The organism is Streptomyces sp. NPDC016845 (assembly GCF_044332585.1).
GTDB lineage: Bacteria > Actinomycetota > Actinomycetes > Streptomycetales > Streptomycetaceae > Streptomyces.
The window spans coordinates 53,768-108,806 of sequence record NZ_JBIRPI010000013.1 but is presented as its reverse complement, the minus strand read 5'-3'; the positions used below and the strand labels follow the sequence as shown (position 1 = coordinate 108,806).

Below are 55,039 nucleotides of genomic sequence, written 5' to 3'. Positions count from 1 at the left end.
ACGCCTTGTAGTTGTGGCGCTGGCAGTCGTTGGGGAAGGGCCAGTCCGGGTCGGCGTGGGCGGGGGTCACCGCCATGAGGAGGGCCCCCACGGTCGCGGTGAGGGCGGTGGCTGCGTTCCTGAGTGGCTTGCGCATGAGTGCTCCTTGGTCGTGCCTGGTCGTTCTCGGGTGGGTTTCGTCCGGCCGTCCGGTGCCTCACGAGGAGGGCTGCCGTGGCGGGGTGATCGCAGTTTGTGGTGGTCCGGAACCGCTGTGCAAGGTCGTCCCGGTTGCTTCCCGGATGTCGGGATCCCTATCGTTCCGACCTGCTGGGACACCGCGATCCCGGGACGGGGGACGGCCCGCTGAAGCACCGTCACGGACACGGAGAGGTCCACACCGATGGCCGACGGACAGGGTGAGGGGACGGTCGCTCCGGCGCAGCGGTTGGGCGCGGCGCTGCGGGCCCTGCAGCAGCGCTCCGGGCGGACCTTGCGGTCCCTGGAGGCCGAGGTGCTGATCAGTGACTCGTCGCTCTCGCGCTATCTGCGCGGCAGCACGGTCCCGCCGTGGTCCACCGTCAGGGACCTGTGCCGGGCGCTGGGCGCCGACCCGGTCGCCTACCGGACGCTGTGGGAGGCCGCCGACCGGAGTCAGAGCGCGGCAGGACCGGAAGCGCCGCAGATCACCGCCGTCGTGCCGGTACGGGTGCGGGCACCGGGCGAGCAGGAGCCGAAGCCCGAGCCGACGCCGACGCCCGTACGTGCCGCCCGCTGGGCGCGGTTGCGCGAACGCTGGACGGTCACCGTCGCCGGCGTGCTGGCGGGCGGGCTGCTCGGCGCGCTCCTCACCCTGTTCCTCGCCATGCCCGACCGGGGCCCGGCGCAGCACTCCGCCGGGCCCGCGGCGGCCGTCGGGCCCGCGGACCGGCCCGGCCGGTCAGAGGCGGTGCGGCCCTTCATCAACCGGGCCACCGGGCACTGCCTGGACCACAGCCTCGACCACGGACTGCGCACCTACCCGTGCAACGGGCTGAGCTACCAGAGGTGGACGGTCCGCGCCCTGCCCCACGGCGCCTTCCAGGTCCGCAACCACGCCACCGGGTCCTGCCTGAACAGCGGGGCGAGCGCGCTGCGCGTCGGCGGCTGCGCCACCACCCCGTCCGGAACGTGGTCGGTCAGGGCATGGCCCGACGAGTCGGTCGGCCTGGCCAGTACGGCGACGGGAGCCTGCGTCGAGGACGGCACCGACGGACTGCGGCCCGCCCGGTGCGGGCGGACGGACCGTCAGAGGTGGGGATAGCCGTGGGCGCGGGTGTACGGGTCAGCCGCCGATGTCCGAGTTCTGTGCGGCGGTGACGATCGCCGCCGCGTCCTCGGGCAGCAGATACCCGGCGTCGACGGACGCCTGAGCTGCCGCGCGGACCTTGGCCACGTAGCCGGCGTGCGTCGGGTAGAGGCGGCTGAGCACGGGCTCGGAGGTGGCCGGGAAGCGCGGGTCGGACGGGTCGCCCTCGTCGTGCGTGTCCCAGGCGTCGGCGTCGCCGTTCCAGGGGTCGCGGGCGCCGTACAAGCCGCAGAAGACGCCGCTGTCCGTGGTGTCGCGGGAACCGGTGAGCGTCCGGGTCGGCACGGTGACGTCCGGGAGCCGGACACCGCCGGTGGCCAGGCCGGTCGCCGGGTCACGCAGGACGGTGCCCAGGTACTGGCCGCTCGGCGGTCGCGGGCCGCCGCGCGCCCAGCCGGCCAGATGGCGCAGGGCCGCGTTCATCGACCAGTGGCCGGGCCCGTCGTTGAACGGGGCCGAACCGGCGGCGCAGTCGGGCGACGGCGCCGCCTCACCCGCCGACTTCCGCACGGTCGCGTTGCCGACGTCGTAGGCCCACTGGTCGCCGTGCGCGGTGCCGGCCAGCTCCCAGTGCACGACGCTGTCGGTGTCGGGCTGCCGGGCGGCCGCGGCGCCGGGCACGTCGGTCTCGGTGAGTACGACGAACGTCGGCTCGGACAGATCGGTCCTGATCCGCGACGGGTTCGGCATCAGGAGGGTGTCGGCGAGCACACCGCTGATCGGGGAGGCGATCGCGCTGTTGCTGTGCACCATGAAGCCGTCGTAGACCCCGGCCACCGGATGTACGGCGTTGACGTACGTCGTCATGAAGCCCGCCGACTGGGATTCGCCGTCGGCGAGGAGCGTCCTGACCGGGAGGCCGCCGAGCGGGTCCGGGCCGTCGGGGGACCGCAGCGCCTGCCCGGCCTGGGAGAAGATGTCGTAGGCGAAGGCGTCGCCGGGGTGGACGAGGCTGCCGTAGCGGGCCGGGTCCCAGCCCTTGAGGCCCTTGATCTGGCCGAGGCCGCCGTTGACGCCGACGGCCTGCGCCGAGACGCCGACCCAGGCGTAGCCCTGGCGCAGCAGCTCCTCGCGCTGGAACCAGTAGTCGGGGGAGAGGTCGAGCTGGCCGCTGACGTTGAGCCATTCCACGACCACCGTGCCGTTGAACTTCGCCGGGTCGGCGGGGCGGCGCACCAGGAGGCGGCTCTTGTAGTCGGCGGTGCCGGACGCGCGGACCTTCCACCGGCCGTCCGAACCCCACAGGCCGGACTTGGCGTACGAGGTGGCCGTGCCGGAGAGGAAGTACTCCCGCTCGGTGTAGCCGAACGAGCCGAGGTCCTCCGCGGCGGCGAGGAACGGGAAGCCGTGGCTGCCCTCGGGCGGCAGTGTGACGGCCGGGCCCGCGACCGCGGCGGAAGCGGTCGAGGGGGTGGTGAGGAGGGCGCCGCAGAGCAGCGCCCCCAACGCGGTTGCGGTGACGGACCGCCGGGACGACCGGGCGAATGTGCGCACGAGGTGCCTCCGTGAATACGGGTCCCCAAAGGGCTGCGACCGCAGTGTCGAGGGGGTTGTGGCGCACCGGCATCGGCGATTCCACCGGTGTCCGGCGGCGGCTCGGGGCCGGGTCAGGAACGGTCGCTGTCCTGGCGCAGGTAGGTGTTGAGCCGTTCGATGGCCGAGGGGTTGCGCGGGCTCTCGACGAGGTCGGCGTAGTCCAGGGTGTGGATCCGCCGGTTCTTGATCGCGGAGACGTTCCGCAGCGGCGGGTACGAGAGCAGGAACTCCTTCTTCTGCGCGGCGCTCGTCGAGCCGTAGTCGTTGATGAGGATGACGTCGGGGTTCCGCTTCACGACGGTCTCCCAGCCGACCGTCGTCCACGAGTCCTCGAGGTCGTGCAGCAGGTTGACGCCGCCTGCCTCGCTGATGATCTGCTCCGGCGCGGCGTAGCGGCCCGAGGTGAACGGCTGGTCCTGGCCACTGTCATAGAGGAAGACCGAGGGCTTGGCCGTGTCGTCCGCGCCCTTGGGGGACTTCGCCCGCACGGCGGCGACCCGCGCCTTGTACTGCGCGACCAGTTTCCGGGCGCGCTCCTCGACGCCGAAGATACGGCCGAGATTGTCGAGGTCCGTGTAGAGCGCGTCGAGCGGCGGCATGATGCCCCGCGAGGTGCCGGTGACGGCGTTGCGGCAGGACTCGGTGAGCAGATACGTGTCCACACCTGCCTTGTGCAGCTCGTCGGGTGTCAGTGTGTTCTCGTTGAACCCGTAGTTCCAGCCCGCGAAGACCAGGTCGGCGCGTGCGTCGAGGGCGATCTCCTTGGTGACGCGGTCCTTGCCGAGCCACTTCACCTTGTCGTACGCGGCCTTGTACGGGAGGTCGTCGGTGTCGCCCTTGTCGGCGGGCATGACGTATCCGGCCATGCGGTCCTCCAGGCCGAGCGCGAACATCAGCTCGGTGATGCCGACGTCGTTGGTCACCACCCGCTCGGGGCGCTTGTCGTACGTGACCTTCCTCCCGCAGTTGGTGACGGTCACCGCCTGCGAGGCGGTGTTCTCGGAGTCGGAGGCGATGTCGGCTCCGCAGGCGGTCAGGGTGAGGGCGGCGGCGAGGCCGAGCGAGGCGGTGGACACGAGCTTGCGCACGGGGGCCTTCCAGAGGGCGAGGGGGTCAGGGAGTCAGGGGGCGAAGGGTTCACGGACCAGCTGGAGCTGGTCGAACAGGAACTGGGTGGCGCCGGTCTCCGGGTGGCGCACCCGGTGCGCCCGTACGCCGAAGACGTCGGCGAGCAGCGCGGGGGAGAGGACCTCGTCCGGCGGGCCGGAGGCGACGATCCGGCCGCCGTGCAGCACGTGCAGCAGGTCGCAGTGGGCGGCGGCGAGGTTGAGGTCGTGCAGGGCCGCGAGCACGGTCGGACCGCTGACCCGGACCCGGCGCAACACGTCGAGCTGGTGGGCGATGTCGAGGTGGTTGGTGGGCTCGTCCAGGACGAGGACGCGCGGCTCCTGGGTGAGCGCGCGGGCGATGAGCACACGCTGTTTCTCGCCGCCGGAGAGCGACAGGAAGCCACGTGTCGCGAGGTGTGCCACCCCGGCCTGTTCCAGGGCGTGCGCGCAGAGCTCCCGGTCGCGGGCGGCGGTGCGGTCGCGGTGCGGGAGGCGGCCCATCGCGACGACCTCGGTGACGGTGAAGTCGAAGTCCGCGGCCGACTCCTGCGGGAGCGCGGCGAGCAGCCGTGCCGCGGCCCGTGGAGTCATGCGGTGCACGTCCACGCTGTCGACCCTGACGAGCCCGGCGTCGGGGCGTCGCGCCCGGTAGACGCACCGCAACAGGGTCGACTTCCCGCTGCCGTTGGGGCCGACGAGCCCCACGAAGGTGCCGGCGGGGACGTCGAGGGTCACCTCGTCGACGAGCCGTACGCCCGCCACCTCGACCGACAGTTCTTCTACGTCGAGCCGCACGTGTCTTCCTCCTCGGGGTCGCTCAGCAAACCTGGGATGTGTCAGCGCCCGGCGAGCGCGTGGCCGCCGCGCCGCATCAGCAGCAGGAACGCGGGCACACCGAGCGCGGCCGTCACCACGCCCACGGGCAGTTCGGTCGGGGCGAGCAACACGCGTGACAACACGTCGGCCCACACCAGCAACACGGCCCCGGCGAGCGGCGCGACGGCGAGGACGCGGGTGTGCGAGGCGCCGACGAGCATGCGCACGAGGTGCGGCACCATCAGGCCGACGAAGCCGATCGCTCCGCTCACGGCGACGACCGTGCCCGTCACCGCCGCCGTCACGACGAACAGTTCGCGCCGGAGGCGGTCGGGCGGCACGCCGAGCGCCGCGGACGTCTCGTCGCCCATCGCGAGGGCGTCGAGCGAGCCCGCCCGCACCCTGAGCCACAGCCAGCCCGCCACCACGGTCGCGGCGACCAGCGGCACCTTCGGCCAGGTGGCCCCGCCGAGGCTGCCGAGCAGCCACATCATGGCCGCGCGCGCCGCCTCGCCCCGTTCGGCGCCGAACACCATGACGGTCGTGACGGCCTGGAACCCGTAGGCGAGGGCCGTGCCGGTCAGGACGAGGCGCAGCGGGCTGAGTCCGAGAGGCGAGCGGGCCACCGCGTAGACGATGAGGGTCGCGGCGAGCGCGGAGAGGAAGGCGGAGAAGGAGAGCGCCCAGACGCCGAGCCCGGCGAGCGCGCCGAACAGGATGACCGCGTTGGCGCCGACGGCGGCGCCGGAGGAGATGCCGAGCACGAAGGGGTCGGCCAGGGCGTTGCGCACCAGCGCCTGGACCGCGACGCCGACCGCGGCGAGGCCCGCGCCGACGACGGCCGCGAGGACGACGCGCGGGAAACGGATCTCCCACACGATGGTGTAGGCCCCCGCGTCCGCGCTGGTGAGGCTCCCGCCGCTGAGCCCGGCCCACATGAGCCGCGCCACCTCCCGCCAACCCGTCCCCGTGGCCCCGAGCGCGACCCCGCACGCCAGCGAGACCACCAGTACGAGCGCGAGCCCGATGACCAGGGGGACGGTGGGCAGGTGTCGCCGGCGCGCGCGTGAGACACCCGCGGGGGCTGGGGCAGCGGCGGTGCGGAGCAAAGCGGGCGCACATCCTCCGGGTGGGCGCCACGGCTGCAACGCAGGGCACCTGCAACCCGGAAGGGCTACGGCGGTCCCTGCTCGCAGTCCACGGCGAGCGGTCGACGGGTCGCACACCTGCCGTGAGTGATCGGACTCGCGGGCCAGTACTCATACGTAACAGGCCACGCACACCGTTGCGGGACAGCGCCGGACTCGCACCGGCTTCCCCCACGGAAGGCAGCCGAAGCGTAGCAAGCCGGAGTCAGGGGCGGGGCAGGTGGGCGGTACTTACCGATTGCGCAGGTGGGCGGTGTTCACCGATGGCGCGGGAAGGCGGTGTCCGTCTCGCTCAGGTCACCACGCGGGATCGATCTCCGCGTGCAGGGGATGGTGGTCCGAGTACGGGCTCGGGCGGACCTGGTGGGTGAGGGGGGCGATTCCGCGGAGGAAGATGTAGTCGAACTTGCTCTGCCAGTCGGTGGTCGGCTCGCAGGCGCCGCCGTCGGGAAAGGGGCGGCACGCCGGGTCGGCGTCCTCGGCCAGTCTCCACATCGGGCGGAGTTCGGACGCGTCCGGTACGGCGTTGAAGTCGCCGAGGACGATCGTGTGGTCGTGGCGGGCGACCTCGGCGGCGAGCACGCGGGCCTGGTCCGCCCTGATCTCCGGTTGCTGCCGCTCGGCGAAGTGGGTGTTGAAGACGCGGACGGAGCGGCCGCCCACCTTGGTCGTGACGGCCATGTACCCACGGTCCTCGGAGCCGCCGTCGGGGTACTCCACGTTCACGTGGTCGGTCATCGGCGCCGCGGAGAGGATGGCCTGACCGTACGCTCCGCCTTGCCACGGCAGACCGCCGCAGCGGTTCCAGTTGCGCAGCACCGACCCGTACTCGACGTCGTAGACGAGGCCGTAGAAGACTTCCAGGTAGTCCCGGATCTTCTCGACGTCACGGACACACGCCTCCTGCAACCCGAACACCTGCGGCGCATACGTGGCGATCTCCGCGGCCCGGCCCATGTTCTGCCCGCTCCCGCACGGGTTGCAGATGTTCCACGTCAGGACCCGGTTCGGCACGATGTCCTTGGCGGCATCGGCGGGCAGCGGCTTGGCGATCAGCGCGCCGCTCGGCGCGCTGGGGCCGATGAGCACGATGCAGAAGGCGGCCATGGCGATCGCGAACAGACGTGTGCCGCGTCCGAGCACCATCGCCTCCCTTGAGTGGACGAACATGCGGTCACATGCCATCACATGAGGTCTTCGTAGCACGAGAGTAGGCGACAAGGTGTGACCGGCACACGTCCGGGTCGAGCCGTTGTCACCGGCGCGCGGCGTGCGATCATCGACCCGGCCCACGTCGGTGATGAGTGACCGTGATCGGAAGGGACTTCGATGGACGAGAGCGAGTTGGTGCACCTGCGCCGCTGCGTGGAACTGGCCGCCGAGGCCCTTGACGACGGGGACGAGCCGTTCGGCTCCGTACTCGTGGACGGCTCGGGCACGGTCCGCGCCGAGGACCGCAACCGGATCGCGGCCGGCGACGCCACCCGCCACCCCGAGTTCGCACTGGCCAGGTGGGCGGCCGAGCACCTCTCCGAGGAGGAGCGGCGCGCGGCCACCGTCTACACCTCCGGCGAGCACTGCCCGATGTGCGCGGCGGCCCACGCCTGGGTCGGGCTCGGCCGCATCGTGTACGTCGCCTCCTCGGCCCAGCTGAGCCAGTGGCTCGCCGAGTGGGGACGCCCGCAGGCGCCGGTGCGAGCCCTGCCGGTCCAGGAGATCGCGCCGCACGTGACCGTCGAGGGCCCGGTCGCCGAACTTGCGCCGTGGGTCAGGGAGTTGCACCGGCTGCTGGCCGAGCGGTCGTCGCACGACTGACGACGACCGCGCCGGTCAGGTGCGGCCGCGGACCCGGCCGGTCAGCGCAGACCGGCGAAGAGGTCGTTCTCCGGCAGGGGCGCGCCGGTGGTGTCCTGGACCCGTACGAACGTCTCCAGGCCCATCAGCTCGCCGAACCGCTCCTTGCCCATCTTGAGGAAGAAGATGTTCTCGCCCTGGCTGGCGTGCGCGGCCAGGGAGTCGAACTTCTGCCCGCTGAACGCGGTGGTGTCCACCCAGGTGGAGATCTCGTCGTCGGGCAGGCCGATCTCCGCCAGCGCCTCGGCCTCGGCGGGGTCCGGCTCCGGCATGTCCTCGCCGAACTCACGCATGATCTCGCCGAACCGCTGCATGCCCGAGCGGGGCATCGTCGTCCAGTACACCTTCGGGGCCAGGCCGGTCAGCTTCAGCGCGGCCATCGTGATGCGGTTGGCCTGAATGTGGTCGGGGTGGCCGTAGAAACCGTTCTCGTCGTAGGTGACGACGACGTCGGGGCGGTAGTGGAGCATGAGCTCCGCGAGCCGGGCGGCGGCCTCGTCGACGGGGGTCTGCCAGAAGGCGCCCGGGGCGTCGTTGCTCGGCCAGCCCATCATCCCGGAGTCGCCGTAGTCGAGCATCTCCAGATCGCTGATCTTGAGGACCTCACAGCTCGCCTCGAGTTCCTGACGGCGCATCGCGGCGACGGCCGCCGGATCGTGGCCGGGATCGCCCGGCTTCACCCCTCCCGGCCCGTCCCCGCACGCGCCGTCGGTACAGGTCACGAGCACCGTGCGGACGCCGTCCGCCGCGTAACGCGCCAGGACGCCACCGGTGCTGGTCGCCTCGTCGTCGGGGTGGGCGTGCACAGCCATGAGCGTCAACGGCCGGTCAGTCATGGAACAGTCCTCCTGCGGACATATGTCTTTCGGTAAGAGGGCGCGGCGGACGTGCGACGGTGCCGGTCCCTCGTCGCCTGCAACACCGCGGAGTGTCCGTGCTGTTCCCGGCGGATCAGCCCGCGGCGCGGTACAGGCCACGCCCCGCGCGCCGCAGGCGGTCGGTGCCCACCAGCCGGTCGAGGGTGCTGCGGACCGCGTTGATGCTGCCCGAGTCGGTGTCCCGCCCGAGCGCGGCGGCGACGTCGCGGGCCCGTACACCGGCCCCGCCCGTCGTCGCGAAGTACTCCAGGATCTGCTCGGTGAGGCGGCCGTACGTGCCTCCGACGGTTGCGGCGTCCTGTTTCGGCTCGGCCGGGCGCTTCTCCGCCTTCACGGACGGCGCCGCTCCTTCACTCACCTGGACGGGGCCCGGCCGCAACACGTCCTGGAGCGCCCGCAGCGCCTTCTGCACCGAACCCAGGTGGGCGACGACGGCGGCCAGTTCGCGCTCCAGCGCGCGCTTCTGGGCCTCCAGGCGGTGCAGCTCCTCCTGGAGGGTGCCCGTCGCGGACTCGATGCTTTGTGTGGTGTGTGCTGCGGAGACCATGTGTTCCTCTCGTCTGCGGCCCTTCCTCGCTGCTCATCAGCGCTGTCCAGGCTACCGGGCGGAGGTGGAGCGTGTGAGATGTGATGGTGGTTTCTTTGCACTGCGGCGGCAGCGCCTCCCGGAACTTGTGACACGTTGGTTGTCGGTGCGCCCAGGCGGCCCCGGCCATGTCCGCGTAGCGTCGTACCCGGCATGTCACGAATCGGCTTCAGGTTCTGTCCTAGGAGTGGGGGACCTCCCCGGACCGGATCCGTTCGCCTCTCTAGGAGTACGCCGTGGACGACGACATCGTTCTGGAGCCCGCCGCGCAGGAGTTCGCCGACGCGACCGCCGTGCCGCCGCCGCTGTACGAGCTCGGGGTCGAGGGCGCCCGCGAACCGCTCGACGAGGTGCAGGCCGGACCGGCCGGGAAGCTGGACGTGGACGAGAAGTGGATCACCGTTGCGGCCGGGGCCGGGGCCGGGGCCGGGGCCGGGGCCGGCGATGTGCGGGTGCGCATCGCCGACCCCTTCGGCGGCACCGGCGTCCTGCCGGTCGCCGTCGACGAGAACGACGTACTGCGCGACGAGGGGGAGGCGTACGCCCGCAAGCTGACCCGGGCCGGCGTCGCTCCCACCGGCATCCGCTACAACGCGACCCCGCACGACTTCATGATGCTGAATCCGGTCCGCGCCACCCAGGCGTCGACGGCGGCGATCGCGCAGGCCGTCCAGGTCCTGCGCGAGGCGCTGGGGACGGCGTGAACACCGGTGAACAGGCCGCGCGTGGCCTGGCCGACATGGAGGCGTACCTGTCCCGCGAGGCCCGTCTGAGCGCCGCGCGCCAACGCGTCGCCGCCTTCATCGCGCGCACGGACGGACTGACGTACGAGCAGCGGAGAGACCTCGAGGAGTGGTATCTCGGGGAGCAGATCTACGTGGCCCGCATGGTGACGGAGCACATCGCCGAGAGCGTCGGCGCGGTGGAGGCGGCCCACCACATCCGGTTCGCACGGTGGCTGCGAGGCACACTGTTCGCCATGGTGGTGACGATCGTGGTGACCTTCGTATGCACGGCGGTCGTCGTGGGATCGCTGACCTGACGCCCGGATCCGTGGCCCGGCCGCCCGGTATCGTGACGGGCGGGGAGGCTGCCATGGACATGTTCGACAAGATGCGGGCGCACGCGTTCGCCGAGCGGGCCCGCCGTGAACTGCTCGCCACCGGCGAGCGCGTCCGGGTGTGGCGGACCACCGCGCGGGCCAACCCCCTCACCCCGCAGGAATCGAGCGCGGCCCCTGGGGCGGAGGCCGGGGACGGCGAGGTCGGCCGAGGGGCCGCCATATGAAGCAGCGCGAGCGAAAGAAGCTCACCCGGCGCCTCTTCCACGCGATCCGGGCCGGTGACCCGGCCGGCGCGCGGGCCGTGCTGCGGGCCGGGGCCCACCCCGAGTGGACGAACGGCGAAGGCACCACCCTCCTGTACACGGCGGCCGTGCAAGGAGAGGCGGAGATCGTCCGCCTCCTCCTGGCGGCAGGCGCGTCGCCCGACGCCGAGAGCGAAGGGATCGGCGCCGAGGGCACACCGCTGTGCGCCGCCGCCTGCTGGGGTCACACCGAGGCGGTACGTGTGTTGTTGGCACACGGTGCGGACCCGGACCTGCGCGAGGACCACGGCACCGGATGGACCCCCCTGCAGTGGGCGGGCAACGGCCCGCACCCCGAGACAGCCGCGCTCCTCACCGCCGCGGCGGGCGCGTGAAATGGTCGGTTACCTCACAGAAAAAACACAGACGGCGAGAGCAACTGTCCGCTTCTGTCCGGGTTTCACGGCCTCCATCGGAGCTGAACGGCGCCAAAAGGAGCGGCCCGGAAGCCGTTCATGATCGTACGATCCTGCCCGTGAACATACGCCGCACTCTCTCCCTCGCCGTGGCCACCGCCGCCGTCGTCCCCGCCTTCTGCCTGACCGCCGCCCCGGCGTTCGCCGCCGCGCCCACGGCGGCCGACGAGACGGCCCGGCCGACCTATGACGAGCTGAAGAAGGCCGCGGAGGACGCGGACGCGGCGTACGAGAAGGCGTCCGCCGACAAGAAGACGGGCCTGGAGAAGCTGAAGGAGCTCTTCGACGCCCTCGATCACGACGACACCAACCCGCTGCGCGCCGCGTACCTCGTGGCCGACAAGGCGTACACCACCGCCAAGGACGACCGGAAGGCGGCGGACGACGCCGTCACCGCCGCAGAGGAGAAGCTGAAGTCCGCGGACGAGGCCGACAAGGCCGCCGCGCAGACGGAGCTGGACACCGCCCGCACCGCCGCCGAGACCGCCGCCGCCACCGAGCGGGACGCCGAGGCCGAGCGGGACAAGGCGCGCGAGGCGATCGTCGACGTACGTGTCAAGGCGTCCCGTGACTACAACGGGCTGACCAACGCGGAGCAGAAGGCCGCCGAGGACAAGAAGAACGCGCACGCCGCGCTCGACGCCGCCCGGGAGTGCGTGCGCACGGACGACCTCACCGTCCTCGCCAAGGGCCTGCCGCAGAAGATCGTCGCCGGAACGACGACCGACTTCACGGTCACCGTCGCCAACAGCACCGACCGCACCCTGACGGTCCGGCCGCTGATGATGTTCCGCCTCGACGCCACCAACGACCGTCAGCACTTCATGACGGTCCAGTGGTCGCGCGACGGCGCGCCGTGGCAGGAGCTCGACCAGATGGAGGAGCACCCGACCACGCTCGAGTCGATGAAGCCCGGCTCCTCGACCGATCTCCACCTGCGCCTCACGCTGGTCGACAACACCCCGGCCATGAAGGCGTGGGGGCTTCTCGCGGGCGATGCGGGGGACGTGTACAACCCGTGCGTGCTCGGCCCGATGAAGCGCTACGACTTCTCCGTGCTGACCGCCGGCAGCGAGACGCCCGCCCCGGGCGACGCCGAGCCCGGCGAGGTCCCCGACAAGGACCGGCCGACGCCCGGCGACACCCCGGAGACCGACACCCCGAAGGACACGCCCCAGGGCGGCACCTCCGGCAAGCCGGTGCAGGACGCGGCGGACGAGCGGAGCGGCGACCTCGCCTCGACGGGCTCCTCGAACGTCGTGCCGACCGCGGCGATCGCCGCCGGCGCACTGGCCCTCGGCGCGGGTGCAGTGGTCATCGCACGGCGCCGACGCGCCAACAGCTGATCCACGCGGTGGGCGGGCGCACCCGCGCCCGCCCCGGTCCGCTGACACTCACCCTCATAGAAAGTGCTGCACGGCGCGCGTGGCGACCTCCGCGGCGCGAAAGCCCAGCGGACGCTTCGCCCAGCGGCCGGGATCGACCTTCACACTGTGTGTGACATCGTTCTCGTAGTCCGCGTCGAGGGCGGCGGTGAACTCGGGGTCGAGCACGGCGAGCATCACTTCCTCGTCGTGGTCGAGGGAGCGCCGGTTGAGGTTGGCCGAGCCGATGAGCGACGCGGTGCCGTCCACCGTGACGATCTTGCAGTGGAGCATGGTCCGCTGGTACTCGCGCACGCTCACCCCGCACTCGAGCAGCCGGTGGTAGTGGTGGCGCCCGGCGATCCGGCTGATCTGCTTGTCCGTGTGCGGCCCCGGCACGAGGAGTTCGACCTCGACACCACGGCGCGCGGCGGTGCACAGCAGTTCGACGAAGTGGTCGTCGGGCGAGAAGTAGGCGGTGGCCAGGCGCAGCCGGTGCTCGGCGGACTCGATCGTCGCCCGCAGCAGCGTCTGGATGTCCTGCCAGCCGATACTGGCCGACCCGCGCACCACCTGCACGACGGAGTCGCCCTTCGGCTCGTGCTCCACGAACCGGTCGCGCTCGTCGAAGAGTTCGTCGTGGCACTCCGCCCAGTTCTGGGCGAAGGCGGCACAGATGCCGTCGACGGCCGGGCCCTCCACCTGGACGTGCGTGTCACGCCATTCGTGCGGCCCGCGGGCGTCCCCGCACCACTCCTCGGCGATGCCGACGCCACCGGTGAACGCGGTCACCTCGTCGACGACGAGCACCTTGCGGTGACAACGGTGGTTCTGCTTGAACGGGGACAGCAGCAGGGGCTTGCGGAACCAGGCGACGTCGACTCCCGCGTCGTCCATGAGGTCGAGCAGGTCCCGTTCGATGGTGCGGCTGCCGAACGCGTCGAGCAGCAGCCGCACGCGCACACCGGCGCGCGCCCGCCCGGCGAGGGCCTGGGCGAACTCCCGCGCTATGTCGCCCTTCCAGTAGACGAACGTCATCATGTCGACGGTGTGCCGCGCCTCACGGATCGCCCGCAGCATGGCGGGGAAGATCTCGTCGCCGTTGCGCAGGGGCGTCAGCTTGTTCCCCTCGGTCGCGGCCACGCCGATGAGACGCTCCATACGACGCCGCAGCCGCTGCGTCCGATCGGGCTGAGATCTCCCGGAGGCCGGTTCGGCAACGGGGGCCGCGGTGCTGACAGACATGAGTTTCTCCAGGTCGGAGCGGAGACGGTGGCGCGCATCCGCATGCCCCGTCACGTTTCGTTCACACCTGGCGTCCAGGTCTTCCGGCGCGGAGACAGCCACCGCCCACGCCCACCCGTGAACGGCGCCGCGGAACCCACCGGCCCGCTCCCGCCCGACGAGTTCACCCCTCCTCTCCTCCCCTCACCTCCACCGCACGCGACGCCACTCGGACGACTCGGGGGTGTTTCGCGAGTTTCGTTCGGCCTCCTCGTGCGGGAGCCACGCGTCGAGGAAGGTCAGCGACACGGAGCTTCGTGGTCCCCCGTGCTGATGCGTTTCCGCGGAGTCGTCTCCACGCCTCTCATCTGTCCGTACGACGTCGACGGGTTCCAGCGACCCACGTCACGTCAGGCGGTGAACGGGGGTGTGGCTCCCGGATACTCGGCATAGCCGAAGCGGTACCCGGCGAAGTCGGCGACGTGGACGTACCCGAGACGCCGGTAGAGCGCGTTGCTGGTCGGGTTCTCCGGGTCCGTGAACAGGACGACGTCCGTCGCGCCCGCGGTCAGGGCGGCGCCGCTGGTCTCCACCGTGACGGCTCCGGCGTAGCCGCGGCCGCGGAGGTGGGCCGGGGTGTAGACGGGGTCCACCCGGACCATGCCGCCGACGGCCGAGGTCGCCGCCGCCATGGCGACGGGTGTGCCGTCCGGGGCCTCCCAGAAGGTGAAGTGCCGGTCGCCGAAGCGGGATTCGTCCCAGCGTCCGGCGTCGATCAGGTCGAGCGAGAACTGTTCACCGACCTCGACACAGAACTCACGGCACCAGCGCACGACCCGCTCCCGGTCCGCCCGGCCCGCGACGCGCCCCCGCCCCTCGGGGCGCGGCCGGGGCGGGGTGAGCGTGGCGAGCCGGTACAGGTGTGTCCGCCAGAAACGTGTCGGCGCCGCGCCCGTGTGCTGGTGCCATGCCTCGGCGAAGGCACCGGCGGTGTCCCGGTCGGCGATGACGTAGGCCGGGGTGTGCCCGAGGCCGGCCAGGTGTGCGGCGAGCGTGTGAGCCTGCTCGGTGGAGAGCGGGGTGAGCCCCAGGCGGCCGCGCGGAGTGACGTAGAGAATCGCCCGCACCTCGCCGCCCGCCTCCAGCCGGCCGAACACCGGGGCGTCGGCTGCCCCGACGACTCCGGCCGACGGGCCTGTGCGGAGTATCTCGATGTCGGTCAGCGGGGTGTTGTGCAGGGCGGGGCGCGAACGCAGGAACTTGCCGGCTCGGGCGAGGAAGTCGTCGACGTCGTGGGCGAGGTACCAGCCATCGGGAAGCATGCCTCATGATCCCCGATGTATCTGGGGTATGTGGCAGGGAGCCGGGGCCGGTTCTCACACAGGTACAGGTACAGGCGCAGGGCACAGGCGGCAAAGACGACGGGCCTTCCCCGTGTGGACGGGGAAGGCCCGTCGTCTCTGTCACCGGGTGATCAACGGGTGGGCGCTGTGACCCAGCCCTTCGCCACCAGCTGGTCGCAGTGCGACTTGCCCTGGGACGGGGACTCGCCCTTCGCCTTGGTGGCCGCCAGGCAGTCCTTGTAGGGGAACGGCGGCCCGTCCTGGGGGGCGGGGGCCGCGCTCGCCACCGAAGCGGCAAGGCCGGTGGCGGCGATGGCCGTGGCCAGGGCAATGCTGAACCGACGCATGGAAGTGCACCTCTCGCTGAGTACGGGACCTACACGATCACCAACGGTCCCGGTCCCGCGACGGCACGCTCGGCCCACGGCCCCCACCCGTATGCAGGAACCGACCTCCGCGGCCACTGGAATCCGGACGCGTCGCGCGATGACGTCCCCTACGTTGCTCAGCACCGCCGAGAGTTTCGCGGGCTGGGTGGCGGAGCGAGCCGGCCTCGACCACGCTTTCTGCGACGCGGATCTGCCCGCCGCTGGAACATCGGCTGAGGGGGCTCAGGCGCCGTCCGCCCAGCGGCGGAGCGCGGCGCGGTCGGGGAAGTGGGCCACGTTCTTGTCGTGGGGGTGCGAGGTGTACTGGTGGAAGAGCCAGTCCGCCTGGATACGGGGTTCGCCGGCGGTGACGTAGTCGGCGATCCAGAGGCCGTCGCCGGCGTAGGAGGCGGTGTCGCTGTTCAGCCAGAAGTCGCGGTTCGTGTAGAGGACGACGCGGTGGTGCGGCCGTAGCTTCTTCAGCCTGCGGATGAAGTAGTCCTTCTCCTTGCTGGAGGCGTGACTGCCGTTGCCGGTGGCCTCCCAGTCCACGGCCAGTACGTCGCCGGCCGTGTCGGGGATCTTGGACAGGAAGTGGCGGGCCTGGGCGCGGATACGGCCCGGCCACAGGAAGTGGTAGTAGCCCACGACCAGTTTGGCCCGGCGGCCCGTTCGTGTCTGGGCTTCGAGGTGGGGGTTGGTGTAGCTGCGTCCCTCGGTCGCTTTGATGAAGACGAACGACTGGTCGTCGGTCTCATAGGACGGCGGCTGGTATGCGCTGATGTCGAGGCCGTGAAGCATGTGGGGGGCTCCTCGCCGTGGTTCGTGACTGGCGCTGCCCGAGTGATGCCCGCTGCGGCCACGACGACCCGCACCCCGTTGTTCGAACGTGGATCTGGCTGATCACCCATATGGGTGCGCGGGGGCGGGCCCAGCGGGGTGCAGGGGCTGACAGGGCAGGTCTGTTGGACGGGCCCGACGCCCTGAGAGGATTCCGGCATGTTCGATTTCGGGATCGAGGGCTACCGGCCGCGATGGTCGAGCGGCCGTTCCTCGGTCGTGGCGGGCCATGGCCATCGCTTGCGTGCGCTCGTCGGCCGGCCGTTGACCTGCGTATGGCTGGTCTGGGACCTCGAGGACGACGAGTGGTTCCGCGACTGTCCGGTCCTGCTCGACTTCTCCGGGGAACGGGTCGAGATCAACCACCGCAAGTTCGACGATCTCTCCATCACGTGGAACACGGTGGACCCCGCCCGACCTGTTCTGTGGCCGGGACTGGAGCTCCGGTGGCGGTTCGACGCCGACGCCGAACTGCTCGGCCTGCGGGGCCAGGTCCTGCGGGACGTAGAGCTGCTCGAGTGGAGTGGGAGGGACGCGGCGGAGGGAACGCTCGCCGTCAGCTTCCTCTTCCGCCGCGACCGACTGACCATCGCCAACGCCCTCGACGAGAACGAGCTGACCCTGGGGCCGCCGGACTCGCGCTACCGGCCGCACTCTCGCCGTGTGCGGACGTGTCGGATCGCCGGGGATTCAGATCCCGGCTCTTGAAGTCGCCGCTACTTCGGCTCCGTCGCGATCGCGATGAGGTTGCCGCAGGTGTCGTCGAGTACGGCGGTGGTGACGTCGTCCATCTCCAGCGGCTCCTGGATGAAGCGCACCCCGAGGTCGCGCAGGCGCTCGTACTCGGCGTGGACGTCGTCGACGGCGAACTGGGCGAGCGGGATGCCGTCCTGGACGAGGGCGTCGCGGTAGGTGCGGGCCGCCGGATGGCCGGCGGGTTCGAGGAGGAGCTCGGTGCCGCCGGGCTCGTCGGGGGAGACGACTGTCAGCCACCGGTCCTGGTCGCCGACGGGCACGTCGTGCTTCTTCACGAAGCCGAGGACGTCGGTGTAGAAGGCGAGGGCCTTCGCCTGGTCGTCGACGAAGATGCTGGTGAGGTGGATCTTCACGGTGCGTTCTCCTGTGGTTCGGTGACGGTCTCGTCCGGTGACGGTCCCGGGGAGCGGCCAGCCTCGGGTGATCTGCCGCAGAGGGGCCGTGTTCAGGTCGTGGAACTTGTAGCGCCCCTCCCGCCTGCTCTCGACGAGCCCGGCGGCCTCCAGTACCGCCAAATGTAGGCGAGGATCAGTTCTTCCTTGCCCTTGAAGTGCCGGTGGACTTGGCGTGCGGGCGGCTGTTGAAGTGTCGCCGTCGGGGTCGCTGTCGCCCTGGCCGAACGGATCGTGGTCACCGCCAGCCACCCGAGATAGAGACCGCCGCCCAGTTCCAGCACCGGTACCTCGCCGACCGCGGCTTCGCCCGCATCGGCATCTGCACCGGCGGCCACTGCGCCGACGTCAACCTCGACCAGTCACCCGCCGGCCGCCGCCGACTGAAGGCGATCCGGCCGGCCCGGGTGGCCCTTTCTGCTTTGGTCTGGTTGAGCGGGTGCGCATTGGACCTGTTAGGCGGGGTGGTCACGGCAGCAGAGTGACGGGCATGGACACAGCGATGACAGCGGCCGACGAAGCGGGCGCGGGGACTGGTTACGTGCACGGTTACTCGGAGAGTGAGGCGACTCGGCTAGGTGAACAGGCGGACACTTTGGCCGCGTTGCTCCACGCGGGCACGGTCTACCCGGCGGGCAGCCGGGTGCTGGAGATCGGTTGCGGGGTGGGTGCCCAGACGGTTCACCTGGCACGGACGCACCCGGGGGCGCACATCACCGCGGTCGACCGGTCCCGTACTTCCCTGGCGCAGGCTCGGGCCCGCGTCGAGACGCACGTACCGGGGGCGCGAGTGGAGTGGTATCGCGCCGACTTGTTCGACCTGCCTTTTCCCGACGCCGAGTTCGACCACGTCTTCATCTGCTTCGTCCTGGAGCACCTGTCCGACCCGGAGCAGGCGCTGGCCGGGCTGCGGCGCGTACTGCGGCCCGGGGGCGGCATCACCGTCATCGAGGGGGACCACGGTTCGGCGTTCTTCCATCCGGCCAGCGCACGCGCCCGTGCTGTCATCGACTGCCAGGTGCGGCTGCAGTCCGCGACGGGCGGGGACGCGTTGCTCGGGCGGCAACTGCAGCCGCTGCTGACACGTGCCGGTTACGACGACGTCGTGGTGCGTCCGCGCACGGTGTACGCCGACGAGACGCGGCCCGCGCTGGTCGACGGCTTCACGCGCAACACCTTCACCGCCATGGTCGAGTCGGTCCGCGACGAGGCGCTGGCGGCGGGGCTGATGAGCGCGCACGACTGGGATCTGGGCGTCGCGGACCTGCAGCGCACCGCGCAGCCCGGAGGAACCTTCCTCTACACGTTCTTCAAGGCCGTCGCCCAGAACCCCGCTATGTCCCGGTGACGCCGTCGAGCTGTTCGCGGATGAGGTCGGCGTGGCCGTTGTGGCGGGCGTACTCCTCGATCATGTGCACCAGGATCCAGCGCAGGGAGACCCCTCGGTCGCCGAGGCGGCTTGCTTCGTGTCCGGAGAGGTGACCGGAGTCGTCCAGTGACGCGTCGGCGGTCAGCTCGCGGCCTCGGACGATCTCCGCTCGCCAGAGAGCCGTCGCTTCGTCGAGTCCTCGGTCCGGCTGGAGGGCGAAGCCGTCGATGTTGTGCTGTCCGAAGACGGGTGGCCTCTGCAGGCCTGCGAAGATGCGCTGGAACCAGTTGCGTTCCACCTCGGCCATGTGCTGGACCAGGCCCAGCAGCGTCATGGGTGAAGGGGACGCCGGAGCGAGCCGTAACTGGTCGTCGCTCAGCCCTGAACACTTCAGGGCCAGCGTCGCTCGGTGGAAGTCCAGCCATGCCTCCAGCATGGTGCGCTCGTCGGCGTGCGGGGGCGGGACGGGGCGGCCGTCGGGTGTCGTTTCCATGGCTTCACCGTGGCAGTCGCGGGCACCGCCCACGTCCGGCTTCGCCGCCGACGAACACGGGCGGGGCTGTGATCACGCCCGCGCTCCGGGTGCCGGTAGCCGCATGAGTGATGTGGTGCGGGCGGGACCGTGGGGACCGGTGGCGGGCTCGGCCCCGCCGCGATCGGCACGCTCGCCGGCGCCGGTGCCTGCACGCTCGGCAATGTGTGGCTGGCGCGGCGCGGGGCCCGGCACCGTAAGCGTTCGGGGAGCGGGCGGGGCCCGTCGCAGCCGGGGGAGGGGGAGCAGGGCGGGTCCGGTACGGCGCTGGCGCTCGGCGCGTTGCTGGACGGGGTGCCGGAGTCGGCGGTCATCGGCGTCAGCCTGCTCCAGGGTGGGGCGGTGAGCCTGGTGACCGTGGCGGCGGTGTTCCTCAGCAACGTACCCGAGGGCCTGTCGTGTTCAGCGGGTATGAAGCGGGCCGGGCGCGGCAGGGCATACGTGTGAAGATCCGGTGCACGCTTCCGGGGGCGATCGCCGGCGTCCGTCGCACCCCCGGCCCGCCGCATCTACACGGCTGTAGATTCTGGCCAACTTCTGATCTTCTGGTGGCTGAAAACAGCCCATCGGCCGATATGGCCCACCCGCGCCGAGGCCTCGTACCGCGGGCGATTCCCTAGGTGTTCATCTAGTGGGCGGAGTGTTCGGGCGCCCGTTGACGATCTGTTGAAATCCGGACATCACGCCTGGTCGCGAGGGGGAGTCGGGGGTCCTTCACTCGGCTCTCAGCAGGCGTTTCGACGCCGTCAGCACTGGGCTGCGCGGTCGCCCGAGGACGCTGTTCGGCGCGGCATCCGAGGCGTGATCACGGTGATAGCATCCCGGCATCCGCGATCTTGATCCACTCGTCCAGCGCGCCGCCTTGCGACGCTCCCCCCGCATGTGCTTCGCCCACCGGGCGATGCCCCGGGCCGTGTCGTGGCCCCCGACGACGTGCATCTGTCGCTCACTGCATGCCATGCGCCGAGAAAGGTTTCCATGACACGAGACGCACTTGTGTGGTGCCTGGTTGCGATAGCCGCGATATCCATCGCCGCTGTCGTGGCACTCACCGCCCGCAGTAGAGCCCTCGCGGCGAAGAAGAAGCAGACCGAGGTCGAGCTGCGCCAGCAGTTGTCCACCCTGAACAGTCAATTGCACGTCTCCCGCGTCGAGTTGCAGCGCATCTGGGACGAGCGCGACGGCGCCATCCTGGAGGCGAAGGAAGCCGCGGAGGAGAACACCAAGGCCGTCCTCAAGGGCGCCGCCAGCTTCCTGCAGAGCCTCGCGGCCGAGCAGACCACGCTGCTCGACGGCGTCCAGCGGCGGTACGGAGGACACGCCGTCCTCAGCGACCTCCTGGACGTGAACCACGCCAACGCCCAGATGGCGCGCAAGGCGCAGGGCATCGCCGTGATGTGCGGCGCGCCCCTCGGCCGCCGCTCCAGGCCGGCCAGCGTCTACGACGTGGTCCGCAGCGCCCAGGGCCAGATCCGTAACTTCAACCGGGTCGCCATCATGCAGCAGACAGGGCTCGCGCTGAAGGCGTCGGCCGTCGCGCCCGTGGCGCTCGCCGTCGCGGAGCTGCTTGACAACGCTGCCAGCTTCTCCCAGCAGGACGCCCCGATCGAGGTGACGTTCCAGCGGGTGCAGAACAACCTGTGCATCGTCATCGACGACGCCGGTGTCAGCATGAGCGACGAGGACCGGCAGCGGGCGACCGCGCTGCTCTCCGGCAACGATGTCCCCCGCCTGTCGCAGCTGGGCAACCAGCCGAAGTTCGGTTTCCCCGTCATCGGCCTGATCGCCCGTCAGTACGGCTTCAAGGTGGATGTCACCGGAGTCTCCCGGTACGGCGGCGTCCGCGCCGTCGTCCTGCTGCCCGAGGAGCTGTGGACCATGGAGGAGACGCCCCCGCAGGCCGATGACGCGCCCGTGCCCGCGCAGCCGAGGGAGGCGGCGGTCAGCCCGATCCGCCAGCCCGAGCCGCGCTTCGAGGCCGAGCCGCTCACGGAGACGCGCACCGAGGCGCCGAGGCGAACGGTGCACGGTCTGCCGAAGCGGGGAGCGCGTCAGTCCCCGGTCACGAACGTGTCCGATGCCGCGACCGGCCGGCCGGGCCCCCGGGGCGCCACCGAGGTGCCGCGCACCTCGGGCCGGAGCCTCGGCGCCTTCCAGCGGGGAACGATGTCGGGCCGCAACCTTGAGGCGGCGCCGGCGGAAGGGTCCGAAGACGAATGACCGCAGACCTGTCCTGGATGCTCCAGGACATCGTGCAGAACGTGCCCCGGGCGCGCCACGCCGTCCTGCTGTCCGCCGACGGCCTGCCCCGCGGCGCGACCGAGGGCCTGGACGCGAAGGACGTCGGCACCATCTCCGCCGCGATGGCCGGCATGCAGTCCCTCAGCCGGGCCACCGCCCACTTCGCCGGTCCGGAGAAGGACGGCGAGTGGAGCCAGACGATCATCGAGTTCTCGCACGGCTGGATCTTCCTGATCGGGGCCGGTCAGGGCGCCTACCTCGCCGCGGCGGCCGAGCCCGACGTGGACATGCAGCAGATCTCCTTCCGCATGCACCGCCTGGTGGCCCGGCTCGGCAACAACCTCACCTCCGCGCCGCGCGTCCCGACGGACGAGGGCGCGGCCAACGGCGGGGGCGACGCCGCACGGCAGTCGGCCACGAGCGGTTCGGGGTTCGTGCTGCCCGCCCTCGACAAGGCCGTCGCGGAGGTGCGGGGCGCCCGGCACGCTGTACTCCTCGGCGGCGACGGGCTGCCGATCGGGGCGACCGCGGGAATGCCCCGGGACATGGCGGACACCATCTCCGCCGCCATGACCGGCATCCACGCCTACAGCCGGGTGACGGCCCAGTTCGCGGGGGACGTCGAGGAGCCCGCGTGGCGGCAGACCGTCATCGAGTTCTCGCACGGCTGGATCTTCCTGATCGCCGCCGGGGGCGGGGCCTTCCTGGCCGCGGCCGCCGAACACGACTGCGACATCGAGGAGTTCACCACGCGGCTGCACGAGGTGGTGCCCGATCTGACCGCGCAGTCGGCGTACGGCGGGGGAGCCGCTGATGTCTGAGGACCCGGACGAGGGGCCCGAGCTCACCGCCCCGTTAGTGCCGCTGTTCGTGATCACGAACGGGCGCGCCCTGCCCCCTGAGCACCAGTACGAGCACACGGCACTGGTGACCGCCGCCCGCGACGGCGAGACCGCCGTACGGGGACTGTCCCCCGAGGCGCGTACGGTCGTCGACCTGGTCGCCGACGGATTCCTGTCCGTCGCCGAGGTGGCCGGCCACACCCACCTGCCGCTCGGCGTCGTGCGCATCCTGCTCGCGCAGCTGGAGGAGGGCGGCCTGATCCTCGTCAGAAAGCCCATACCGCGCGCCGAACGGGTCGACAGGGAACTGGTCAGCGCCGTCCTCAATGGCCTGAAGAACCGATTCGGAGCGTGACTTCTTGTACCTGGATCCAGACGTCTCCCATGCGGTGAAGATCCTCATAGTGGGGCACTTCGGGGTCGGGAAGACCACCTGCATCGGCGCCCTTTCCGAGATCGAGCCGCTGCGCACCGAGGAGGAGATCACCGAGGCCAGCGTCGGCTTCGACGACCTCTCGGGCACGCCGGACAAGACGACCACGACCGTGGCCATGGACTTCGGCCGCCTCAGTCTCAGTGAGTCCCTCGTCCTCTACCTGTTCGGCACGCCCGGCCAGGAGCGGTTCAAGGAGATGTGGGAGGAGCTGTCGCGGGGCGCCCTCGGCGCGCTGGTCCTCGTCGACCCCGAGCGCCTGGACGAGTCGTTCCCGGTCCTCGACCTCGTGGAGCGGTTCGGCCTGACGTACGCGATCGGCGTCAACCACTTCGACGGCACCGTCGACTACCCGCTCGAGGAGGTGCACGAGGCGCTGAACCTCTCGCCCGAGACGCCGGTCGTCAAGTGCGACGTACGCGACGAGCAGTCCGCGGCGCAGGCACTCATCACCCTCGTGAAGCACCTCATGTCCCTGCTCGCCTAGGAGCCCCCCGCCATGCAACACCCCTCAGACACCTCGCACATACCGCAGGGCTGCCCCGCGCACGAGAACCTCCACCTGTACGGCCCCTCGTTCGGCGCCGACCCCGACGGGCACTACGCGCACCTGCGAGCGGCCGGACCCAGCGCGCCCGTGGACATCGCCCCGGGCGTCGAGGTCGAGCTGGTCACCAGCTACGACGCGGCCCTGCACATCCTGCACAACCCCGCGTCGTTCGTCCGCGACTCCCGGCGCTGGAACGCGCTGAACGAGGGGCGCGTCCCGGCCGACAGCCCGGCCCTGCCGATGATGGGCTACCGGCCGAACGCGCTGTTCAGCGACGGCGCGGCGCACGCCCGGCTGCGCCAGGTCGTCACCGACAGCCTCGCCACGGTCGACGAGCGCCAGCTCGTGCGGCTCACGCAGCAGTCCGCCGACTACCTGATCAGCCGCTTCAGCCCCGAGCGCGGCGGCGAGGCGGACCTGATGTCGGCCTACGCCGCCCCGCTGCCGCTGCTCGTCTTCAGCCAGCTGTTCGGCTGCCCGCCCGAGATCGGTGACCGGGTCATCTCCGGCATCAGCGGCATCTTCGAGGGCACGCCCGGCGCCGACGAGGTCCTCGGCGGCGCGCTCAGCGAGCTGATCGCCCTCAAGCACCGGCGCCCCGGCACCGATGTGACGTCGCGTCTGATGCAGCACCCGGCCGGGCTGAGCGACGAGGAGGTGCTGCACCAGCTCGTGACCCTGCTGTCCGGCGGTACGGCGCCGCTCGCGGCCACCATCGGCACCAGCACCGCGCTCTACCTGGGCGAGGACTGGCAGGCCGGACTCCCGGTCGAGGGCGCCGTCTCCCAGACGCTGTGGAATTACGCGCCGATCGCCAACTACGCCGCGCACTACCCGACGCACGACGTGGACCTCGGCGGCCGAACGATTCGCGCCAACGACCCGGTGCTCATCTCCTTCGCCGCGGCCAACACCGATCCCAAGCTGAGCGTCCACCGCGAACAGCTCAGCGCCAAGGCGCACCTGGGCTTCGGGGCCGGGCCGCACGCCTGCCCCGCCAAGGACCCCGCGTTCATGATCGCGGTCACCGCCGTCGAGTCGCTCCTGAAGCGGCTCCCCGACGTCGAGCTGGGCCGTCCGTTCGCGGCCCTCGCGTGGGTGCCCTCGCCGTGGAGCCGCTCCCTCGTGACGCTCCCCGTCCGTTTCACTCCGCGAACGATTCCGTTTGCAGGAGGCGACCTGAGCCAGTCGCAGTCCGGTTCCGCTTCCCGGCCGTCGGTCGCTCCGGCGGACGCGCTGATGGCACGGAACGGCCAGGTGGAGAACGGTTCCGCCGCTTCGAAGCAGCGCAAAGGGGGTCTCTTCAGCAGATTCCTCTCCTGGACTCGGGGCGAGTGATCCAAGTAACTCTGTGAAAGCAGTGAGTAATTGGATGGTTCAACGATCTTGTGGGTATCCATGGCGCTCGATGCTCAGGAAGGAGCCGTCGCCATGGGAGTTGTCTCCACTCAGCCCTACGACCGTCGGGCCGCCGTCTCACTGTTCTCACGACTGCGAACTGCCAAAGGACAGGCCGACCCCTTTCCCCTCTACGCCGAACTCGCGGCGAGGGGCGGGGTCAGCCCGGCCCCCTGGGGCGGCTCCCTCGTCACGGAGTTCGACGTCTGCGACCAGATCCTGCGAAGTCGCGAGTGGCTCGAACCGGACGCCCGCTGGCGAGAACGGCAGGGGGCGGGCACACGCTGGAACGCGCCCTCGTCACGGGAGATGGGCAAGACCCTTCCCGCGCTCAACCCCCCGGACCACACGCGCGTACGCCGGGCCGCGGGCGGTTTCGACCGCTCGACCATCGCGGACCTCGGCCGGACCGTCGAGACCGTGACCGACCAGCTCCTCGACGCACTGGTCGAGCAACTGCACGAGGGCGGGGCCGACTTCGCCACCGCGGTCGGCGAGGAGCTGCCCGTCGCGGCGGTCGGGCACTGGCTCGGGCTGCCCGCGGCGGACTGGCCCCGGCTGCGCGCCCTGACCCACGAGCAGGTCTTCACCCAGGAACTGCTCCCGTCCGCCAGCCAGCTCGCCAGGTCGGACGCGGCCACGGCCGAACTGCGCGCCTACTTCGTCGACCTCGTCCGCAGCCGGCGTGCCCGGCCGGGCGAGGACCCCGTGTCCCGGTGGATACAGACGTGGGACGCCCTCGAACCGGACCGCGCCGAGGCCGACGAACAGGTCTACCTGCTCGCCCTGTTCGTCGTCCTGGCCGCGCTGGAGACGACCGCGACCCTGCTGACAACGATGGCACTGCGCCTGGTCGAGCACCCGGAGCGGTGGGATCTGCTGACCTCCTGCCCCGACCTCGTCCCCGCATTCGTCGAGGAATCACTGCGCTACGACCCGCCCACCCACGTCATCAGCCGCGTCGCCTCCCAGGACACGGTCCTGGGCGGCGTCGAGATACGCCGGGACGAGATGGTCCACCTGATGGTCGCGGCGGCGCAGCGCGACCCGGCCCGCCACCTCGACCCCCACCGCTTCGACCCGCTGCGCCCCCCGGCCCACCTCGCCTTCAGCGGAGGCATCCACTACTGCCTCGGCGCCCCGCTGGCCCGGCTCGAGGCGCAGACCCTGCTCCGCCGCATGATCGAGCGCCTTCCCCGGCTCACCCTCGTACGCCCCCCGTCCTGGGCGCCCCGTGTGGCGTTCCGGCGCCCCTTGAGTTTGGACGTTGCTTTCGCATGACAATGCTGAATCGTTTCTTCACCGGTTCGTCGGAGTCGGCCGTATCGTCGGAGTCGGCCGAGTCGTCCGGGGCGCCCGGCTCGGCCCAGCCATCCGGGTCGTCCCGCGAGGCGGTCCTCGTCGAGCAGGACGGCCCGGTGCTGCACGTCCGCCTGAACCCCGGCGGGCAGGGCGACGACACGCTGAGCGCCGCCGTCCTCGACGACCTCACGGCGGTCCTGGACGGCCTTCACGACCGCCCCGACATACGTGTCCTGGTGCTCTCCTCCAGGGGCGAGAACTTCTGCCTGGGCGCCGACCGTACCGAGTTCCGGGCAGCCATGGAGACGGACCCGACCGGGGCCGCCCTGCGCCGCATCGCGGACAAGGCCCACCGCCTGTGCCAGGCCCTCGAGAACACCCACGCGGTGACCATCGCCCGACTGCACGGCAAGGTCATCGGTGCGGGCCTCGCCCTCGCCTCCTACTGCGACCTGCGCGCGGGCGCGGACACCTGCACCTTCCGCATGCCGGAGGTCGGCGTCGGGCTGCCCCCGGCCTGGGGCGGCGCCATGGGCCGCCTGATCTCCGAGGGTGGCGCCGCCAAGATCCGCGAACTCATGCTGACCTGTGACACCTTCGACGCCGCCACCGCCCACCGGATCTCCCTCCTGCACAAGGTGACCCCGGCCGACGGCCTCGAACGGGCCGTCGCCGCATGGACCAGACCCCTCGGCCGCCGCGCACCGGAGGCCCTGGTCACCACGAAGCGCATGCTGGCGGGTTACTCGCGGGCCGACCGCAGCGCCGACATGACGCTGCTCGACTCGCATCTGCTGGCCGCGCAGGTGGTCCGGGGGAGGTGAGAAGGCGAGGGCGTCCCGCTCGTACGGTGAGAGCCGGCGCGGGCTGTGGGGGTGCCGCCCCGGGACACGTGTTCTGCGCTCGGCCTCAGCCGAGACCGCGGTGTGCGGCCCACAGCTCCCCGGCCCGTGCGGCGGCGCGCGAGACCAGCGCCGCCAGTTCCGGACTGTCGGGGACGGGGAACGACACGTAGGCGCCCCGGCCGCCTTCGACGGGCCTGCCGTACGCCTTCGTGGCGAGGTGTCCGCCGGGCAGGAGCCGGACGTTGAGGGTGGTGAGGGAGAACACCTGGCCGCGCCGGGTGTCCGTCCAGCGGAGCGCCTCTGGGATCGTGACATTGATCGCCAGAGCACTCACTTCGAGTTCGAGGTCGCCGCTCACGCGCGGATGATCTCATGCGCGGCACCGCCCCGGCCAGGTCCGCGACCTGGCCGGGGCGGGAGGGCGTCAGCGGATCGTGGTGACCCGCTGCTCCTTCAGAGCGCCGCAGTTGGAGCCGTACACCGAGACGTAGACGTTCTTGATGCTGCCGCCCCAGTCCACACAGTGGGCCTTGCCGTACACGTACGTCGGACCCGCGTACGAGGTGTAGCGGCCGTAGTCCGAGTCCCCCTGCTCGGTGTCGGGCACGTAGACCCACGCCGACATGTCGACCGCGGTGCCGGGGGTGGAGCGGATGGTGGCGACGCAGTTGCGGCCGTTGCCGGAGTTGTAGGTGAGGTAGATGGTTCCGAGCGATCCGACCGCTGCGGAGTTCACGGTCTTGTAGGCACTCCCGCAGACCTTCTGCGGGGTGGTGTTGGGCGCGGCGGAGGCCGGTGACGCCAGAACGGCCGTGGAGCCCGCCGCGAGGGCCGCCACCGCGGACAGTGACAGAACAGAACGGTTGAATCGCATATTTCCCCCTTGTTGTTCTTGGAGTGCTTCCTCCTGCTTGGTGTGACATCCCGGACCGGGCAAGGGTTGTCGTACCGCCGGTGAACTGGCCGAGATGTGCGGGCGTGGCCGGATTGCGTGGTGGGCGGTGTCAGCTCACCGTCGTGGTCCCGGACGCGGACAGCGCGGCGCCCTGGCCGTCGCGGGGCTCGGCCGTCAGCCTCCAGGTGTACGTGCCCGGGGCGACCCGGCGCCCGTTGTCTCCCGCGCCGTTCCAGGACGCGCGGACAGCGGCGGCCGTGGTGGCTCCGGTCAGTGTGCGCACGACCGTTCCGCCGCCGGTGGACAGCGTCAGCGTCCAGGTGGCGGGTTTGCTGAGCTGCCACACCGGCTGCCAGGGCGATATGGCCGTCGGTCCCGGACCCGCCTCGGTCTGTGCCTCCATCTGGGCCAGGGGGGACGTGGGCACGCCCGCGGTGACGAGCGCCACCTGCCCGTCGGCGGCGAGGTAGGCGAGGTTGCCGCCGAACCGGTCCACCGCCCACCGCCCGGTGTGACCGCCCGTGTTCCTGTCCACCGCGGGCAGTACGCCCACGGTGCGGGTGGTCGCCGTGCCCGTGTGGAAGTCGGTGAGCAGCAGCGCGTGACTGGTGCGGTCCTCACGCACCAGGTAGCCGTCGGCGAGCCGGGCCGGGCCGACGGGGACCGGGACGGTACGGCCGGTGGCACGGTCGTACACACCCGCCGAGCCGCCGCACGACCAGTACAGCCAGGTGTTGACCGCCTGGAGCTCGCTGGGCGTGCACGGGGCGCCGGTGTCGACCGTCGCCACGTTCTTCTTCGTCTTCAGGTGGTAGCCGACGACGCTGCCCTGCGTGCTGCCCGGGGTCCACAGCAGCTGTCCCCAGATCGCCGCGGCGGTGCGGGTGCGGCTGAGCGTGATCGCACCGTCGGCGCCGCGCGCGAAGTCCGCGACCTTCTGCACACCGGCGCTGCCGCCGTTGTAGAGGACGAAGCGCCCGGTGCCGGTGCCGATACGGCCCTGTGTGTCGCCGGTCGGCGCGTCGGCGTACGACGTGTCGCTGCCGGTGGCGCGCACCACCTCGGTGGCGCCCGCGCCCGTCGCCAGGTACGCGAACCTGCCGTCGCCGAGCGCCTCCAGCTGCGGGCACGCCGCGTCTCCGCTCAGGCAGGGCGAGACGTCGCGGACGGCGACGCGGAAGGTCTGGCGGCCGGTGGGCCTGCCGTCGCGGTCGAGCGGGATCGAGTAGACGCTGTTGACGCCGCCGGTGTTGGTGGGGTTGCCCTGCATCAGCAGTTCACCGCCCGCGAGCAGCAACCCGTCGATGGGGGCCCGGCCGGCCGGCACGTGCAGCACACGGGCGGCGGTGGCGTCGCCGCTCGCGGTGGCGGTGATCCGGTGCACGTACCAGTCGTCGCTGTCCGCTCCACCCGTCGCGAGCGCGCCGCCGTCGAGGCTCGGGCCGATGGAGCCGTACGCGTTGTCGATGAGTGTGCGCCGGACACCGGTCGTCAGGGAGGTGGCCTCCACGGCCGGGTTCTGGCCCGCGGGCAGCACCAGCGCGTTGCCGCTGAGCAGTTGGTCGCCCACGACGGCCAAAGCGTCGCCGAGGTGCGGAGCGACCGCCACGGGCGCGGTGCCGGGCGCCGCGTCGGTGCGCAGCGCGCTGTCGCCGACGACCAGCCAGCGGTCGTTGAAGAGCACTCCGTCCGAGCCCGGGATCGACACGCCGGACGTCGCGTCGGCGAGATCGACGAGGCCAATGGACACCTTGCCGTCCACGCGGTAGCCCACGGCGAGGTACCGGACGGAGCCGCCGGTGCTGACGGTGCCGGTCAGTTCGGCGCCGGTCGGCAGACCCGTCACCGCAATGTCCCGCGTCGCGCCGTCGGCGCCCGCGCGCAGCACGTGCGGTGCGCCCGCCGCGTCCTTGGTGAGCACGCTCCAGCCGACCGCCGCCAGATAGGTGTGGCCGGCGGGCAGGGTGACCTCGGCGGTGACGCCGGTGGCGTGGTGCTCCTGCGCCACGACGTCGCCGCTGCGGGTGCTGAGCACGTCCGCGCCCGATGCCAGATCGTCCGGGCCCGCGTGTGCGGGCGGGGTGACGCCCTCGTAGTCCACCCAGTGCGTCTGGGACGAGCCGCTCTGCGGCAGCCAGTACCGCAAGCCCGACGCGCCCGCCCAGAGATACTTCACCTCGGTCGGCTTGACCAGGCTGAACTGCGTCATCGCGACGGGCTCGTCGGCGGCGTACGCGGGTGCGGTCTGCGCGGCGTACGACAGAGCGAGCATCCCGCCCGCGGCCAGCACACCAAGTCTTCGTGAACGAACCGATCGGCTCATGTTCGTGTTTCCCTCCCCAGCCATGACGCGAGTGTGTGTGCTCGCGTTCGCACACATGCAAGCCAGGTCAGCGAACGGGAACCGGAAGGGAGGGTGAACAGCTGGTGTTGATCAGCCGGAACGCGGGGGCGCCGTCGAGGCGCGCAGGACCGGCGCCGCCGGCAGGTGCGAGGTGACCGTGCGGCGGTGACCGGTGATAACGTCGTGCAGGCGGGTCACGGCGAGCGAACCGACCTCGCGCAGCGGTACGTCGAGCGCGGTGACCGGCGGTGTCGTCGCGCTGAGCGTGCTCAGGTCGTCGGCCGCCGCGAGGCTGACGTCCTCGGGGACACGGCGTCCGGCCACGTTGAGTCCGTGCAGCAGCCCGAGCGCGAGGTAGCTGTTGTACGCGAGGACGGCCGTGGCGGCGCCGGGCAGTCGCGCCGACGCGTCGATGCCGGCGTCGAAGGTCGGTGGCAGCGGCCCGAGTACGTGGATCCGGGCACCCGCCTGCGCGGCCTGCGCGGTGAGCGTGGTGCGCCGCTGCTCGTCCGCCCAGGAGCCGGCGGGCCCGGAGACGTAGGCGATGTCGCGGTGGCCCAGCTGGAGGAGGTGGCCGAGGAGTTCGGCCAGGCCCGTCACGGTGTCGGCCACGACGGCGGGGAGCCGGCCCACCTGGCGGTCGACGAGCACGAGCGGGCGGCGCCGGAACCGCTCGCGCAGCGCCGCGTCCGTGCCCACCGGCGTCACCATGATCAGCCCGTCGGCCTGTTCGGAGAGCCGGTCGGCCAGGGCGGCCTCGCGCTCGGCGTCGTACTCGGACACGGCGATGAGCAGATGGCTCTCGGTGTCCTCCGCCGCCTGCTGCGCGCCGATGACCAGCGGCGCGAAGAAGGGGTTGGAGAGCGTCGGCACGATCAGTCCGATGAGCCCTGTGCGGCCGGTGGTCAGGGCGCGGGCCGCCGCGTTGGGATGGAAGCCGAGCCGGTCGGCCGCCTCCCGTACGCGCAGCCGCGTGGTCTCCGCGACCATGTCGGGGCGTTGCAGCGCGCGTGAGGCGGTGGCCTTCGACACCCCCGCCGCCCGTGCCACGTCCAAGAGCGTCGCCACTGCTGTCCCCCGTTCCGCCGCTGTGCCTGTCGTGTCGTCCGCAGCCGAAGCTGCCCGTCCCGCCGCTGTGCCTGTCGTGTCGTCCACAGCCGAAGCTGCCCGTCCGCCGCTGTACCTGCCGGGTCCGCAGCCGAAGCTGTCGCGTCCGCCGCTGTACCCGCTGCGTCCGTCGCTGTACCTGCCGTGTCCGCCGTCGTACCTGTCGGTGTCCGGTGGCCGAGATCTCGGCCGGACCCTGTTCTCTTCGGCTTTCTCCCGTGTCATGATACCTGCAACCGGTCTCTGCAACCGGTTGCAGGAACCGGTTGCAGAGACCGTAGCCACCCCTCACCCCCGTCGAGGTACCGATGTCCACCACCGCTCCGCCCACCGGCGAGCAGACCGGCGCCGCTCCGGCGCCCGCCTCCCTCGTCGAGCGGCTCTTCCGCGTCCGCGGGCGCGGCAGCAGCCACCGCACCGAGCTCGTCGCGGGCGCCTCGATGTTCATGGCCGCCGCCTACGCCGTCGTCGTGGTCCCCGGCCAGCTGGCGAACGCGGGGGTGCCGCACGGCGCCGCCACCACGGCCGTCATCATCGCGATCGCCCTGGCGACCCTGGCCATGGGCCTCGTCGCCAACCTGCCGTTCGTCGTCGCGCCCGGCCTCGGCGGTGTCGCCCTGGTCGCGTTCACCATCGTCGGCCAGGACCACGTCCCCTGGGACACAGCCCTCGGCATGGTGTTCTGGTCCGGCGTCGCCTTCCTCGTCCTCACCTTGCTCGGCATCCGCGACCTGGTCACGCGGTTGATGCCGATGAACCTCAAGTACGCCATCAGCGGCGGCCTCGGCCTCTACATCGCCCTCATCGGATTCCGCGACGCCGATCTGGTCGTCGGCAACGCCGACAAGGCCGCGCTCGCCATCGGCGACCTGTCGAAGCCCGGGGCCCTTCTCGCCCTGGGCGGCCTGCTGCTGCTCACCGCGCTGGCCTCGCGCAAGGTGCCCGGCGCCTTCCTCATCACCATCGCCGCGGTCACCGTGGTCGGCATCCCGCTGGGCGTGACGGACGTACCCGGCAGCCTCTTCACCGCGCCGGACTCGCCCGGACCGCTGCTGTTCGACATCGACATCATCGGCGCGCTCAAGCCCGAGTACTTCCCGTACATCTTCGCCTTCTTCGTCTCCGAGTTCTTCTCCATGACCGGCACGCTTCTCGCGGTCTCGGGCCGTGCCGGGCTGCTCGACAAGGACGGCAACATCCCCGGCGCCCGCCGCCCCTTCCTCGTCGACTCGGTCTCCGTGATGGGCGGTTCGGCCGTCGGCGCCCCGTCGATGACGGCGTACCTGGAGTCCTCCGCCGGAGCGGACGCGGGCGGCAAGACCGGGCTCGCCTCCGTCTGGGCGGCCTGCGGGTTCGCGCTGCTGCTGCTCGTCACGCCGTTCGCCACGCTGATCCCGTCGGCGGCCACCGCCCCGGTGCTCATGTACATCGGCCTGAACATGCTCGGCGCCCTGAAGAACGTCGACTTCAAGGACCCGACCAACGCCGTCCCGGCGGCCCTGACCGTGGCGACCACTCTCTTCTTCGGCAACTTCGGCACCGGTATCGCCACCGGCCTCGCGGCCCACGTCCTGGTCAAGACCGTCAGCGGCCGCATCCGCGAGGTGCCCTGGCCGCTGTGGATCGTCATGATCCCGCTCGGCTACTACTTCTACACACTCGTCCCGTGACGGGACCCCGCCGCCCGCGCCACAACCCTTCGCACGCCTTCGCACCCCTTCGCACCCCTTCGCAAGGAGCACGACCCCATGAGTGACCAGCACGACCTGCGGATCCGCGGCGGGCGCGTGGTGTCCACCTTCACCGGCGAGGAGTTCGCCGCCGACGTCCTCGTACGAGGCGACGTGATCAGCGCGGTGCTGCCCCCCGGCACCCCGGCCGACGCCCGGGAGGAGATCGACGCGACCGGCATGCTGATCGTCCCCGGGTTCGTGGACGCCCACATGCACATCGAGAGCGCGTTCCTCACCCCGCAGGAGTTCGCCGCCGTCACGCTCGCCCGCGGTACGACGACCGTCCTCGCCGACCCGCACGAGATCGTGAACGTCGCCGGGCGCGACGCCATGCGCTGGATGATCGACGCCGGACGGGAGACGGCCCAGACCCAGCTGTGGGGCGTGCCGTCCTGCGTGCCCGCCCTGGAGGGCCTCGAGGAAGCGGGCGCCGCGCTCTCCGCCGACGACATCGCGGAGATGCTGCGCTGGCCCGGCGTCATCGCGCTCGGCGAGGTCATGGACTACCGGGCCGTGGTCAGCGGCGACCGGCGGATGCACGACATCACCGCCGTGGCCCGCGCGCAGGACGCCATTCTGGACGGCCACTGCCCGAACCTCACCGGCGCCGAGCTGAGCACGTATCTCGCCACCGGCGTCGACTCCGACCACACCAAGAACCGCACCGAGGTGGTCCTGGAGAAGGCCCGCCTCGGCATGACGATGATGCTTCAGGAGAAGTGCCTGAACGAGGAGGTGGCGGCGGCCCTCCTGGCGCTGCCCCAGCTCCCGCCGCTGTGCCTGGTCACCGACGACCTGGCCGCCGACCACATCGTCGACAAGGGCCACCTCGACCACATCGCGCGCGTGGCCGTGGCTGCCGGCTTCCCGCCGCACGTCGTGCTCAAGGCCCTGACGTGGACGCCCGCGCAGCGCCTGCGGCTGCACGACCGCGGCGTCGTGTCGCCGGGCAAGCGCGCCGACCTGGTACTGCTGCGGGGTGAACTGGCCGCGTTCGACCCGGCGTTGGTGCTCGTCGGCGGTCAGGTCGCGGGCCGGGACGGCGCACCGGTCCGGCCGGTGACGGCGGACGACGCCCCCGCCCTCGTACCCCTCGACAGCCGCGTCGACGTCGAGCCGCAGGACGCGGAGGCGTTCCGGTGGTACGTGGACCTGCCGGACGGTGTGCACACGTTTCGCGCGATGCGGGTGAACCAGCGGGACACCTACACCGAGGCCGCCGAGATCGAACTGCCCGTACAGGGGGGCGAGGTGCGGTGGGAGGGACGCGCCACGCTCGTGCGCGTCCGCAACCGGTACGGCCGTCCTGGCGCCGTCTTCGCGCCGCTGCTGGGCCGTGAACTCGCTGACGGTGCCGTCGCCTCCACGTACGCGCACGACAGCCACAACCTTCTGACGATCGGCACGTCGCGATCGGCCATGGCCACCGCCGCTGCGACCGTCGTCGCCGACGGGGGCGGGGTCGCCGTCGTCCGGGGCCCGGTGGGCGAGACCGTCGCCGCGCGCATGCCGCTCCCGGTCGGCGGTGTGCTGTCCGCCCGCCCGGCCCGCGACGTCGCCGAACAGGCGGCCGCGGTCCGCGCCGCCCTGGAGGACTGGGGCTGGTTGCACCTCAACCCGTTCATGAGCGTGTCGACCCTGACGCTCGCCGTCTCACCGGCGCTGAAGATCACCGACAAGTCCCTGGTGGACGTCGTACGGCGCGAGCCGGTGGGGGCCACGGCGACGGACTGAGCGGCGGCGGGTCCGGGGTGGCACCATCCATGGCCCATCCCCTCGGAGCCCGTACGCGACTGGGTGTCGGCGGCCAGGGGCGAATGGTGACGCTCGAACCGCGTCCAAGGTTGTACAGAACGGGGCTGAGTACCCGCTGATTGTCTGCGCCGGGCCCGCTGCGGTTGGATCGCTTGGTGCCTCGGCAGGGGGCCGGGGCCGCGAATGTTCAGGGGGGAACATGCGCAAGCTTTCACCCGCGACGACGGGTGTGCTGGGGGCGGTGCTGCTGACGGCGCTGTTGCCGATGGGGGTCGCGCACGCCGAACCCGGGGACGCGGTGACGGAGCGGGTCAGCGTCAGCGCCGACGGGGTGCAGGGCAACAGGACGTCGTACAGATCGGTGATCAGCAGGGACGGACACTACGTCGCCTTCACCTCGCAGGCGACGAACCTCGTGCTTCCCAGCAAGCCTCCGTGGGGCGGCGGCTGGTACTGGTCGTACCTGCGTGACCTGCACACAGGCACGCTGGAGCGGGTGGAGGTCAACGGTGTCCCCGCGGATGTGCACGACTTCAGCGCCTCGGGCGAACTGGTGGTGCTCAAGTCACCGAACGGCCTGTACGTACGGAACCTGTCGACGGGCGACACTCAGCGGGTGGACGTCCAACTCGGCCAGTTCAACGCCGGCGGCGCGTACAACGGCCGGATCAGCGGTTCCGGGCGCTACGTCGTGTTCGAGGAGGCCAGGGGCTGGTCCGGGCCGGGCGGCGAGGGCAGCCGGGTGTACGTGCGTGATCTGCAGGAGGGCACGACGCAGTGGGTGAGCCAGCCCAACACCACGAGCGACACCTACTTCGCGGGCGTGCCCGTCATCAGTGATGACGGCCGGCGGGTCGCGTACACCTACACCCGGTCCGTTCCCCAGGGGGCACAGCGAGGCAATGTCTTCGTCGTCGACCGGAGTACGGGCGAGCGGCAAGTGGTCGATGTCTCGCAGGACGGACCGACGCCGGAGCGGACAGTAAGTCAGGTGTCGATGAGCGGGGACGGCACCCTCGTCTCCTTCACCCGCGGCGACGACAGTCCGGTGACCGCGGACGACCAGGACTCCGACACCTTCATCCGTGATCTGGCCACGGGGACCACGCGACCGGTTCCGCCCGACGGATCCCGGACCGGGGTCACCGGCGGCAAACTCAGCCCTGACGGGCGCTTCGTGCTCTACACGGCGTTCTCCGGCCCGTCGGCCACCCGACCGGCCCTCTACGTCCGGAACCTGGAGACCGGTGCGGTGCGCACGGTGAGCACCGCGATGGACGGCAGTCCGGTCCACGCCAGTACCGGAGGCCCTCTGATCACCAGCGACAGCCGCAAGGTCGTCTTCGAGTCGGACGATTCGACTGTCGTCCCCGAGGACACCAACAACACCTACGACGTCTTCGTACGGACCCTGCCGGCCGAGCCCGCGTCCTGACAGGGTGCCGGTGGCCCGGCCGCTTCGAGCAAGCGCGGGGCCACCGGCACGTCGACGGTCACGCAGCGCTCACACCCGCTGCCACAACGCCGGTACGTTCGGCGGCTCCCAGCCCGTCTGGGCCTGGTGGCCCTGGAGGCAGCGGTAGGTGGCGCCGCCGTACGTGACGGTGGAGCCCGCCTGGTAGACGGTGCCCGCCGCCCAGGTGCCGCCGGGCTCACCGGGCTCACCGGGCTCGCCCGGGTCCCCGGGTCCCGATGTGGTGGTCTTCAGGGTGAGGCCGTAGTTCTGGAGGATGGGGTTGATCGGCTGGAAGTAGGTCGTTCCGCCGCTCGTGCAGTTGCCGGAGCCGCCCGAGGTGACGCCCTGGGCCTGGCTGCCGGAGATGAACGAGCCGCCGGAGTCGCCCGGTTCGGCGCACACCGAGGTGCGGGTGACCCCGGAGATGGTGCCCTCCTGGTAGGTCACGCTGGTGTTGAGCTGCTGCACGGTGCCGCAGTGCCAGCCCGTCGTGGAGCCGGAGCGGCACACGGAGGAGCCGACGGTGGCCTGGGTGGACCCGGCGACCTGCGCGCTGGAGCCGTTGACGTTCGGTGTCGCGGTCCAGTTGGAGTTCGTGGCGACCCACGCCATGTCGTTGCCGGGGAAGACGGACGCCTGGAACGTGCCCTGCGCGACCCGGTTGGAGCCGGAGGTGGTGGCGCCCGCGCGGCCGCAGTGGCCGGCCGTGGCGAAGCCCTGCTGGGTGGCGCGGGTGACCGGGAAACCGATGGAGCAGCGGCTGCCGCTGCCTATGTAGTAGGCGTCGCCGCCGCGCAGGTCGTAGAGCGGGCGCGGCTGTTCGGTGGCCCGCTCGATCCGGGTGAGGGAGGCGTCGACACCGGCCACGGCGAGGAGGGAGCGGGCGGCGCTCGCCCGGGTCGCCTGGACGACCAGCTTGTTGGCGGTGACGTCGACGTACCAGACGGGTGTGCTGGTGGTGGCGTGACGTGTGGCGGCCCGGTCGACACGTGTCTTGGCGGCGTCGAGCGCGGCCAGGGTGTGGTCCACGACGACGGCGTCGGCGCCCCGCGCGCGGATGGCGCGTACGTCGGCCGGGTCGGTCGTGGCCACGGTCAGGGTGTCGGACAGTGTTCCGCTCACCCAGGCGCCCGCGAAGTCTGTGCCGACGGCGGCGCGCAGGCGGCCCGCGGTGGCGCCCGCCTCGGCCTCGTTGGCCAGGCGGCGGTCCGCCTGCTGCCGGGTGAGGCCGAGGTCGCGCTGGAGCGCGGCGAGGAGGGCGGGCAGGGCCGCGTCGGTGCGCAGCGTCTCGGCGGCCGTCGGAGCGGCGGGGGAAGGGGCCGCCCCGGCGTGTGCGGAGCCGGTGAGCCCGGAAACGAGCAGGGCACCGGCCGCCGCGACGGCGGCACATGTGGCCTTGAGGTGTCTGTGGGGCATGGGGAGGTCTCCTGGGGATCGGTGGATCTGTGGATCGCTGAACCGTGGTGGATCTGTGGATCTGTGGATCTGTGGGGAGTGCCGACACCGTAGGAGCACCCGTCGCGGCCCGTAAGACGTCAGCCGACCCCCTGCCCGCGCGTTATGGAACCGCGTGCCGCGGAGCCGCGCGTCATGGAATCGGCGGTGGGGTGCGGGCGCAGGTCCGGTGCCGGGCGGGGCACGGCGTCCGCTGCCGGGCGGGGCACGGCGTCCGCTGCCGGGCGGGGCACGGCGTCCGCTGCCGGGTGGCGCTGGGCGAGCCAGTGCGCGTAACTGCCGCTGCGCGCCGCCGCGTTCGCATGCGCCTCGCGCGCCTGGGCCAGCACGATCGCCGCGGTGTCCGGCCGCTGTCCGGTGGGGAGCCAGCCGAGCAGATGCCGCCACGACAGGGGCGTACCGGCGATCGGACGGATGGTGAGGCCGGGTGTCGGCGGGAAGGTGGCGCGGCACAGGCCGATCGCCCGGCCGACCTGCACGAGGTGGACGCAGGACGCGGTGTCCGTCTCGTACATGCGCCGGGGCGTGAAGCCGGAGCGGGCGCAGGCCGCCGTGAAGCAGTCCGCGAAGCAGCCGTCGCCCGGGACGCACGACCACTCCTCGTCCGCCAGCGCGGTGAGTTCGACCTCCCGGCCGCGGGCGAGGCGGTGACCGTCGGCGAGCATGACGAAGACCGGGTCGACGGCGATCTCCTCCCACCGGACCCGCGGGGACTCCGGCGGTTCCGGCGGCGGGGCCAGGCCGCACGCGCCGGTGAGCACGAAGTCGAGGCTGTCCTCGGTGAGCAGCTTGGCGAGTTCACGCTCCGACCAGGAGGCGCAGGTGGTCACGGTGGTGGCGGGCGCGGCGTCGGCGAGCCGGTCCACCAGGGCGCCGAGAAGCGGTCCGTGCGTCCCGCCGAGCCGCAGCCGCGACCGGGGCCGGTCGCCGTCCGGACGGGTCCGGGCGAAGCGGGCGGCTTCGCGCTGGAGTTCGCTGACGGCGGGCAGCACGATGCGGGTACGTTCGAGGACCAGCTCGCCGAGGGCGGTGGTCCGTACGCCGTGCCGGCCGCGCTCGAAGAGTTCCCCGCCGAGGGCTCGTTCGATGCGCTTCAGCTGTGCGCTGAGGGCGGGCTGCGCGACTCCGAGCACCACCGCCGCCCGGGTCAGGCTGCCGGCGTCCGCGATGGCCCGGATGGTCTTGAGATGCCTCAACTCCAGCTCCATGAGGGGAGCTTGCGGCGGGCGGAAGGAACGGGCAAGGGGTTGGTACAGACCAGAACGGGAACGCATGTGCGCGACCCGGCCGGTGTCCGTGAGAGAAGCGCGATGGATGGAAGGAGCGAGACCGATGGAAGGAGCGCGGCGGATGGAAGGAGCGCGACCGAAGGAAGGAGCGCGACCGAAGGGAAGAGCGCGACCGGTGCGCAACACCACCGTCCTACCGGGAACCCCGAGCCTGCCGGCCGGCGCGGGGGACGTGCCGCTCCACCGCCTGGAGCTGGCCGGGCCCGGCGCCCCGCCGTTCGCCGCCGGCTCCTTCGAGGAGGTGGGCCCGTTGTCCCGGTGGGACCGGCCGCACCGGCACACCTTCTACGAGATCGTGCATGTCCGGGCGGGTTCGGGGGCCCACGTCGCCGATCTCGCCCGGTGGCCGGTGCGGCCCCCGCAGCTGGCGGTGATCCTGCCCGGCCAGGTGCACCACTGGGAGGGCGGCCGGGGCCCCGAGGGTTCGCTCGTCCTGTTCACCGACGACTTCCTGGTGGACCACCCGGGCGACCGCGAGGTGCTGCGGGAACTCGGGGCGCGCTGCTGGTTCGGGCTCGACACCGAGCACGACCGGTCGATCCGGACCCTCGTCGCCGAGTTGATCGCGGAGCACCGGCAACGCGCCGCCGGGCACGAGAGCGTCCTGCGCTCGCTGCTCCACGTCCTCGTCGTCCGCGCCGCCCGGCTGCCCGCCGACGACGGGCCGAGCCGGGTGCCGCGCGCCGAGGGGCGTACGGCCGCCGTGGCCGAGGAGTTCGCGCGGCTCATCGCCCGGCCCGAAGCGGCGGCCCTGAGCGTGCGGGAGTGTGCCGAGCGGCTCGGAGTCACACCTGGCTACCTCACTCAGGCGGTGCGGGCGGCGACCGGGCGTCCGCCCGGCCGCCTGCTCATCGAGACACGTGTCTACCTGGCGCAACAACTCCTCGCACACACCGAGTTGTCCGTACGGCAGGTCGCCGCCCGCACCGGCTTCGACGACCCCGCCTACTTCGGGCGGTTCTTCCGGCGCGAGACCGGCAGCAGCCCCGGCGCCTTCCGAAAACACCACAGCCGTGCACATGAGTCCCTCGAACCACCTCCCGCGCCCGCCTAGCTTCGGTGCCCACCACCCCCCCCCACGAGGAGGAGACATGGACGAAGCAGGCACGCGCGGCCCGGAACCGGACGGCCTCGGCGCCGACGGCTCGGCGGACTCTCCCCGGCTGATCCGCCGCAAGACGGTGCTGCGCGCGGCGCTCGCGGCCACCGCCGCGATCCCCGTCGCCCTGGTCGCCGGCCCGGCCCTGGCCCGTACGGTGGCGACGAACGGCGGAACACCGGAGCTGACCCCGGAGTGCGACGACGGCGACGACCCCACCCCGGAGCAGATCGAGGGCCCCTACTTCAAACCGAACTCACCGCAGCGCTCCAACCTCCGGGAGTCCGGCATGCCCGGCACCCCGCTCACCGTGACCGGCTACGTCTTCGGCCGCGCCTGCCTCCCCGTGTCCGGCGTCCTCCTCGACTGGTGGCAGGCGGACGCGGGCGGCGCCTACGACAACACGGGCTTCCGGCTGCGCGGGCACCAGTTCACCGACTCCCGGGGCTCGTTCACGCTCACCACGATCCTGCCGGGCCTGTACCCGGGGCGCACGCGGCACCTGCACGTCAAACTGCAGGCGCCCGGCCGCCGGGTCCTGACCACGCAGCTGTACTTCCCGAACGAGCCGCGCAACAACACCGACAGCATCTTCGACCCGCGGCTGCTCATGAACGTACGGGACGGGGGCGGCGGCCGGGAGGCGGCCTTCGACTTCGTCCTCGACGTGCCGCAGGATCCGGGCCCCGGCACACCCACTCCGCCGGGCGGCACATGGGCCGTGGGCGCCACCTACCGGGCAGGTGACCGGGTCACGTATGCGGGCCGCGCCTACGTGTGTCTCCAGGCACACACGGCCCAGCCGGGGTGGGAGCCGCCGAACGTGCCCGCACTGTGGCGGGCCGCTTGAGCCGACGGCCGAACGGGTCTCCTGACGGGCCCCGGCCGGCCGTGCGGCGGCACGCCCGCGGACCTCCTCGCGGGGTTGCCCTCTCGGCCGACCAGGGGGGAAGGCCGGACACAGGGACATCAGTGCTGATTGCCTGCGACCGGAGCGATGGCGAGGACTGCGTGGGGCAGGTCGGCAGTCCGCCGACGAGTGACCCTGCCATCGCTCCGGGAGCTCCGGGAGCTCCGGGAGCTCCCGGAGTTCCGGGTGTTCGGGGTGTTCGGGAGTTCCGGTGTTCCGGACGTTCCGGGACCGCCGCGGCCGAGGCCCGGTGCGCCGGTACCTGCCCGCCGACCCCGACGCCGTCGTCAACCGGCCTGAACCGGTGTGACATGCGGGCGCAGGGCGCGCAGGAAGCCGGGTGCGCCGAAGAGCTCGCCCGCCGAGACCACACCGGCGGCGCGCGCGTTCCCGGCCAGGATGCGCGCGACCGCCTCGACGGACGCCTTGCCCGCCGCATGTGTGCCAGGTGTGGGTCCCAACCGTTCAGTCCGTAGGCGATGTGTGCCGCTGCGCCGCCGCTTCAACCGCACCCCGGGCGTCCCGCCCGACACCTACCGGCGCACGTTCCGCACTCGCACCGGACCGTCAAAGTCCGCCAGATTGCTAGGCATATTGTTAACAATCCCGTAGCGTGCGTGAGCCCGACGATCCGTCCTCGTTAAGGGGATACCTATGCGGAGGCAGTCTGTGTTTCTCGGTCGTGACGCGCTCGCCCACCAGCCGGTCGCCTACCAGCCGCTCGCCCGTTCGTGGGGGAAGGGGACCGGCCGCCGCCGCCGCCTCCTGCGCGGCGCGGCGTTCGCGAGTTCCCTCGTCCTCGCGGCGATCGCGGTGCCGACCTCCGTCGCGGCGGCGGCCCCGCTGCCCGGCGGTGGTCACACGGCGGACCCGCAGGACACCGCCCTCGACTTCGACTCCGCCGCCTACACGACGATCACGGTCTCGGTCGACGGCCGGCCGGTGCAGGTGCGCTGGTACAAGGAGATCTGCTACGTCGCGAACCCCGTGGCGGCGGCGGCCCAGCAGCCGGGCGGCCCCGGCGGGGGCACCACCACGATCTCCAACCCGGCGTGCGGCTACCAGAGCATGAACGTGTTCGTCCCCGAGAGCGCCTTCGGCGACCAGCGCACACCGGTCTACTTCGCGGTCAACAACAGCGGCTGGAAAGCCAGTCATATACGAGCGAGCGTCACCGACGGCGCCTCCTACAGCAGCTCCACGAGCAATGTGGGTGCCGTGCTGAAGGCGGGCTATGTGTTCGTCGACGTGGCCAACCGCAGCCGCGGCCTGGTAGGCGCCGACGGCACAGCTACCGGCAAGGCCCCGGCCGCGGTGGTCGACGCCAAGGCCGCCGTACGCTACCTGCGCCTCAACGACGCCGCCATGCCCGGCAGCGCCGAACGCATCGTCATCAACGGCACCAGCGGCGGCGGCGCCCTCGTCTCGATCCTGGGCGCCTCCGGCAACAGCCCCGCCTACGACCGCTACTTGGCCGAGATCGGCGCGGCCGGGATCGACGCCAAGGGCCGCAGCACACTGCGCGACGACGTCTTCGCCGTCAACGCCTACTGCCCGATCACCGACCTGGGCAACGCCGACATCGCCTACGAGTGGCTGTTCAACGTCCTCGGCACCCGGGACGCCACCGACTCCAACCCCTCACCGGCCGACGCGACCGCGCTCGCCCAGCGTTTCGCCGAGTACGAGCGCGGCCTCGGACTGCGCAACCCCGACGGCTCGCGGCTGACCACGGCGACGCTGCTCGACACCATCAGGATGGAAGTAGTCCGCTCCGCGGAGACCTACCTCAAGGCGGACTCGGCGCACACCATCCCGGCCCTCGGCGGCACGTTCGAGATCACCTCGGGCGGTCCCGGGGGTCCGCCCACCACGACCTCGTACGTCAACGACTGGATCGACGTCGACACCGCCACCGGCAAGGTGCGCTCCCTCGACATGGAGAACTACCTCGCCTTCGTCGCCACGCAGGCGAAGCCGAAGACGACCCCCGCCTTCGACGCCCTCGGCGTCAACGGCTCCACCACCAGCGGCACCGAGACCGACCTCTTCGGCCCGCCGACCCAGCGGTACATGAACTACACCGCGTACAGCTGGGACCACAACGACGTGGCCGGGGACGGCAGCGGCCTCGACGACACCGGCCTGACCTGGAAGCAGTACACGGCGAAGAAGAGCACCACCGTCGACGACCAGGTCCGCCTCATCAACCCGATGGACTTCATCGGCACCGGCGCCGACACCGCCCCGAACTGGTACGTCCGCCACGGCACCCGCGACCGCGACACCGCGTTCACCGTCTCGCTCAACCTCGACCGGGCGCTCGCCGCCGACAAGCAGGTCGAGAACCTGGACTACCGGCTCGCCTGGAACCAGCCGCACGCCGGGAACTACGACGTGCCCGAGGCCATGGCCTGGATCGCCGGCGCCGTCCGCGAGGCGGGCGACCCGCTCACCGGGCACAGGAGTTAGCCGGTACGCACCACCTGGGCCCGTTCCTCCCGCTGCCCCTCGGCCGCGGCGAGGCGGGCCCGGCGTGTGCGGGGACCGAACAGCGCCAGGACGACAGCGCCGACGAGCCAGGTGCCGGCGATGAAGTAGAAGACGCTGCGGTATCCGTGGCTGCTGTAGAGCGCCGCCACGATCAGCGGGCCCGCGGCGTTCGACAGGCGGCCGAGCCCGTAGGAGACGCTCGTGCCGAGCGAACGGCCGTGGGTGTCGAAGAGTTCGGGCGAGTAGGCGTACGCCAGTGCCGTGTAGCCGCGCTCGAAGAAGTTCACCAGGAAACCGAAGACGACGATCAGGACCGGGCTGAACGTGAGCCCGTACAGCAGGCCGCACACCGCGATGACCGCGCCGAACACGGCCAGCGACCACTTCCGCTCGAAGCGGTCCGTGACGAGGGAGGCGAGGTACGAGCCGAGCGGTGCGCCCACCGTCGTGAGGGCCGCGTAGAAGACGGACTTCTCGACGCTCATGCCCTCCTTGGCCAGCAGCGTCGGCGCCCAGCTCGAATAGCCGAAGAAGCCGATGGTCTGGGTGACCCACAGGACCGTCAGGAGCAGGGTCGGGCAGAGGTACTTCTTCTGCAGGAGCAGCCGCAGCGGGGCCTTCCGGAAGACGGCCGCTTCGACCGGGGGCGCGGGCTCGGGGAGCGGTCCCTTCTCCGCCGCGACCTGCGTCTCTATCTCGCGCAGCACCTTGTCCGCGGCCGCGTGGTCGCCCCGGCTCTCCAGCCAGCGCGGTGACTCCTTGAGCCGCCGCGTGAAGAAGACCAGCAGGACGCCGAGCGAACCCCACAGGTAGACCAGGCGCCACGACCAGTCGCTGAGCGGCACGACGGCGCTCGCGATCAGATTGGTGACCGGCGTGCCGCAGATGCCGATGACGATGGCGTAGGCCTGGTACTTGCCGCGTACGGCCGCCGGATACATCTCGTTGACGTAGACGACGGCGACCACCGTCATCGCCGACAGGCCCGCCGACGTCAGGACGCGGAACACGCCGAGGGACGCCAGGTTCCAGGAGAAGACCGAGGCGAACGAGAAGAAGGCGAAGAAGAACGTCGTCTGGAGCAGGGCCTGTTTGCGTCCCCAGCGTTCGGCGACGGCGCCGCCGACGACGGAGCCGATGAACATGCCGAAGAACGACAGGGAGGTGACATAGGCGACCTGGTCGACCGTCACCCCCCACACGTCGATGAGTTTCGGCGCCGTGGTGGCGAAGCTGTTGATGTCCGCGAACTCGAAGAAGTAGGCGAAGGAGACGGCGATCAGGGTGAGCTTGTGGAACCGGGAGACGGGCAGCCTGTCGAGCCGGTTCAGTGCGTTGGCGGGTGACGCGTTGGAGGGGGAGGCGTTGGCGGGTGAGGCGTTGGAGGGTGACATGTGACGCCTTCGTCAGATGGTTGGGCGTGCCGTGCGGCGGGGCGAGGGTTCAGGCGTCCTCGCCGGGCCAGTACAGGCGCATCGGGTTGTCGACGAGGAGCCTTCGCTGCTGCTCCTCGTCCACCGCCACCTGCGGCAGGTGGTCGACGAGGAGTCCGTCGTCGGGCATGTGGTCGGTGAGGTTGGGGTGCGGCCAGTCCGTGCCCCACAGCACCCGGTCGCCGAACTCCTCGACGACGCGGCGTCCGAAGGGGACGACGTCGGTGTAGGGGTGCCGCTCGCCGTGGAGCGCGGCCGGTCCGGTGATGCTGAGCCGCTCGGGACACGTCACCTTCACCCACACGTCGTGCCGGTCGACGAAGCGCAGGAACCGGCTGAACTCCGGCCCGTCGGCGCCCTTGGCGACGTCCGGACGCCCCATGTGGTCGATGACCAGAGGTGTGGGCAGCGAGCCGAAGAACCCTTCGAGCTCGGGCAGGTCCGCGCTCTCGAAGTACAGGACGATGTGCCAGCCGAGCGGGGCGATCTTCCGCGCGATGGTGGTGAGCGCGGCCGTGGGCGGCGCGTCCACCAGACGCCGTACGAAGTTGAAGCGCACCCCGCGCACGCCCGCGGCGTCGAGGGCGAGCAGCTCGGACTCGGCGACGTCCGGACGGACGGTGGCGATGCCGCGCGCCCGGCCGCCCGCCGCGCGGACCGCGTCGACCATGGCGGAGTTGTCCGCGCCGTGGCAGGTGGCCTGCACGATCACATTGCGGGCGATGCCCAACTGGTCGCGCAGTGCGAAGAGTTGCTCCTTCCCGCCGTCGCACGGGGTGTACTTGCGCTCGGCTGCGAAGGGGAACGCGGCCTGCGGGCCGAAGACGTGACAGTGGGCGTCGACGGCGCCGGCGGGGAGTCGGAACGTCGGCCGGGACGGGTTCTGGTACCAGTCCAGCCAGCCGGGGGTCTTCGGGGAAAGTGTGTGCATGGTTTGGTCTCCGGGCTGATCCTCAGGGGGCGTGGCGCTCAGCGGCCTTGTCGCTTCAGCAGGGCGTCGAGGCGCGGATAGACGGTGCGGGCGTTGTGCTCCTGGACCGCCGCCAGGTCCTCCGCGGACAGGTGTGACGCCTCCGCGTAGCGCCGCGTGTCGTCGAAGTGGTGGCCGGTGCACGGGTCGATGTCCCGGACGGCGCCGATCATCTCGGAGGCGAAGAGGATGTTGCGGGCCGGGACGACGTCGTAGAGGAGGTCGGAGCCCGGCTGGTGGTACACACACGTGTCGAAGAAGACATTGCCGAGCACGTGCTCCTCCAGCGGCGGCTTTCCGAGCGCCATCGCCAGACCGCGGAACCGGCCCCAGTGGTAGGGAACGGCTCCGCCGCCGTGCGGGATGACCAGGCGCAGGGTCGGGAAGTCGCGGAACAGGTCGCCCTGCACCAGCTGCATGAACGCCGTGGTGTCGGCGTTGAGGTAGTGCGCGCCGGTGGTGTGGAACGCCGGGTTCACACTCGTACTGACGTGGATCATGGCCGGGACGTCGTACTCCACCATCTTCTCGTAGACGGGGTACCACGAGCGGTCGGTGAGCGGCGGCGCGCTCCAGTGGCCGCCCGACGGATCCGGGTTGAGGTTCACCGCGACCGCCCCCAACTCCTCGACGCAGCGCGTGAGTTCGGGAACGCAGGTGGCCGGGTCGACGCCGGGGGACTGCGGCAGCATCGCGGCCGGGGCGAACCGGTCCGGGTACAGCGCGCCGACCCGGTGGCACAGGTCGTTGCAGAGCGCCGCCCAGGCCGCCGAGGTCGCGAAGTCCCCGACGTGATGCGCCATGAACGAGGCGCGCGGCGAGAAGACCGTCAGGTCGATGCCGCGCTCGTCCATGAGGCGCAACTGATTCGGTTCGACGGACTCGCGCAGTTCGTCGTCGCTGATCCGCAGATCCGTACGGGCGGGGGAGAGGGCGGGGTCGGTGAGCGAGGCGATCTGCCGCTCGCGCCAGGCCGCGAGGGCGGGCGGCGCGGTCGTGTAGTGACCGTGACAGTCGATGATCATGGTGGGTGTCCTTACGGGTCCGGCTCGTCGTCGTCGACGCCCGCAGCCTCACCCCGTGCGAACCGCCCGCCGACGGCCCGCACACCGAACTAACCGTCCCTTAACATTCGGGGCCCTCCGCCGACCGCCGTGACCGCCGCTCCCAGCCGCGTGGTCTACATTCGTCGGGCGGTGTCCGCACAGACATCGCAGATGGGAGGTGGTGCACGTGCAGATTCTGCTGGCCGAGGACGACGACGGCGTGGCCGCCGCGCTCCTCGAAGTCCTCTACGACCACGGGCACGACACCCGGCGGGTCCGGCACGGCCGGGAGGTGCTGACCTACCACCGCGGATCCGATCTGCTCCTCCTGGATCTGGGGCTGCCCGACATCGACGGCCTCGACGTCCTGCGCTCCCTGCGGGCGGTCAGCGACATGTCGGTCGTGGTGCTCACCGCGCGCGGCGACGAACGGTCGGTGGTGCGCGGGCTGCGCCTCGGCGCCGACGACTACCTGGTCAAACCGGTCCGTCTCGCGGAGCTCCTCGCCCGCATCGACGCCGTCACCCGCCGCTCGGCGGCGCGCGGCGCGCCCGAGGCCCGCAAGGTGCGGGCCGGTGACGTCGAGATCGACCTCGACGCGCGGCGGGTCGTCGCCGACGGCACCGACATCGAGCTGACCACCAAGGAGTTCGACATCCTCGCGGTCCTCGCCGCACGCGCCGGTACGGCCGTCAGCCGCGAACAGGTCCTCGACGAGGTGTGGGGCGAAGCCCAGCACGCACGCTCCCGCTCCCTCGACGTGCACCTCACCCAGCTCAGGACCAAACTCGACCGCCCCCACCTGCTCACGACGATCCGCGGCTTCGGCTACCGGTTCGGCGACGCGGCGGACTGAGGAACCGCCGCGTGCGCAAGAGGGTCCAGGCCGCGCTCCTGGCGTTCGTGGTGCTCACCGTCGCCGCGTTCGCCGTCCCGCTGCTCTTCTTCACCGCGTCCGACCGCACGCAGGAACTGGTGCTCGCCCGCAGCTCCGACCTCGACCGCTTCGGCTCGCTCATGGACCAGGCCGCGACCACCGGCGACGTCTCGGGCCTCGCCGCCGAGGCGCGGCGCTACACGCGGCTGTACGGAGAGGCGCTGGTCGTCACCGACACCGGCCACGAACCCGTCGTCGAGACCGGCGGCATGCGCGCCGCCGACCCCGCCGTGTCCCGGCTCATCGACGCGGCCCTGCGCAACCAGACCGCGCACCCGACGAGGTCGTTGACCCCCTGGTCACGCGGGTACCGGATGTTCGCCGAGCCCGCGGGCACCGGTACCCGCGTCTCCGGCGCCGTCGTCCTGCGCGCCTCCGTGCGCACCGCCGCGAACGACATCACCTGGCGCTGGGCCGCCGTCCTCGCCGCCGCCGCACTGGTCGCCGTCGGCTGCACGGCCCTGGCCCGCGCGGTCACCCACTGGGTGGTCGGACCGCTGCGCCGCCTCGACCGCGCCGTGGGCCGCCTCGCCGCCGGACTGCCGCCCGCGCACACCCGGGCCTCGGGCCCGCCCGAGCTGCGCCAGCTGGCCACCGGGTTCAACCGGATGGCGAGCACGGTCACCGCCGCCCTCGAACAGCAGCGCCGCCTCGTCGCCGACACCTCCCACCAGATGCGCAACCCCATGGCCGCCCTCAGGCTCCGTGTCGACGCCCTCCACACCCACCTGCCCGCCACGGCGAACCGCACGTACACCGGAGTCACCACCGAACTCGACCGTCTGGAGACCCTGCTCGACGACATGCTCGCCCTCGCCACGGCCGAGCACCGCGCCGGAGAGCTGACCGTCGGCGACGGACCCGCCGTCTCCTGCGACGCGGCCGCGGTCGCCGCCGAGCAGCACCGGCGCTGGGAACCGGTCGCGCGCCGCGCGGGAGCGCACCTCACCGTGGGGACCGCCGGCCCGGCTCCGGCCGTTTGCACGGAGCACGAACTGGCCCAGATCACCGACGTCCTCCTCGACAACGCCATCAAATACGGCGGGGCCGAGATCACCCTCCGCTGCACGGCCGAGGGGCCGTGGGCCGTCCTCGCCGTCACCGACGACGGTCCGGGCCTGGACGCAGAGGAGCTCGACCGGGCCACGCAACGGTTCTGGCGCTCGGGCCGACAGTCCGGCACGACCGGCACCGGCCTGGGCCTCGCCATCGCCGAGCAACTCCTCGCAGGCCGCGGCGGCCGCCTGGAGCTGCGCCCCGCCACACCCCACGGCCTGTCCGCGCGGGCGGTCCTGCCGCGCGCCGACGCGGCGGACGGTGCCCGGTGAACCGCCGCACCGCCCTGCGCGCCGCGCTCGGCACCACCGCCGCCGTCGCCCTGGCGGGCGTCCTCGCGGGCGACGGGTCCGCCCGTGCGCACGGCCCCAGCGCCGTACTGCGCCTGGCGACCGGCGAACCGACCGCGTTCTACGAGGCCTTCGGCCACCTGCTCGCCGAGCAGCTCGCAGCCGAACACCCCGGCCTCGACTGCCGCGTCCGCACCACCGCGGGCAGCGTCGACAACATCGGGCTGCTGCGCGACCGCCGCGCCGACCTCGCCCTCGTCCTGACCGCCACCGCCCAGGACGCGGCGGGCACCGACGTCTTCCCGCGCCCCGTGCCGCTGCGCGCGATCGGCCGGGTGTACGAGACCTACCTCCAGTTCCCCGTACGCGCCGACGCGGGCGTGCGGAGCGTGGCCGACCTGCGCGGCCGCGTCGTCTCGCTCGGGCCCCCGGGCTCCGGTGCCGCCGTGTTCGGCCGACGGCTGCTGCGCGCCGCGGGCCTTTCGGCGCCCTCGGACGTCGACGTGCGCCACCTGCCGCTGAACGAGGCGGCGCGCGCGATGGCGGCCGGCACCGTCGACGGGCTGCTCGTCGCGGGCGGCGTCCCCCTGCCCGCCCTGAAGCGCCTCGACGAGGGGCCCGGCCTGCGCTTCCTGCCGCTGGCAGCTCTGCTGCCCCGCCTCGGCGGCCCGGAGAGCCGCGCGGGAGCGGGCCTGGAGCAGGTCTCGTTCCCCCCGGGCGCCTACCGCACGGCGGGCGGCGTCGCCACCATCGGCGTCTCCAACCTCCTGGTCTGCCGCCCGGACCTGGACCGCGACGTGGCCGAGGCGCTGGCCCGCCTGCTGGTCCGCCGCGCCACCTCCCTCGTCCCCGGCAACGCCGTGGGCACCCAGTTCCTGGACGTACGCAGCCTGATCGGAACCGGGGGCGTCGCGCTGCATCCCGGGGCGGCTGCGGCGTACCGCGCGCTGCACGGCTAGCCGCTACGGCGGACGGCCCAGGACCCCGGGCGCGGGGCCGCTTCGAACGGTCTCCACCTGCATATCTAGAATCGAACGTGTGACCGACCGTGCGCCGCTTACCCGCCTCGACCTGCTGCGTTTCCTCAAACGCGTCCAGGAGCAGGACCTCGCGCGCACCAACCGGTGGATCGCGGACGAGGAGCGGTGTGAGACGGAACGCGCCCGTGGAGCGGCGGCCCGGCCGCCGGACCCGGACTGGCTCGTCGAACGCGGACTCCAGGGCCGCCACGCGGTCTACGTGCACATCGGCGGCTGCCACATGGCGGGCAAACGGTCCCGCGCCGCCACCCGCGACCAGGCGCGGCAGTCCCTCGACAGCGGCGTCGACGCGTGCCCGCACTGCCGGCCGGACACCGCGCTCGGCGTGCTGGAGTAGGGCCCGGCCGGTCCCGGGTCCGGCTCCGGGTGCGTGGATCTGGGGCGCGGCTCACCCTGGAGTCGTGGGGGCCCGAGCGCATCGCCGCGCAACCGCGTATCCACCCGGGAGGAACCGTGAACCCCGTGAACCCCGTAAGTAACGTGAGCTCTCCGAACCCCTTGAACCCTGACTTCTGCGACGTCCCACCGCTCTGTCCTTCCTGCGGAAGCCCGATGAAGGAGCTCATGGACGAGCGGTCGTTCGATCCCAGGACGGGCCATGTGCATCAGCGCTGGGAGTGCCCGGACGCCAAGCTGAGCGGTCACCCGACGCGGTAGCGCTCGGCAGCCTGCCTGTCGAGGGCGAGGCCGTGGCCCGCTGGTCCCGGTCCTGCCTGACAGGACATGGGTAACCGTGGAGGTGCCCCGGAAAACTAACCGGCGCGCACGGCCGTGGTGGCCAGCGTCATGTACTGCATCGTGAAGCGGCCCCCCAGCGCGTCGATGGCGGAGCCGACCGCCTCCAGTATCCCGGCCAGTTGACCGGGGCGGAGCCGGGTGAGGGTGCCCGTGGTGGGGAGCAGGTTCAGCCAGGCGTCGCGCGTGTAGGTCCGCTCCCAGTCGAACCGCCACTGTTCCGGTGCGTCGAACTGCCCCGCCGCCCGGATCTGGTCGGCGATCTTCGCGTACCCGGCCAGGTACACGGCCGGCGGACGCCGGGCAGGCTGGCCGCTGAACGGGGAGTCGGGCGCCACTTGGCGGTAGGCGGCCGCGAACGGCTCGGCCACTTCGGCAGGCGGCTCGAAGACGTGCCCGAAGACGGCCAGGAGCCCGCCTGGGCGCAGCACTCGGGCGGCCTTCGCCGCGCCGACGGCCGGGTCCACCCAGTGCCACGACTGGGCGGCGGTCACCGCGTCGAAACGACGGCCGTCCGGCTCCCACGCCTCGAAGCTCGCCACCTCGATCCGCACCCCGCGGGCGCGTGCGCGCTCGGCCATCCGCGCGTCGGGCTCGACGCCGAGCACGGTGCAGCCGGCGGCCTGGAACTGACGGGCCGCGATGCCCGTCCCGCAGCCGACGTCGAGAACGTGCGGACCCGGGCTCGCGGCGGCGATACGGGCGACGAGTTCCTCGGGGTAGCCGGGGCGGGCCTCGTCGTAGCGTTCCGCGTCGGACCCGAAGGACTCGGCCGTCCGACGGGCTTGATGGGGCTGCTCCGGTTCGGGCTGCTCCGGTCCGGGGTGCTCCGGTCCGGGGTGTTCCGGCTCTCGCGGCGGTAAAATGGGCATGCGTTCACTTTAATGGGCGGGCGCCCACTTGTTAACGAGTCGGACGAGAGGAGAATCCCGAGTGCCGACCGGAGTGCACCTTCGCGACGCGCGGCAGCAGCTCTTCGACGCCGCCGAACGCGTACTGCTGCGCACGGGCCCGAACGGGCTGACCAGCAGGGCCGTCACCGACGAGGCGGCCTGCTCCAAAGGCGTCCTGCACCGGCACTTCGCCGACTTCGACACCTTCCTCGCCGAACTCGTGCTGGACCGGGCCGCCCAGGTCGAGGCCGAGGCGCGGGCGCTGCGCGAGGCCGTCGGCACCGCGACCGTGACCGACAACCTCACCGGGGCGCTGACCACGCTGTTCGGGCCCGTCGTCGTCGCGATCATCCCGCTCATCACATTCCGGGACGAGCTGCGCGCACGCCTCCGCCAGGCCCTGCCCGGCGACGGCGCGGGAAGCGGTGGCGGCGGGGTGGCGATCCTCTCCCACGTCACCGCCGCGGTCTGCGACTACCTGACCGAGGAGCGCGCGGCCGGCCGCATCGCCGCCGACGCCGACGTCGACTCGCTCACCCTGTCACTGGTGGGCGGCGCCCACCTCCTCTTCGCCGACCGCGACCCCGGCCCGCCCACCGAGGCGACCGTCGGCAAACTGGTGACGACAGCCCTCGCCGACGTCCTACGCCGCCGCCCTTCCTAGCGTCCGGCCGACGAGCGAGGCGCGGTGCCGGCAGGCCCCAGCCACGACCCGTCGCGCAGGACGACCCTCTCCCGGAGCTCCGGCTCCCCACGCCACGCCCGTACCGTCCTGGGGGTCACACGTATGTACAGGTATGACGCCTCCTCCGCGCGTGGGTCCCAGCCGAACTTGTCCGCGAACGACTCCGCCGCGTCGGCCGGTACCGTCTCGTCCACGTAGCTCTCGGCCTCGCCCTGGAGGAGTACGACGTCGAAGGTGTCCGGCAGCGACAGGCGTACGCGCGGCTCCGCGTGGATGTTGCGCGCCGTCGCGGACGCGGCGCCGGTGCACACCCACACGGCCCGCCCGTCCCAGAGGAACCACAACGGCACTTGATGCGGACCGTGGTCGGGGTGCGCGGTCGACACCCACATGTCCCGCTCGGTGGCGAGCCGTTCCAAGGTGTCGCGTACACGCTCCGCCGTCGTCCGGCGGCCGGCGGTTCCCGTGGTGTCGTCCATGGGGACCGACCCTAGACAGGCGGGTGGGGCCCGCGCCTGAGGCGCAGGTCCTACTCCCAGCGACCTATGCGACCTGTGTGGCCTATGCGACCTGTGCGGCCCCTGCCTGCAGATGGCGGACACGCCGCTGCCCCGGTACGGGGACGAGGTCCGTGGGACCCGTCGTCCGTGACCGGGGCAGCCGCGGCGGTCGGTCAGACGCGCGCGACCGGGGAGCGGTCGGCGGCCGAGGCGCGCATGCCCGCGACCGTCATCGCCACGACGAGCAGCGCGGCGAGCGCGGCGACGACCGCCGACAGGGCGGGGAGCGGCGACGGAGTACCGTCGGGGCGCAGCGCCTGCGTGAGCGAGTCGAAGCCGAGCCGGTTGTCGACCAGGTGTCCGATGACGAGCGCACCAGCCACCAGGGTGGCCGCCACGGGTACGGACAGCGAGCGGCTCACGCAGAGCGCGATGCCCGCCGCGGCGCAGATGGCGGAGATGCCGATCGCCGCGGAGACGCTGAACGCCGACCCGTGCGACCAGTCCATCGGGAAGTGGGCCGCCGCGCAGAGCAGCATCAGCACACCCGCGGCGCGCCGCATCCAGACCAGGGGAGTGGCCGGGCCGCGCTGCTGCTCCTGCCGCCGGCCGGGGGCGTCCGATGCCGCCTCGGCCGCGGAGTACGCGGGCTCGGCGGGCGGCGCGGCCTGCTCGGCGGGGACGACGGGGGTCGCCTCGACCACGGGCGCGCCGCCACGCCTGTTCTCGCTCAGGTTGTTGATGAGCTGGAGCAGGTCCTCGACGGACCTGCTGGTGGCGGCGGTGTGCACCGCCTCGGCACCGGTGCGCGGGTCGTGCGTCGCGGTGGAGAGCAGCTGTACGAGGCGGGTGACCTCCGGGATGGGCCGCTCCTGGGTGGCGTGCCGGATCGCCTCGTCCATGTGGTCCGCGGGGTACTCGGGCGGGCCGAGCAGCTCCACGAGGCGGGTGACGTCGTCCACGGGGCGGGCGACGGCGGCGAGCCGGAGGACGGACGCGGCGGTCGGCGCACCGTCGGGCATCTGCTCCAGACGGGACACCAGATCGGCGATGTCGTCCAGGGGCCGCGACATGACGGCGATGCGCAGCAGCTTGTCGACGGCTTCGCGGTCGGCGTCGGGGGTCGGCTCCAGGGGGACGGGCTCCGCGGGGAACGGCTCCGCGGGGAACGGTTCGGCGGCCACCTGAGCCACGTACCCCTGAGGGGTGCCGCGGTCGGCATCGACGGTCGGCTCGGCGGGCGGCGCGGGAGCGGGCTCCGTCGCCGGGACCGGCTCCGCGACCGGGACCGGCTCCGCGGCGGGGACCGGCTCCGCCGCGGGGACTGGAGCCGCGTTCTCCTGCGCGACACCGGTACCGGGCGCGGCGGTCTGCGGCGCGTACGCCGGTGGTGCGCCCACCGGGCGCACGTGCGTCCCCTGCGGCATCGGCGCCGGCGGGGCGGGAGGCGGAGGTGGGGCGGTGACTTGAGCGGTGCCCCAGTGGACGGGCGTCGAGACCTGGGGGTCGCCGGCCCCCGATGTCCCGGGCTCGGCGGAATATGACTCAGCGGCCATCTTCGCTTCTCCATTCCAGCGGGCTTCCTCGCCCCGCGCATGAGCGTTATCCCGTTGTATGCACGCTTCTTTCGCCCCGCCACCGGAACGGCCGCTTGGTGGTACGTACTGCATCTCCCGGGGGAACACGTGGGGAGCACGGGGGAGTGGGCGGCGAACCGCCGCGCCGGATCAGACGAGGAGTCAGACGTGTCCCAGACGGCCGACGTGTCACCGACGATGGAGTCCGTGTACGCCCGCGTCCGGCGGGAGGCCGCCGCGCGGGCCGACCGCCTGTGGGACGTGAGCCTCGCGCTGCACCGCGAGCCGGAGACCGCCTACGAGGAGTACGCGGCGGCCACCCTCCTCGCGGGTGAACTGGAGCGGGAGGGTTTCGAGGTGGAGCGCGGCCTCGCGGGCCTGCCCACCGCCTTCGCCGCCCGTACGGGTTCGGGCGCGGGCCCGCGGGTGGCGCTCCTCATGGAGTACGACGCGCTGCCGCTCCTGGGCCACGCGTGCGGGCACAACCTCATCGCCTCCGCCGGTCTG

The 55,039-nt window shown here is 71.9% G+C and carries 55 protein-coding genes, 1 pseudogene and 1 riboswitch (2 of these 57 cut by a window edge); of the genes and pseudogenes, 29 read left to right on the top strand and 27 right to left on the bottom strand.

Translation table 11 applies throughout. The annotated features are described in order from the left end of the window. On the bottom strand, positions 1–136 hold the start of the coding sequence (locus ACH4RC_RS27300; RefSeq protein WP_398205635.1) for a hypothetical protein. 152 nt of this gene lie to the left of the window's left edge; 136 of the gene's 288 nt are visible here — the first part of the coding sequence; its start codon is at positions 134–136; its stop codon lies off the left edge, out of view. 246 nt (positions 137–382) lie between these two features. Here ACH4RC_RS27300 and ACH4RC_RS27295 point away from each other — a divergent pair, with 246 nt between their 5' ends. After that, a complete protein-coding gene (locus ACH4RC_RS27295; protein WP_398205634.1) occupies positions 383–1,282 on the top strand; it encodes a helix-turn-helix domain-containing protein in 900 nt (299 codons plus the stop codon). A gap of 21 nt (positions 1,283–1,303) precedes the next feature. On the opposite strand, the gene ACH4RC_RS27290 is transcribed toward ACH4RC_RS27295, so the two are convergent. From ACH4RC_RS27290 to ACH4RC_RS27270, 5 genes are all read right to left on the bottom strand, one after another. Further along, a complete protein-coding gene (locus ACH4RC_RS27290) occupies positions 1,304–2,821 on the bottom strand; it encodes an alpha/beta hydrolase domain-containing protein (RefSeq protein WP_398205633.1) in 1,518 nt (505 codons plus the stop codon). A gap of 113 nt (positions 2,822–2,934) precedes the next feature. Then, complete coding sequence (locus ACH4RC_RS27285; RefSeq protein ID WP_398205632.1) at positions 2,935–3,951, bottom strand: ABC transporter substrate-binding protein; 1,017 nt, start codon at positions 3,949–3,951, stop codon at positions 2,935–2,937. A gap of 33 nt (positions 3,952–3,984) precedes the next feature. Further along, a complete protein-coding gene (locus tag ACH4RC_RS27280; protein ID WP_398205630.1) occupies positions 3,985–4,767 on the bottom strand; it encodes an ABC transporter ATP-binding protein in 783 nt (260 codons plus the stop codon). A gap of 41 nt (positions 4,768–4,808) precedes the next feature. After that, on the bottom strand, positions 4,809–5,837 hold the full coding sequence (locus tag ACH4RC_RS27275) for a FecCD family ABC transporter permease (RefSeq protein WP_398205782.1): 1,029 nt from the start codon (positions 5,835–5,837) through the stop codon (positions 4,809–4,811). A 163-nt stretch (positions 5,838–6,000) separates the two neighbouring features. Then, a riboswitch (cobalamin riboswitch) is annotated at positions 6,001–6,130 on the bottom strand. Between the two features lie 103 nt (positions 6,131–6,233). Then, positions 6,234–7,106 (bottom strand): endonuclease/exonuclease/phosphatase family protein, encoded by an 873-nt coding sequence (locus ACH4RC_RS27270; protein WP_398205628.1) that lies wholly within the window; start codon positions 7,104–7,106, stop codon positions 6,234–6,236. Positions 7,107–7,265: 159 nt separating this feature from the next. Here ACH4RC_RS27270 and ACH4RC_RS27265 point away from each other — a divergent pair, with 159 nt between their 5' ends. Beyond that, a complete protein-coding gene (locus tag ACH4RC_RS27265; protein WP_398205627.1) occupies positions 7,266–7,751 on the top strand; it encodes a nucleoside deaminase in 486 nt (161 codons plus the stop codon). A gap of 41 nt (positions 7,752–7,792) precedes the next feature. Here ACH4RC_RS27265 and ACH4RC_RS27260 read toward each other — a convergent pair whose 3' ends face one another. Together ACH4RC_RS27260 and ACH4RC_RS27255 are read right to left on the bottom strand one after the other, a co-directional pair. Continuing rightward, positions 7,793–8,626 (bottom strand): PIG-L family deacetylase, encoded by an 834-nt coding sequence (locus ACH4RC_RS27260; protein ID WP_398205625.1) that lies wholly within the window; start codon positions 8,624–8,626, stop codon positions 7,793–7,795. 115 nt (positions 8,627–8,741) lie between these two features. Next, complete coding sequence (locus ACH4RC_RS27255) at positions 8,742–9,215, bottom strand: hypothetical protein (RefSeq protein ID WP_398205624.1); 474 nt, start codon at positions 9,213–9,215, stop codon at positions 8,742–8,744. A gap of 275 nt (positions 9,216–9,490) precedes the next feature. Between ACH4RC_RS27255 and ACH4RC_RS27250 the strand changes: the two genes are divergently transcribed. From ACH4RC_RS27250 to ACH4RC_RS27230, 5 genes are all read left to right on the top strand, one after another. Next, entirely contained in the window at positions 9,491–9,958 is a 468-nt protein-coding gene (locus ACH4RC_RS27250) for an alpha/beta hydrolase (RefSeq protein ID WP_398205623.1), read from the top strand. Further along, entirely contained in the window at positions 9,955–10,296 is a 342-nt protein-coding gene (locus tag ACH4RC_RS27245; RefSeq protein ID WP_398205621.1) for a hypothetical protein, read from the top strand. Before ACH4RC_RS27250 ends, ACH4RC_RS27245 begins: the two co-directional genes overlap by 4 nt. A gap of 53 nt (positions 10,297–10,349) precedes the next feature. Further along, positions 10,350–10,541, top strand: a complete 192-nt coding sequence (locus ACH4RC_RS27240; protein WP_398205619.1) for a hypothetical protein — start codon at positions 10,350–10,352, stop codon at positions 10,539–10,541. Continuing rightward, positions 10,538–10,954 (top strand): ankyrin repeat domain-containing protein, encoded by a 417-nt coding sequence (locus ACH4RC_RS27235; RefSeq protein WP_398205618.1) that lies wholly within the window; start codon positions 10,538–10,540, stop codon positions 10,952–10,954. Before ACH4RC_RS27240 ends, ACH4RC_RS27235 begins: the two co-directional genes overlap by 4 nt. A gap of 140 nt (positions 10,955–11,094) precedes the next feature. After that, positions 11,095–12,381 carry an LPXTG cell wall anchor domain-containing protein gene (locus ACH4RC_RS27230; protein ID WP_398205617.1) on the top strand — a complete coding sequence of 429 codons (1,287 nt, stop codon included), beginning with the start codon at positions 11,095–11,097 and terminating at the stop codon, positions 12,379–12,381. A gap of 54 nt (positions 12,382–12,435) precedes the next feature. Here ACH4RC_RS27230 and ACH4RC_RS27225 read toward each other — a convergent pair whose 3' ends face one another. From ACH4RC_RS27225 to ACH4RC_RS27210, 4 genes are all read right to left on the bottom strand, one after another. Continuing rightward, positions 12,436–13,644, bottom strand: a complete 1,209-nt coding sequence (locus ACH4RC_RS27225) for a phosphatidylserine/phosphatidylglycerophosphate/cardiolipin synthase family protein (protein WP_398205616.1) — start codon at positions 13,642–13,644, stop codon at positions 12,436–12,438. 389 nt (positions 13,645–14,033) lie between these two features. Next, positions 14,034–14,945 (bottom strand): GNAT family N-acetyltransferase, encoded by a 912-nt coding sequence (locus tag ACH4RC_RS27220; RefSeq protein WP_398205615.1) that lies wholly within the window; start codon positions 14,943–14,945, stop codon positions 14,034–14,036. Positions 14,946–15,097: 152 nt separating this feature from the next. Then, on the bottom strand, positions 15,098–15,313 hold the full coding sequence (locus tag ACH4RC_RS27215) for a hypothetical protein (protein WP_398205614.1): 216 nt from the start codon (positions 15,311–15,313) through the stop codon (positions 15,098–15,100). A 264-nt stretch (positions 15,314–15,577) separates the two neighbouring features. Beyond that, a complete protein-coding gene (locus ACH4RC_RS27210; RefSeq protein WP_398205613.1) occupies positions 15,578–16,135 on the bottom strand; it encodes a GH25 family lysozyme in 558 nt (185 codons plus the stop codon). 198 nt (positions 16,136–16,333) lie between these two features. Between ACH4RC_RS27210 and ACH4RC_RS27205 the strand changes: the two genes are divergently transcribed. Then, the gene (locus ACH4RC_RS27205) at positions 16,334–16,882 is read left to right on the top strand and encodes a hypothetical protein (protein ID WP_398205612.1); all 549 of its coding nucleotides are present in this window, start codon (positions 16,334–16,336) and stop codon (positions 16,880–16,882) included. 8 nt (positions 16,883–16,890) lie between these two features. Here ACH4RC_RS27205 and ACH4RC_RS27200 read toward each other — a convergent pair whose 3' ends face one another. Further along, the gene (locus ACH4RC_RS27200) at positions 16,891–17,283 is read right to left on the bottom strand and encodes a VOC family protein (RefSeq protein ID WP_398205780.1); all 393 of its coding nucleotides are present in this window, start codon (positions 17,281–17,283) and stop codon (positions 16,891–16,893) included. A 529-nt stretch (positions 17,284–17,812) separates the two neighbouring features. On the opposite strand from ACH4RC_RS27200, the gene ACH4RC_RS27195 reads away from it, so the two are divergent. Then, positions 17,813–18,670, top strand: a complete 858-nt coding sequence (locus ACH4RC_RS27195) for a methyltransferase domain-containing protein (protein WP_398205611.1) — start codon at positions 17,813–17,815, stop codon at positions 18,668–18,670. Here ACH4RC_RS27195 and ACH4RC_RS27190 read toward each other — a convergent pair. Further along, the gene (locus tag ACH4RC_RS27190; RefSeq protein ID WP_398205609.1) at positions 18,657–19,184 is read right to left on the bottom strand and encodes a DinB family protein; all 528 of its coding nucleotides are present in this window, start codon (positions 19,182–19,184) and stop codon (positions 18,657–18,659) included. The genes ACH4RC_RS27195 and ACH4RC_RS27190 overlap by 14 nt on opposite strands. 144 nt (positions 19,185–19,328) lie before the next feature. On the opposite strand from ACH4RC_RS27190, the pseudogene ACH4RC_RS27185 reads away from it, so the two are divergent. The 8 genes and pseudogenes from ACH4RC_RS27185 to ACH4RC_RS27150 all read left to right on the top strand — a co-directional run. Next, a pseudogene (locus tag ACH4RC_RS27185) lies at positions 19,329–19,667 on the top strand (ZIP family zinc transporter); the annotation flags it as partial. Positions 19,668–20,201: 534 nt separating this feature from the next. Then, on the top strand, positions 20,202–21,443 hold the full coding sequence (locus ACH4RC_RS27180; RefSeq protein WP_398205608.1) for an ATP-binding protein: 1,242 nt from the start codon (positions 20,202–20,204) through the stop codon (positions 21,441–21,443). Then, entirely contained in the window at positions 21,440–22,285 is an 846-nt protein-coding gene (locus ACH4RC_RS27175; RefSeq protein ID WP_398205607.1) for a roadblock/LC7 domain-containing protein, read from the top strand. Before ACH4RC_RS27180 ends, ACH4RC_RS27175 begins: the two co-directional genes overlap by 4 nt. Next, complete coding sequence (locus ACH4RC_RS27170) at positions 22,278–22,661, top strand: DUF742 domain-containing protein (RefSeq protein ID WP_398205606.1); 384 nt, start codon at positions 22,278–22,280, stop codon at positions 22,659–22,661. The genes ACH4RC_RS27175 and ACH4RC_RS27170 overlap by 8 nt, the downstream gene beginning before the upstream one ends. Before the next feature lie 4 nt (positions 22,662–22,665). After that, entirely contained in the window at positions 22,666–23,226 is a 561-nt protein-coding gene (locus ACH4RC_RS27165) for an ATP/GTP-binding protein (protein ID WP_394428115.1), read from the top strand. A gap of 12 nt (positions 23,227–23,238) precedes the next feature. After that, a complete protein-coding gene (locus ACH4RC_RS27160) occupies positions 23,239–24,627 on the top strand; it encodes a cytochrome P450 (protein ID WP_398205604.1) in 1,389 nt (462 codons plus the stop codon). A gap of 93 nt (positions 24,628–24,720) precedes the next feature. Continuing rightward, the gene (locus ACH4RC_RS27155; RefSeq protein WP_398205602.1) at positions 24,721–25,968 is read left to right on the top strand and encodes a cytochrome P450; all 1,248 of its coding nucleotides are present in this window, start codon (positions 24,721–24,723) and stop codon (positions 25,966–25,968) included. Next, complete coding sequence (locus ACH4RC_RS27150) at positions 25,965–26,813, top strand: enoyl-CoA hydratase/isomerase family protein (protein ID WP_398205600.1); 849 nt, start codon at positions 25,965–25,967, stop codon at positions 26,811–26,813. Before ACH4RC_RS27155 ends, ACH4RC_RS27150 begins: the two co-directional genes overlap by 4 nt. 85 nt (positions 26,814–26,898) lie before the next feature. Here ACH4RC_RS27150 and ACH4RC_RS27145 read toward each other — a convergent pair whose 3' ends face one another. The 4 genes from ACH4RC_RS27145 to ACH4RC_RS27130 all read right to left on the bottom strand — a co-directional run bounded on the left by ACH4RC_RS27145 (position 26,899) and on the right by ACH4RC_RS27130 (position 31,141). Further along, positions 26,899–27,192: a hypothetical protein gene (locus ACH4RC_RS27145; RefSeq protein ID WP_398205598.1), complete on the bottom strand. Its 294-nt coding sequence runs from the start codon at positions 27,190–27,192 to the stop codon at positions 26,899–26,901. Positions 27,193–27,258: 66 nt separating this feature from the next. Then, on the bottom strand, positions 27,259–27,708 hold the full coding sequence (locus ACH4RC_RS27140; protein ID WP_398205597.1) for a spore-associated protein: 450 nt from the start codon (positions 27,706–27,708) through the stop codon (positions 27,259–27,261). 130 nt (positions 27,709–27,838) lie between these two features. Continuing rightward, on the bottom strand, positions 27,839–30,052 hold the full coding sequence (locus tag ACH4RC_RS27135) for a FlgD immunoglobulin-like domain containing protein (RefSeq protein WP_398205596.1): 2,214 nt from the start codon (positions 30,050–30,052) through the stop codon (positions 27,839–27,841). Positions 30,053–30,163: 111 nt separating this feature from the next. Next, positions 30,164–31,141 (bottom strand): LacI family DNA-binding transcriptional regulator, encoded by a 978-nt coding sequence (locus ACH4RC_RS27130; protein WP_398205595.1) that lies wholly within the window; start codon positions 31,139–31,141, stop codon positions 30,164–30,166. Between the two features lie 347 nt (positions 31,142–31,488). Between ACH4RC_RS27130 and ACH4RC_RS27125 the strand changes: the two genes are divergently transcribed. The 3 genes from ACH4RC_RS27125 to ACH4RC_RS27115 all read left to right on the top strand — a co-directional run bounded on the left by ACH4RC_RS27125 (position 31,489) and on the right by ACH4RC_RS27115 (position 36,103). Continuing rightward, a complete protein-coding gene (locus tag ACH4RC_RS27125) occupies positions 31,489–32,850 on the top strand; it encodes an NCS2 family permease (RefSeq protein ID WP_398205594.1) in 1,362 nt (453 codons plus the stop codon). Positions 32,851–32,928: 78 nt separating this feature from the next. Then, a complete protein-coding gene (locus ACH4RC_RS27120; RefSeq protein ID WP_398205592.1) occupies positions 32,929–34,647 on the top strand; it encodes an adenine deaminase C-terminal domain-containing protein in 1,719 nt (572 codons plus the stop codon). A gap of 220 nt (positions 34,648–34,867) precedes the next feature. Further along, a complete protein-coding gene (locus tag ACH4RC_RS27115) occupies positions 34,868–36,103 on the top strand; it encodes a hypothetical protein (RefSeq protein WP_398205591.1) in 1,236 nt (411 codons plus the stop codon). A gap of 69 nt (positions 36,104–36,172) precedes the next feature. Here the strand turns inward: ACH4RC_RS27115 and ACH4RC_RS27110 are convergent, their stop codons facing one another. Both ACH4RC_RS27110 and ACH4RC_RS27105 read right to left on the bottom strand, forming a co-directional pair. Beyond that, the gene (locus ACH4RC_RS27110) at positions 36,173–37,540 is read right to left on the bottom strand and encodes a carbohydrate-binding protein (RefSeq protein ID WP_398205589.1); all 1,368 of its coding nucleotides are present in this window, start codon (positions 37,538–37,540) and stop codon (positions 36,173–36,175) included. 119 nt (positions 37,541–37,659) lie between these two features. After that, entirely contained in the window at positions 37,660–38,787 is a 1,128-nt protein-coding gene (locus ACH4RC_RS27105; protein WP_398205588.1) for a LysR substrate-binding domain-containing protein, read from the bottom strand. A gap of 196 nt (positions 38,788–38,983) precedes the next feature. On the opposite strand from ACH4RC_RS27105, the gene ACH4RC_RS27100 reads away from it, so the two are divergent. Beyond that, complete coding sequence (locus ACH4RC_RS27100; protein WP_398205586.1) at positions 38,984–39,922, top strand: helix-turn-helix domain-containing protein; 939 nt, start codon at positions 38,984–38,986, stop codon at positions 39,920–39,922. Between the two features lie 37 nt (positions 39,923–39,959). Further along, entirely contained in the window at positions 39,960–40,817 is an 858-nt protein-coding gene (locus tag ACH4RC_RS27095; protein ID WP_398205584.1) for a carbohydrate-binding protein, read from the top strand. 347 nt (positions 40,818–41,164) lie between these two features. Here the strand turns inward: ACH4RC_RS27095 and ACH4RC_RS27090 are convergent, their stop codons facing one another. Next, positions 41,165–41,338: a hypothetical protein gene (locus tag ACH4RC_RS27090; RefSeq protein ID WP_398205582.1), complete on the bottom strand. Its 174-nt coding sequence runs from the start codon at positions 41,336–41,338 to the stop codon at positions 41,165–41,167. Positions 41,339–41,546: 208 nt separating this feature from the next. Here ACH4RC_RS27090 and ACH4RC_RS27085 point away from each other — a divergent pair, with 208 nt between their 5' ends. After that, positions 41,547–43,349 (top strand): subtype B tannase, encoded by a 1,803-nt coding sequence (locus tag ACH4RC_RS27085; RefSeq protein WP_398205581.1) that lies wholly within the window; start codon positions 41,547–41,549, stop codon positions 43,347–43,349. Here the strand turns inward: ACH4RC_RS27085 and ACH4RC_RS27080 are convergent. From ACH4RC_RS27080 to ACH4RC_RS27070, 3 genes are read right to left on the bottom strand one after another with little or no spacing between them, the layout of a single operon-like run. Beyond that, complete coding sequence (locus ACH4RC_RS27080; protein ID WP_398205579.1) at positions 43,346–44,764, bottom strand: MFS transporter; 1,419 nt, start codon at positions 44,762–44,764, stop codon at positions 43,346–43,348. The two genes, ACH4RC_RS27085 and ACH4RC_RS27080, sit on opposite strands and share 4 nt — an antisense overlap. A gap of 49 nt (positions 44,765–44,813) precedes the next feature. Continuing rightward, complete coding sequence (locus ACH4RC_RS27075) at positions 44,814–45,734, bottom strand: amidohydrolase family protein (protein WP_398205578.1); 921 nt, start codon at positions 45,732–45,734, stop codon at positions 44,814–44,816. Positions 45,735–45,772: 38 nt separating this feature from the next. After that, positions 45,773–46,798: an amidohydrolase family protein gene (locus ACH4RC_RS27070; protein ID WP_398205576.1), complete on the bottom strand. Its 1,026-nt coding sequence runs from the start codon at positions 46,796–46,798 to the stop codon at positions 45,773–45,775. A 208-nt stretch (positions 46,799–47,006) separates the two neighbouring features. Here ACH4RC_RS27070 and ACH4RC_RS27065 point away from each other — a divergent pair, with 208 nt between their 5' ends. The 4 genes from ACH4RC_RS27065 (at position 47,007) to ACH4RC_RS27050 (ending at position 50,479) form a co-directional block, all read left to right on the top strand. Beyond that, positions 47,007–47,675 carry a response regulator transcription factor gene (locus ACH4RC_RS27065; protein ID WP_398205574.1) on the top strand — a complete coding sequence of 223 codons (669 nt, stop codon included), beginning with the start codon at positions 47,007–47,009 and terminating at the stop codon, positions 47,673–47,675. A gap of 11 nt (positions 47,676–47,686) precedes the next feature. After that, a complete protein-coding gene (locus tag ACH4RC_RS27060) occupies positions 47,687–49,084 on the top strand; it encodes a sensor histidine kinase (protein WP_398205573.1) in 1,398 nt (465 codons plus the stop codon). Beyond that, entirely contained in the window at positions 49,081–50,061 is a 981-nt protein-coding gene (locus tag ACH4RC_RS27055) for a TAXI family TRAP transporter solute-binding subunit (protein ID WP_398205571.1), read from the top strand. The genes ACH4RC_RS27060 and ACH4RC_RS27055 overlap by 4 nt, the downstream gene beginning before the upstream one ends. A 79-nt stretch (positions 50,062–50,140) precedes the next feature. Then, a complete protein-coding gene (locus ACH4RC_RS27050; protein ID WP_398205569.1) occupies positions 50,141–50,479 on the top strand; it encodes a DUF6233 domain-containing protein in 339 nt (112 codons plus the stop codon). Positions 50,480–50,894: 415 nt separating this feature from the next. Here the strand turns inward: ACH4RC_RS27050 and ACH4RC_RS27045 are convergent, their stop codons facing one another. Next, positions 50,895–51,749, bottom strand: coding sequence for a class I SAM-dependent methyltransferase (locus ACH4RC_RS27045; RefSeq protein ID WP_398205568.1), 855 nt, complete (start codon positions 51,747–51,749; stop codon positions 50,895–50,897). Between the two features lie 61 nt (positions 51,750–51,810). On the opposite strand from ACH4RC_RS27045, the gene ACH4RC_RS27040 reads away from it, so the two are divergent. Next, the gene (locus ACH4RC_RS27040) at positions 51,811–52,434 is read left to right on the top strand and encodes a TetR/AcrR family transcriptional regulator (protein ID WP_398205566.1); all 624 of its coding nucleotides are present in this window, start codon (positions 51,811–51,813) and stop codon (positions 52,432–52,434) included. On the opposite strand, the gene ACH4RC_RS27035 is transcribed toward ACH4RC_RS27040, so the two are convergent. Next, the gene (locus tag ACH4RC_RS27035) at positions 52,431–52,934 is read right to left on the bottom strand and encodes a pyridoxamine 5'-phosphate oxidase family protein (protein ID WP_398205565.1); all 504 of its coding nucleotides are present in this window, start codon (positions 52,932–52,934) and stop codon (positions 52,431–52,433) included. The genes ACH4RC_RS27040 and ACH4RC_RS27035 overlap by 4 nt on opposite strands. 194 nt (positions 52,935–53,128) lie before the next feature. Then, on the bottom strand, positions 53,129–54,511 hold the full coding sequence (locus tag ACH4RC_RS27030; protein WP_398205563.1) for a hypothetical protein: 1,383 nt from the start codon (positions 54,509–54,511) through the stop codon (positions 53,129–53,131). A 219-nt stretch (positions 54,512–54,730) separates the two neighbouring features. Here ACH4RC_RS27030 and ACH4RC_RS27025 point away from each other — a divergent pair, with 219 nt between their 5' ends. Beyond that, positions 54,731–55,039, top strand: partial view of an amidohydrolase gene (locus tag ACH4RC_RS27025; protein WP_398205778.1) — the 5' end (the start) only. Its footprint extends 873 nt past the window's final position; the window shows 309 of its 1,182 coding nt (coding positions 1–309); its start codon is at positions 54,731–54,733; the stop codon falls past the right edge of the window.

Excerpts from the sequence above, each read along its gene's own strand:
- ACH4RC_RS27295 (WP_398205634.1), top strand. The coding sequence starts at position 383 with ATGGCCGACGGACAGGGTGAGGGGACGGTCGCTCCGGCGCAGCGGTTG.
- ACH4RC_RS27270 (WP_398205628.1), bottom strand. The coding sequence starts at position 7,106 with ATGTTCGTCCACTCAAGGGAGGCGATGGTGCTCGGACGCGGCACACGT.
- ACH4RC_RS27265 (WP_398205627.1), top strand. The coding sequence starts at position 7,266 with ATGGACGAGAGCGAGTTGGTGCACCTGCGCCGCTGCGTGGAACTGGCC.
- ACH4RC_RS27260 (WP_398205625.1), bottom strand. The coding sequence starts at position 8,626 with ATGACTGACCGGCCGTTGACGCTCATGGCTGTGCACGCCCACCCCGAC.
- ACH4RC_RS27255 (WP_398205624.1), bottom strand. The coding sequence starts at position 9,215 with ATGGTCTCCGCAGCACACACCACACAAAGCATCGAGTCCGCGACGGGC.
- ACH4RC_RS27240 (WP_398205619.1), top strand. The coding sequence starts at position 10,350 with ATGGACATGTTCGACAAGATGCGGGCGCACGCGTTCGCCGAGCGGGCC.
- ACH4RC_RS27235 (WP_398205618.1), top strand. The coding sequence starts at position 10,538 with ATGAAGCAGCGCGAGCGAAAGAAGCTCACCCGGCGCCTCTTCCACGCG.
- ACH4RC_RS27225 (WP_398205616.1), bottom strand. The coding sequence starts at position 13,644 with ATGTCTGTCAGCACCGCGGCCCCCGTTGCCGAACCGGCCTCCGGGAGA.
- ACH4RC_RS27220 (WP_398205615.1), bottom strand. The coding sequence starts at position 14,945 with ATGCTTCCCGATGGCTGGTACCTCGCCCACGACGTCGACGACTTCCTC.
- ACH4RC_RS27215 (WP_398205614.1), bottom strand. The coding sequence starts at position 15,313 with ATGCGTCGGTTCAGCATTGCCCTGGCCACGGCCATCGCCGCCACCGGC.
- ACH4RC_RS27210 (WP_398205613.1), bottom strand. The coding sequence starts at position 16,135 with ATGCTTCACGGCCTCGACATCAGCGCATACCAGCCGCCGTCCTATGAG.
- ACH4RC_RS27205 (WP_398205612.1), top strand. The coding sequence starts at position 16,334 with ATGTTCGATTTCGGGATCGAGGGCTACCGGCCGCGATGGTCGAGCGGC.
- ACH4RC_RS27195 (WP_398205611.1), top strand. The coding sequence starts at position 17,813 with ATGGACACAGCGATGACAGCGGCCGACGAAGCGGGCGCGGGGACTGGT.
- ACH4RC_RS27190 (WP_398205609.1), bottom strand. The coding sequence starts at position 19,184 with ATGGAAACGACACCCGACGGCCGCCCCGTCCCGCCCCCGCACGCCGAC.
- ACH4RC_RS27180 (WP_398205608.1), top strand. The coding sequence starts at position 20,202 with ATGACACGAGACGCACTTGTGTGGTGCCTGGTTGCGATAGCCGCGATA.
- ACH4RC_RS27175 (WP_398205607.1), top strand. The coding sequence starts at position 21,440 with ATGACCGCAGACCTGTCCTGGATGCTCCAGGACATCGTGCAGAACGTG.
- ACH4RC_RS27170 (WP_398205606.1), top strand. The coding sequence starts at position 22,278 with ATGTCTGAGGACCCGGACGAGGGGCCCGAGCTCACCGCCCCGTTAGTG.
- ACH4RC_RS27160 (WP_398205604.1), top strand. The coding sequence starts at position 23,239 with ATGCAACACCCCTCAGACACCTCGCACATACCGCAGGGCTGCCCCGCG.
- ACH4RC_RS27155 (WP_398205602.1), top strand. The coding sequence starts at position 24,721 with ATGGGAGTTGTCTCCACTCAGCCCTACGACCGTCGGGCCGCCGTCTCA.
- ACH4RC_RS27150 (WP_398205600.1), top strand. The coding sequence starts at position 25,965 with ATGACAATGCTGAATCGTTTCTTCACCGGTTCGTCGGAGTCGGCCGTA.
- ACH4RC_RS27140 (WP_398205597.1), bottom strand. The coding sequence starts at position 27,708 with ATGCGATTCAACCGTTCTGTTCTGTCACTGTCCGCGGTGGCGGCCCTC.
- ACH4RC_RS27135 (WP_398205596.1), bottom strand. The coding sequence starts at position 30,052 with ATGAGCCGATCGGTTCGTTCACGAAGACTTGGTGTGCTGGCCGCGGGC.
- ACH4RC_RS27125 (WP_398205594.1), top strand. The coding sequence starts at position 31,489 with ATGTCCACCACCGCTCCGCCCACCGGCGAGCAGACCGGCGCCGCTCCG.
- ACH4RC_RS27120 (WP_398205592.1), top strand. The coding sequence starts at position 32,929 with ATGAGTGACCAGCACGACCTGCGGATCCGCGGCGGGCGCGTGGTGTCC.
- ACH4RC_RS27115 (WP_398205591.1), top strand. The coding sequence starts at position 34,868 with ATGCGCAAGCTTTCACCCGCGACGACGGGTGTGCTGGGGGCGGTGCTG.
- ACH4RC_RS27110 (WP_398205589.1), bottom strand. The coding sequence starts at position 37,540 with ATGCCCCACAGACACCTCAAGGCCACATGTGCCGCCGTCGCGGCGGCC.
- ACH4RC_RS27105 (WP_398205588.1), bottom strand. The coding sequence starts at position 38,787 with ATGGAGCTGGAGTTGAGGCATCTCAAGACCATCCGGGCCATCGCGGAC.
- ACH4RC_RS27095 (WP_398205584.1), top strand. The coding sequence starts at position 39,960 with ATGGACGAAGCAGGCACGCGCGGCCCGGAACCGGACGGCCTCGGCGCC.
- ACH4RC_RS27080 (WP_398205579.1), bottom strand. The coding sequence starts at position 44,764 with ATGTCACCCTCCAACGCCTCACCCGCCAACGCCTCCCCCTCCAACGCG.
- ACH4RC_RS27075 (WP_398205578.1), bottom strand. The coding sequence starts at position 45,734 with ATGCACACACTTTCCCCGAAGACCCCCGGCTGGCTGGACTGGTACCAG.
- ACH4RC_RS27070 (WP_398205576.1), bottom strand. The coding sequence starts at position 46,798 with ATGATCATCGACTGTCACGGTCACTACACGACCGCGCCGCCCGCCCTC.
- ACH4RC_RS27045 (WP_398205568.1), bottom strand. The coding sequence starts at position 51,749 with ATGCCCATTTTACCGCCGCGAGAGCCGGAACACCCCGGACCGGAGCAC.
- ACH4RC_RS27035 (WP_398205565.1), bottom strand. The coding sequence starts at position 52,934 with ATGGACGACACCACGGGAACCGCCGGCCGCCGGACGACGGCGGAGCGT.
- ACH4RC_RS27030 (WP_398205563.1), bottom strand. The coding sequence starts at position 54,511 with ATGGCCGCTGAGTCATATTCCGCCGAGCCCGGGACATCGGGGGCCGGC.